Below are 56,924 nucleotides of genomic sequence, written 5' to 3'. Positions count from 1 at the left end.
CACTCTCCAGCCATGCCAGGCGATCCGCGCCATACCTGCCGCCGATGACATCGGCTTCGTGGCTGTCTAGAAACAGCAGCCGGCCGAAGTCCGTATCGACAAAGGACTGGATATAGCCATTATCGTCGCGCGGCTGTTCCGGGAAAGCTGCCACGAATTCCGGACGCCGGTCGTGGTTGCCAAGCATCAGTCGTACGGGCACGGAGACGGGCGCGAGAATATCGCGCAGCAGTTCATAGGCTTCCGGTTCGCCGTAGTTGCAGAGATCGCCTGTCATGACAAGAAGATCGGCGTCGGCATGTTTTTCGACAATATCGGCCACCGCCGCGCGCAGCTGCTTTTCCGGATTGACGCCGTTTACAGCGATGCCGGGGGGGACGAGATGGGTGTCGGTGATCTGGATGATCTTCATAACAGGTCTTTCTGCACAAAATGGCTGCGGGAACGGATTTCCCCGCAGCCTTCTCGATGGTTTTGCTTATTTCAGCAGGGCGTTGGTCTGCTCGACAACCTGCTTGAGACCGGCTTCCGGCGTCACTTCACCGCGCATGACGGTGCCGATGATATCGCGCTGGGTGCGCCAGATGCGGACGGAATCACCACCCGGATAACCGGCCCATGGCAGCGAACGGTCAGCCTGAAGCGAAGCGGTCTTCACATTCGGGTTCTCGACATAATAGGGAGCGAGGAAGTCCGGGCCGGTTGCCAGCTTGTTGGTCGGCAGGTAACCGGTGATGCGAACGATGGTGTTCTGCGCTTCCGGACCGGTGATCCACTTCAGATATTTCCAGGCAGCATCCTGCTTGGCTTTTTCCTGCGTCAGGATAACGGCAGAGTTGCCGCCGGTCGGCACGCCGCCCTTTTCCTTGTTGTCGAGCGGGAAGGTTGCCGTCTTCAGCTTGAAGCGATCGCCGACCAGGCCCTGGATCGTCTGAACGTGGGCCGGGGTCGAGAAGATGAAGCCGGTGAGGCCTGCACCGAACTGCTGGCGGGACTGATCCCAGTCGAGCAGGTTCTGACCACCTTCGGTGACGAACTGGCGAGCCATCTTCAGGGCGTTGAGGCCGATCTCATTGTCGAAGGCAACGGTCTTGGTCTTTTCGTCAACGAGCTTGCCACCCTGTTCGAACACCAGCGCCTGCCACAACCAGTCATCCGGCCAGCCGTTGATGTCGTAGCTCATGCCAGCAAACTTGGCATCGAGAGCCTTGATCTTCTTGGCGAGAGCGATGAGCTCCGGGAAGGTGGTCGGCATCTTGTCCGGGTCGCCGCCAGCCTTGGTGACGAGGTCGGCGTTGATGTAGATGATCGGCGAGGAAGCGTTGACCGGCAGGCCGTATTGCTTGCCGTCGATCTGGCCGAGAGCGGCCATCTTCGGGCTGTAGTTCTTGTCGAGGAAGGCCTGACCGCCTTCAGCCTGAATGAACGGGCCGAGATCGGTGATCTGGTTGCGCGGTGCGAGCGTGTGAACCAGTTCCGCCGTCAGGTTGTAACCCGAGAAATAAACATCAGGCAGATTGCCCGTGACGGCAGAGCGCAGAACCTGCTGCTGGCCTTCATTGTAGCCTGCGGCCGGGGCGAGGAAGTTGATCTTCACATCCGGGTTCTTCTTCATGAATTCATCGGCCAGCGGCTGATGGAACTTGGTGAAGCCCGGCAGGTTGTAGAGAACGTTGAGCGTGATTTCATTGGCCAGAGCCGGCTGTGCAAGGCCTGCAAAAGCCATGCCGAGGGCCAGACCGCTCACCACAGCGCGTCGGTTGAGTTTCATATCAGTCTCCAGAGAGGTTGGGAGGAGGAGGAGTGTGAACGGCGTCACTTGACGCCGGTCATGGTAATACCGGCGATGAAATGGCGACGTGCGAGGAGGAAGCACAGCACCATCGGCGCGGTAATCAGTGTGGCGCCCGCCATCAGCGCGCCGTAGTTCGCGCCGGATTCAACATCGGCGAAGAACATCATGCCAAGCGGCGGCGGGGCGAGATTGGTATCGGAGACCACGATCATCGGCCAATAGAGGTCGTTCCAGTGGGCAACGAGCGAGAAAACCGAGAAAGCGGCGAGCGAAGGCAGCGAGCCACGCAGGACGAGCCCCCAGCAAATTTCCATTTCCGAAAAACCATCCATGCGTGCCGCCTCGATGATTTCATCCGGGTAGCTGCGGAAGGACTGGTTGAACAGGAAGATGGCGAAGACCGAGAGGAAGAACGGCATCATCATCGCAAAATAGGTGTTGAGGAGCTGCGTTTTCGCCAGCCCGACGAAAAGCGGCAGCGCCAGCGCCTGGATGGGAACGCAGAGTGCGGCGATGACGAGGCCCAGGAGCAGCTTGCGGCCCGGAAACCGGAGCTTCGCCAGCGCATAGGCCGCCGGAACCGAGGTCAGCACCTGAACAATAAGAATGCCGACGCAGACGATGACGCCATTCAGCATGAAGCGCGCCATCGGTACCTGCCCCGCCGCCCGGGCATAGTTTTCCACCGCGTCGAATTTTTCGGGAATCGGCCAGAGCGAGACGTTGAATATTTCCGCCGGTGAGCGGATCGACGTCAGCATCATCCAGTAGAACGGCAAGAGCATCACGAATGCGCCGAGCGCCAGCACCAGATGCGGGAAATATTTGCGGAGAGCGGCCATCAGTAATGCACCTTCCGGTCCATATGCAGCGTCTGGCCTATCGACAGGACCAGCACGATCGCGAGGAAGATAATGGTCAGCGCCGCCGCATAACCGGTGTTGGAATATTCGAAACCCTCAAGATAAAGATCGAACAGCAGGGTTTCCGAACCGAAACGGCCCTTGGTCAGCACGGCGACCGTCTCGAATACCTTGAAGGCCGAGATGGAGGTGGTGACCACCACGAACATGGTCGTTGGCCCAAGCATCGGCCATGTCACCGTCAGGAACCGGTCTATGGGGTTCTTTGCACCGTCCAGCCGCGCTGCCTCATGCAGATCCTTCGAAATGGCGGTAAGGCCGGCAAGGAACAGCACCATGTTGAAGCCCAGAACCTGCCAGATGCCGATCAGCGCCATGGTGGGAATGAGAAGGACGGGATTGGAAAGGAAAGCGACGGGTTCGAAACCCAGCCATTTGATCGCGGCATTCACCGGGCCGAGCGAGGGGTGCAGCAGGAATTGCCACACGGTCGCCATGGCGACGAGCGTTGCAGTGACGGGCAGAAAATAGGCGACTTCCCAGAAGGCGCGGCTGCGCTTGCGATTATAAACGAGCAGGGCCACGCCAAGCGCCAGAAACACACCGAAGGGGATGACTATGACCGCGTAGATGGCCGTGTTTGCCAGCGCGCGCAGGAACACCGGATCCTGAAACGCCTTGGCGAAGTTGCCGAGGCCGACGAAACGCATGGAGAGCGCGCCGAGCTGGTAATCCGTGACGGAAAAACCGGCGAGAACCAGCATCGGAACAATATAGATGGCCAGAAGCAGCAGGCTTGCCGGGGCGGCGAACATCAGGCCGCGCCAGATCATCCGCCGGTCCGCCTTCGACAGGCGTGGACGGGATTTGGCACGCACAATCGTGGAAGCATCTACAACCGTCATGCCGGCACCCGCTCACGCACCGTCGTCTTGCGGCGCAGGCCATCGGCGGCAAAAAGATGAGCGCGTTCCGGAGCAAAACCGAGGTTCAGCACGCCATGCGCATCGGCCTCCAGTGCTTCGCCCGCACCCTGACGCAGGGTGATCGCAACCGTCTCGTCGCTGAGAAGACGGCAGCTGACGAAGCGATCCGCCCCGTGGGTTTCGCTGCGGACCACGCGCACGGCAAAACCTTCGGCACCCGGACGCAGATCTTCGGCGCGCAGGCCAAGGGTGGCCGGGCCGGCGTCGCGAGCTACGGTGTCGATGCCCAGATCACGACCGAAAGCGCTGATCTTGCCGAGTGTATCGATTTCGACCGGCAGCAGGTTGATGGAAGGCGTGCCAATGAAGCGCGCGACGGTCAGCGTTGCAGGCTTCCGGTAAAGCTCATCCGGCGTACCGAGCTGCTCGATGCGGCCTTCCGACATCAACGCGATGCGGTCGGACATGGTCATGGCTTCAATCTGGTCGTGGGTGACGTAGATGAAGGTTGCACCCAGCCGCCGATGCAGCCCGGCAAGCTCCTCGCGCATATGGGCGCGCAGCTTGGCATCGAGGTTGGAAAGCGGCTCGTCCATCAGGAATGCGGCAGGCGAGCGCACCAGCGCCCGGGCGAGCGCAACACGCTGGCGCTGGCCACCGGAAAGCTGCGCCGGCTTGCGGTCCAGCAGATGCGCGATCTGCAGGGTCTCGGCCGCCTGCTCAACGGCGGCGTCGATCTCGCGCAACGTTTCGGCTGGCGCCATCATGCGTCCGATCAGCGGCAGGCGCGCGGCAAACGGCAGACGCCGCATGCGCAGCGGCGTCGCGATGTTCTGGCGGACATTCATATGGGGGTAAAGCGCGTAGGACTGAAACACCATCGCCAGATTGCGATCGCTCGGATCGATCTCCGTCACGTCCTGCCCGCCGATCGACACTGAACCGCGATCCGGCGTTTCCAGCCCGGCAATGATGCGCAGCAGCGTGGACTTGCCGCAGCCAGACATGCCGACGAGGGACAAAAACTCTCCGGGACGGATGGAGAGATCGATCTCTTTCAGAACATCGTCAGCCCCGAAGCCTTTGCCGATTCCTGAAAGCTCAAGTGATTGTGGCGTCATTCTGCGCTCCTTTTCTGAAGCGCATATGCTTATATTGTATGACAATATGACGAAGGTTTGCGGAAAGTTCGGTGACATCAAAAAGCCCGGCAAACCCGGCTCGCCGCCAGGCCTTGTAGTACAGGCTTTCACCAAAACCACTAATATTTAGGGGTTTATTCCCAAATACGCAAAGCTGGCGTTTTTCGGCTTAAAACCGCCTCGGAGTGTGCAGTTCCTAAAGCTATGGCGAGAATCACAAGCACCCGAATTTTGGCTGAAATCTTTCCGCTGCCGCCATACCGTGCCTCAATCGCAGAGGCGACGCAGTCGTGATTTATCGGGGTCGAACCCGCAAACTGTGTTCTCTTCCAGCATGGCTTTTACTCTGGGCCACTGGTGGGCCAGAGACTTCGGCACATATTCGAGTGATCCGGAATTTGTTGGGCTCACGGAGCCTCGTCGCCGATACAGGATGGGGAGCGCATGCGGCCAAACTATACGGATAAGGCCGCGCCACAACAACGATTGGCTTATGTCTTGTCGACAGTTTTATGGGAAGAGAAATGGCGCACCCGAAGAGAAACGCCAACACGCCCTGTAAGTCGCTGAAATTCATCGCCAATTAGACAAGCCGATGAGGTCGCGTGTACCACTTAGAGGGAGTATGTGCAAGGGATACATTCTCTCGCAGTCGATCAACTAGCGATTCAGGAAATTGCCCTTATGGCTGGCTTCCTCGTCCAACTGACGGGAGTTTCCTCATAGTCCAACTCAATTCCCCTAATTGTTTGGCCGTCCTCGCTAATGGCCAAAAGAACCTTTCTCTCCCTTCCCAATCCTAAAATCCCGGATGGCAAATCGGGTGTTTCTCTTGATATTGTCCCCTCCATAGACGAGCCAAACCTTCGTAATTTGATGGTTATCTGGACGCGTTCCTTAACGAGATGTTTTGCAATTAAGCCAAGACCGGCACGGGTCGTTTCGCGAAAGAATTCTAATGATCCTACATAATCCGCCAAACCATCCCTTTTTAATGCGAGCAAGCCGTCCGGGGTCATCCATTCGTCTTCTATCTCGTGTCCTTCAAAAGCGATGGCCCTCTGGCCTACTGCCCGCCTACTTTTTTGTCGAGCTATGCTCTTGGCAAGTAACGTTTCTTTTGCGGTGGCTTCATTCGTCATTGCTTCTTGCAGAGTAGATAGCGCCGCAACCACCATTTTGTCGTGATCTGGCTGAATGAGTGCCGTCTCTGCCTGTGCACGGGCTTCATCAAAGAATCCAGCTCCTAGGAAGAGATTTGCTAGGTTTCCGTCCGCAATTGTTGCCCCTTTTTTCGATGCCTCCCTGTATGCATTAACGGCCATACTACGGAGCTGGTGGCGGTTATACGCAACACCGAGGTTGTTCCATGCGGCCCCGCTTCGTTCTGAGACAGGGATGGCATCATAATGAAGAAGTGCCAGCTCACTTTGGTTAGTCTCTGAGTAATCGTAAGCTAGCTTAAACCGCGAATGAATATCATCGGGCTGCGCCCCCAGAAGCATCTCCATAAGGGTCTTTGAAATTTCCTCAAAGCCTGCTGCTTTTGCTAGCGTGTGAACCGCCCTTAGATACCGAACCTTGTCATCGTGGTTGCTCCTTGGGAGCGAGTTCAGTTTTGTGAGATATGTGAGAACCTGACCTTGAAGATTCGAAGTGCTGTGAATCGCTACTGCGCGATTTACAATTTTGCATACCAACTTCATGCTGTCAGCGTTTTCTAGGGCTTCGTCTAACAGAGTGCCCGCCTGCTCGGGGTCACCGTAATGCTCGATAAAGCGAGAGAGTACCTCTTTGATGCGCGAGCTATCTGCAAAGCGCTCGCTGTTAGACCGAACCAGATTTAGGTTCCCTGTCTGACCAGAGGATAGGATGGCGTACTCCTTCCATGCCTCCCAATAAGCCTTCGACTCTTCGGTCTGAGAGTGCGCTGTTTCGTGGAAAGCATCGTCAATTTGAGCGGCTTCAGCGTCATTTTTGGTCAGGCGGGCTAGGAGGTATCTCCACTCAAACTCTCCCAAGGTCCACTCGCTCTTAGGCGTACTCACGAGCGGTCTACTGTCCTTTGTCTCGGCTGCGTACTCCTTAGGCTCTTCCTTTACGTCAGTGGCATCACCTCTCGGAATAGTGCCTAATTTGGATATCGTCCTTTTGATCTTTGCACACGCCGGGCCCAGTGCAGCTTCTGGATTGTCAGCTAGCAAATTTAAATCGTAAGTCTCAGGAAATATGCCGGTGAGGTCGGTTGGAAGATTAAGGTCTACACCGCGAGGACTGATCAAAAAGGTGCGTTTTCGGCCTAAGCGCCCAATGAAAAGTCCAAGCTCAAAAATGATGTTGTCCCTCACAGCCTTGTACGTTTGGCCGCGCTTGATGGACACGTCGTTCTCTTCGGGGGCACAAATCAGCACCGCAAAGTCAATCTTTTCTAGCGAAACTTCAAGCGACTCCAGAGGGGAGTGTGTCGGCTCGAACGTGCCCTGTGTCCACACTATTGGGCTAACGTCATAATCAAGAAGGCTTTGGACGGTCTCTGCCAGCTTTTTATGCTCGACTGATGACCCAATGAATACGCTTGGTTTCGCCATTTCTGTTCCATCTTCAACCTAGAGATTTGGCTAAGAGTAACTTGCCACTCCTCCAAACACATCCCATAGGCGTGGTAAGCCACAGCTTTCTATGAGGTCTCGGTGGTTGCTGTGGCGGCTCCAACCCTTCGCTTACAATTGGCATAAGTTTAGCCAATTTGTACCTAATTTGTTCCAACTGGTTGGCCAAGCGTTCCTATATGTTCTGCATTTGTATTGCGTCAAATTTTTCTTTAAGTGAGAATATGCTAACTTGATTGCGAATGATTCCATCAACCTGCGAGTTGGCTACTAGCGAGGCATGGCATGAACCAAAGTGTCAAACGCGTCTTTGAAGAAAAGCCTGAATACCTCAAATCGGATTTTCTCGATCACATTAGGCAGATTGGCCTGCCTACAACTTGGCGACACATCACGAATGAGGAGCCACCAAGAGACGGGGTTGATGTAATTCTTCAAGATTTTGTCATATCGCGGGACATCATTGCTTCTCAAGGCTACGCGACCTGTCCCATTTGTAGTCCCATTAAACCCAAGTACGTCAAGGGTCATCTGCTCTACTCTAGAGAATCAAAGGCGTTGTATGCAGTTGGCCATTGTTGTGGTCACGGTTTCTTTGGGGAGGGGTCTCTCGCAAAGGCTCTTAATAAAAACTCCGATGCTCAGCGGAGACGGGAGGCGGAGCGGTTCATTGAGGCGAACTGGCGAGCGCCTTTTCACTTCACCAAGTACTGGGCGACCCTTAAGCAGTCGGTGCGTGACCTTGATGCGGTACTGAAGGCTATACGCGTTGGCTTGCGACCCAGCGCCTGCCGAGACATTCATAGGGCTACAAGGGATGGTGGCTACCTTAAAATCAGAGAGCGCATCGATACCGCCCTAGAAGACGGCCCAGCCGGGATGCGGTCAGCCGAGCGGCTATTCGGCGAAAGGCCAGTCCAAGGTATCACCATATTGCGTGGTGGCAGTCGAGGGCCGCTGTCAACCGAGGCACCTCTCTCCAACCTAGCCGCAGCATTCTCGCATATATCGTGGGAAACAGAGAATGACGCGATTTTGTGGCTATGCGAACAGGTTGACCGTGACGTATTTCTACTAAAAGACTTCATTGAAGAAGCGTTTGAAGGGGTGGCGCAGGCGCTCGCAGATATCGATAACCTGTTACTTTTTCTTCAGCCTGAAAACTTGAAGCTGATCGGAGATTGGTCGCTGACGTCTCAAGGTTTTCGAGCCTCAGTCTCAATTGAAAACGAGGATGGACGTATAACTATATTTCGTGGTGGAAGGCGTCATCGCACCTTCAATACACCACCTAGCCTCTTAAACGCGCCAAGGAGTTTGCCGCCCAAACGGCTACCAAGCCAAAGTTAGGTAAGGCCACGTCGCAGAGGTACACCACTTTAGGGCGGCCCGTCTGTGGTTTGGCACTCCGGAAGTCAAGAGGTCTGTGCAGGGCAGCAATTACGGAGAAACTCGTTTGGACGCCAAGACCTTTTTTGACACCGTGGCACGGCCCAATATTACGGCGTTTATCCAACACGATGGGGACTATCGTCTCGCTGTTAACGCTGCGCTCAGCCTCGATTCCGCCTACGGCATAATCTTTGAGGAGCTGCGGGAAGAGAATCACGCATTCCTTGACAAGCTTGGCCGCAAACAAACAGAACTGAAGGACAACCATTTCAAAGACCACTTTGCAGCCTTGTGCCCTGAGTTTGAAATCCTGAGGGATGTCGCTTATTCGTTAAAGCATGGGCGCTTATCGGCCCGCAGGGCTCGCATGGTGTATTCTGCGCAAGATGTCTCAAGCGAGGCTCTCGTGTGCGGGCTGCTTTCCTGCGGAGACCGTCTAGGTGCCACATCTGTTTTCATATCTTTAGCAGGCGGTGAGCTTGAACGGGCTTGGCCCCTTTTTCGCCGCGCTGAGCTATTCACAGATGAGCTCCTTGGGGACTTGGGATTAGGCCCCCTCGCGTGTCCCGTTCCGGAATATCATGCGTCAGCACCTCTCCGCGTCTCCTCGCAGCCTGACGTGTGCTGAGGCTGGGGCTCAACTTCAGGCCAACTGCCCGACTACACTAGGGGTCAGACATGTGAGAGGTAATACGTGCCAGCGGCGGCGAGCGTTTCCCCCCGGTGGCCCTAAGGGCTCCCTCAAAGCGGCGAAGCGTCCCACCCCCTGTCCTGTTTCGGCAACATGGGCTGCACTGGGGATGGCGACGGACCCGAGTTCGCAAAAGCCTTGGCGCTTGCCCGTAAGGAGAAAGCTGAGGTGTTAGTGGCGAAGCTCGACCGCCTTAGCCGTGACGTTGCAGTCATCGCCCAGACAATGAAGCAGGCCACTAGCCGGGTAGCCTGCATGCCCCATGCCGATAACTTCCAGCTTCACATTTACGCCGCGCTTGCTGAGCAGAAGCGGGAATTCATCTCCAAACGCACCAAGGCCGCGCTTAACGTTGCCAGAGATCGTGGCGTTAAGCTGGGTGGTCTGAGAGACAAGACGATGCGGCGGAATGCCGCCATTCAGGCTAAGGCCAAAAAGGAGGCCGAAAAGCTCATGAAAATGATTGGCCCAATGCGCCAATGCGGCAAGTCTCTAGGCGCTATCGCTCAAGCGCTAAATGAAACGAGCGTGCCTACATCAAAAGGGGGGCTCTTGGACCGCCATGCAGGTGAGCCGAGTGCTGGACCGTGGGCGGCCTAGATGGGCTTCAAAGCGTTTTGCGCTTAGCTCCACCCTAACCCCTCATCAAAGCCAACATTAGCTTTCGCAAAGCGGTAGCCCTTCCACATAAATTTAGCCGCACCGAAAACGCCGAATTTGGGGACCACGTGCATCAATAGCTGTTCGGGTGTCGTGATGGTCACTGACGTTTTAATCTTTGACCGCTCCACCACTTTCTTTAGCTTGTAGTCCATAGTCAAAAAGTAATCAATTTCAGCCTTTTCGGCGCACCAAATGTGATAGGCATCAAGGGCTTGGTTCAAGTTTAGCGGTTTGTCATTACCTTGAAACGCCCCCGTTAACTTTGAAAGCTCCCTGTAGCGCGGGTGGTTGATGCTGCTGACGAAATCAAGAGAATGCTGCTTGAACTTCTTGCCCCCACCAAGGATGGTGCGGCTTGGTCGCGGAACCGGATCGGAGACCCAATCAACGGGACATCCAAAGAAGTGCCCCGAGGCGCTGGCCATTCCGGGCAAACCCCACGTTTCCAAGTCAACTTCGCTATGTATATGGAAGCTTAGCCAATTTGAAATCCCCGCGTAGGCAACCATACTTAGAAGCAAGGCGTCTCGCCTCTGGCCGTCATTTTTTATCTTGTTGATCTCGTTTATCGTATATGGTTCATGTACGATCGTCTCAAATGTCGTATGGCCCCAGTTCAAAGTGTGTTTCGCAGGGCGGTACACGTGTTTCTTTGCCGCAGAGAACTTGAAAATATTTGTGTCAACAAAGACGCTGGCTACAGGTTTCGTTCTGCTCATTTCTTTCCACTGCGATGTTTAAGAGTATTCAGGTCAAGGCCTACGAATGTGCTGGGAGCCCCACTTTAGGTGGTAACAGCATGGTCCTCACGTGGCCACCAGTTCCCAACAAGCCACCCCGGCAGTACCGTTTCAATAGAGGCTTTGGCAGAATACAGCTCACGCCAGAGGCTACGCTTGACGACAACATTCCGTTTTTAACTGCTCGACTAGAAAATGGGTCACATATCTGAGAGGGGTAACTACGGAGAGCGCGGACGATCTTCCCCCCGCGGTGCCTTTCGGCTTCACCGTTTGGGTCCGTATGCCGTCGGTCAGGCGTCACCGATAGGGTGATACTAGGCAAGGTGGGTCTCCACAAGAAAGGTTGCTACCGCTCCGGCTATGTTTACTGCGAGGCTCGCATGGCGGGAGGATGGCCGAACAGGTAGCTTGCCGCCTCGCCCATGTGCATCGGAAAGCCTATTCCTTAAGGTTCCTATACCGTTTACCACAGTCATGGCACCTCCAAGAATAGCCTTGATTGGCTCCTCCGAGTGTTGGCTTGGTGCGAGATTAAGGGCCTTTGCAGTCATCGCATAGAGTTTCGGAAGGTCTTCCGTGTCAATGTAGATAACCTCTCGCTCATCTAGGATGCGCTTACAGACGGTCTCCAGAAGCGTTCTGGCAATCGTGATGGCACCTTCGGGGTCCGAGGCTCGCCTTGAGAGTGCTTTACTCCAGACTACGTGCACGCCTTCGGCATCAAAGGTCTCCAACGCATCTGACATCTCCGTATCGCTAGGTGCCTTCGCTTTCCCCTCTAGGTAATCCATCAGCGGTGTGAAGGCTTCGCTAATTATCTTCCGGCGTTCGGCATATGTGCCTGCCTCGTATTTTATCCATCCCCAGAAGGCCGACAAGTTGCGGTACGAGCGAACAAACGCTGGCAACATTCCCTTGAGCTCATCACGTTGCATGAAGTCCCGGCGAAGTCTTTCATAAGCAGCGCCGTCACCAGAGCCACCAGTAGCGGTATCCACTAGAATGCCCTCTAGCATCGTGGCACGCTCCACGAGGTCCTGCGGTAAGTCTAACTCGTCAAACATACGTATGTGGTCCTCCTTGAAAGAGCCTTGAGGATGGCCAGCGAGTTGATCGACGCCGTCCTAATTCTTGCCGGTATCTACGCCCAAGGATTGTCCAGAAATGGCAACCCATTCGTTAGCACTCAGTTCCCGGAAAGCTGGCAGGTTGCTGACCGGCCTTCCGAAGGTGCCGCCACGTCTGTAGTTTGTGTAGAACGCAAACCCTGTTTCAAACTTCCGATCAAATATATCTGCGTATACAATCCGTCCGACCACCACTAGACACTCGCTCGGATCAAACCTTTGCCGGGCATATTCCTCAAGCAAATCCTCTCCTAGGGTTGGCTCTGCATTTACGGTAAGCTGGGAGTTTCCGCCGAGGGCTGGCCACGCCTTCATCTCATAGTTTCCCAAGACCGCGCTTTGTGAGATTTTGCCGTAAGGTACTTTCTTGATATCGACACCCACCGCGAAGAATTTCGCTGGCGTAGAGCCAGTATTTTTGCAGTAAAGAATCGGCCTGCTACCTTTTCCGAACGTTACTTTATCAACATGAACATATGCGCGGATACTAGCTTGATCTCGTTCCTGAGTTGCCTTTTCAGTTTCGCGGCTGTGACGGATCGCATTCTCGGTTTGTTTTAGTGACCCCCAAAGTGCCAGAAGAGTCAGTACGCCTATCGCGCCTGATACCACTGCGGCACATACGGCCCAAGCAGCATACTCTGCCATATCTTGTTGCGCCTGAAGATCAGCCTCTGCACGCTGCTCTCCACGTATATCCGTCAACGTTGCCTCACTCGGACTATATTGAAAAGCGTTCGCCAGCGGAGGGGCGATGAGAAAAAATAGAAAAATGACTAGCCGCATTCAGTTCATCATCCCGTTTGACCATACGGGCAGACAATGCGTGCCCAGTGAAGCTTTTTGCTAGGAGCGTATCGGTGGCTGTCCAAAGCTTCTCTCATCCCATATGAGGCAGAAGCCAGAAATAGTCCCGGGCGGGTGTACTGTGGGCAACCGGAACGACTTCCAAACTCATGCTAATACAGCATTTTACGAACTTATAGCCGCGCCTTCGAGCGCTTCTGTAAATTTGTGTGCAAGACGTTACTCCGGCTAAACCATCCTCTCAATCCCGCCACGTTGATAGTACAGTCCAATAGAGCTCTGCTTCGAAAAGGTATGCTCAAAGCGAATCGACGTTAGAACCTCGAAATGCCGCTTCGATAAATATCATTGACGACATAAATCGAAGCATGAGATACCGAAGCATGCAAAACGAAGCAAGGAGCTTTCCGCATGTTTATTCGGGCATACCTTCGAGCCTCCACCAAGGAGCAAGACGCCAGCCGCGCAAAGGCGGACCTCCAGCATTTCGTTGATGAAAGGAGTCTGAAGATAGCTGCCACCTACACAGAGAACGAAAGCGGGGCTTCCTTGAAGCGTCCTGAGCTCTTCCGCCTCCTCAGCGATTGCCAACCGGGAGACGTGCTGCTGGTAGAGCAGGTCGACCGCCTGAGCCGCCTCAATGCCGACGATTGGGAAAAGCTAAAGGCAGAGATTGCCGCCAAGCGTGTCCGCGTGGTCGCCTTAGACCTCCCAACCTCTCATCAATTGGCCCGAGCAGGCAGCGATGAATTCTCTGCACGGATGCTTGATGCGATCAACGGGATGATGCTTGACATGCTAGCCGCCATCGCCCGCAAGGACTACGAAGATCGCCGCAGGAGGCAGGCACAGGGCATCCAAAGCGCCAAAGAGCGTGGAGCCTTCAAGGGACGACCAGAAGACGAGAGGCGTAATGCTGCGCTTATCGAAATGCTCAAGGGCGGACAGACTTGGGCAAGCATTGTGGCGGCAACTGGGGTCTCAACCTCAACCCTATCACGTCTGGCAAAGCGCATCAGGGAGGGCGAAACTCACCCGTGAAGATGACTTTAAGGCTCGGCTCGGGCCTTCGCCACCTTCTGGCCCCAAGGTGAACAGCTTGCCACTTGCGTAACACTCAGCCTACATATCGAAAGGTCGCCCGTGCGCGTGTCAAATCGCACTACACCCCGCGCAGTGCTCTCAGCACGGTATCGACCGTCTGCAAGATCACCGAATAGCGTGCCACCTAAAAGGCCTAGAACAGCACCCACTGCAAGCAGAAATATGGGCCTAACATGGTTTGTAAACATCACGGTAACACGTCCCCTTCCGAGGTCTGGCAAGCCCTTTCTATCTCAGCAATGGTCGCATTCTGCTTTTCTGTGACTGCGACACAGGCCATGAGCTCTTTTTCCGCCTTTTTGGCCTGTTGATTAGCATCGCGTTGGCAACGGTCGAATGACCATCCACTCTGATACTCTTTGACGCAGGCCTCGCGGTATCTGACTTCGCGAGCTATGGTGGCCCTTTCTTCCCACTTATCGGCAAAGCCATGGAAGATTATGGTAGCGACTGCCCCAATTACGACACCTAGAAAAGCTGAGCTTAGTTCCATCACGACATCCCCGTGAGGCATCGCCTGCGGTTCGCCCCCGCAAGCATAACCTCCATGACCCATGATCGGGGAGTTGGAAAACCGAGCACAGCCGGTCCCTGAGGCCTTTAGTTCGGAGAACCTGGACATACGCCAAAGGCTCCCCGACCAAAGAAGGTCAAGGATCGGCATCCTTCCGGCGAATGCCATACCGCTGTGCACGAGGTTTCCACGCCCCGGAGCGCCGCGTCTGCGCTCAAAACTTTGTTAGCAGAGTTAATCGATCGAGGTCTAGCGGGCTCTGGAAATTTGCAGCCGAAGATACCAAATAAAATCTACCGTTGATTTTGACGGTGAATTTAAAAGGAATAGTAGGTGACCTCTCCACGTGGTGTGAGTTTCACACTTAACCACGGAAGTGGTCTGCAAGCGTCCCGCCTTATCGGGGGCCACTAAAGGACAACAGTGGTGGGGGTCTAGCAGTGCAGCGTCCCGCTCGAAGCCGTCCAGCGTGCTGAAGGCCTCATTGACAGCAAGGCAGGCCGCTTGGAGATGGGCGATTTGGAGCTCACGGACATCCTGAAGTCGGACTACTTTTTCGCCTGACAAAAAGTTAGCTGACATTATTGAAGAGAACTTGCATATTTTGCCGTTTCAATTGCCGCTTACGAAATAACTCGTTCCATCACAGACGGCTAATCGAAGCACGCTCCTCTCAGATCACATCAGTCCTCAGCTTACTCGGTGGCCCGCCTTTGAGCAGCCCTGAGAGCAAGACCACGCGCCTGCCTTACATCTCCATCAAGGAGCAAGCATCAGGCATCTATCCAATTTCCCACCACCAAACGAAAAGGACACATCAGGTGAGCAACGAATATAAGCTATTCTTCTCTGTGGCAGGCACCCCCGGAAAGACGGGATTCCCGCAGCACGTCTGGGCCGCATACCTCGAAGACCCAGATGGTAAGCAGGTATGGAGCAACACTGTTCACAAGCCCTCCCTGCTGGACGGGGATCAAAGCTCAGCGCTGTACGCAGCCATTGGGGCCGCGCTTGAGAGTATTCCAAGCGGATACACTCTCCTGTTGTTCGCGCCACAGGACGAGATTCGCTGGGTCTATTCCGTGTCACGTGAACAGCGCCGTGCGAATAGGTATCGTGCCTCCAATCGGAGGGAGAGACCCAATGCCCACCTCATTAGACCGCTTGATGATCTAGCAGAACAACTCGGTGTCACGCTAACCGCCCGCCAACCAGTGCTCGACCACGAGTTCGATATGCTGGAGGTGGCCCGGAGGGACGCCAGCGCAAGGTGGACCGATGCATGCCAAGCTTTAGGCAACAAGTTCTAGCTACAAGGGGACAACACTTTTGACCTTCTTTGTTCCCACTCCAAAGCCCGGCCCGCCGCCGCTCTACTTCGACCCTTGGCTGACTGCATCGGGGGCCGCGCTCATCAACGTCAGCGCTGAGGTGTTCGCCTTGCTCCCTACCCCCGAGATCACGCCGGGACGCAAACCCAGAGCCGACGCGGTGCACAGGCGGCTGGCTTGCCTACGGAGCCTACTGTCCAACCTAGCGGTGCTGGCCCTCAAGTCGGGAACCCACTGTGCCCTTGCGGTTTCTCTCCGAGTCGAAAAGAGGTCCCGTTACGATTGCCCTCTTTACCACATTGCTGTGCTCTCCGACATGCTCAAGGGCCTCCAAGCCGCTGGAATGGTGTCTGTTGTGCAGGGAGCCGCAAGGCGAACCAGAACCTATGTTACACCCACGCCGCGCCTTGAGGCTGTGCTTGCAGGGCATGGAGCAACGCTTCAGGATGTTGGACGGCTGGCTGGAGGGGAGACGCTTCTCCTCCGCTCTACTGAGCCTGAGGACGGCGATGAGGCGTTTGTGGAGTATGTTGACACAGCCGCCACCATGGCGATGCGCCGGGGCATGGAGGCCATCAACGAGACGATCAATGCAGCGGACATTCGCTTCGGTGGGAAACCAATAGCGCCCACTCATCTCGTTAGAATGTTTCAGGGGGACTTCCAGCACCATGGGCGGATGTATCGGGGGGTCTGGCAATCGCTTCCCAAACGTGAGCGGCACCGGCTCAGCATCAACGGCGAAGCAGTGGCGGACCTTGATTTCAGCGCAATGTTCCTCCAGCTCGCCTACCTGAGGCAGGGCGTTGAGATGCCGCGTGGCGACCCCTATGCAATCCCTGAGCTATCCGGGTGCAGGGGAGCGGTGAAGCGGTTAGTCGCCTCTCTCCTTGCTCGGAAAGGTCCGGCTCGAAGACTGCCCCCGGGGCTCAAGGAGCAGTTGCCGGAAGGCTGGACCATGAGGCGGTTTGAGCATGCAGCTTGCTTGAAGCACCCTGCAATCGTGGAGCTCTTCGGAAAGGGGCTCAGTCTGGAGTTCATGTTCACAGAGAGCCGCATCATGGTTGCCGTCCTGCTGGGCCTCGCAGCAAAGGGGATTGCGGGTTTGCCGATGCATGACGGCCTGATGGTAGCTGTCAGCCATAAGGAAACAGCCATTGGGATGATGCAGCAGGTTAGCTTTGAAGTGCTCGGCAAAGCGCTGCCAATTGCAGAGAAACCAATTAGTTAGGCGGCACCACAAAATAACTCGTTCTATATGCCCTACATGTATCTCCTCTAGAATATGCCTCCGAGGAGTTTGGACCCCTTCATCATTCACAGTCCCTTTGAGCAGACTCATCGAGTTTGCTTATTGCTGGTCACCTTGAGGTCTAGCCTACAAGTGTCCAACGGAGAGCTCCCATGAAGCCGCCACCAAGGGAATAGTGATGATGGGGGTCTAATAACAGCAAGGCCGCACACCCCAAAGGCTCAGCTCCCTGCACCAGCTTCAAGCCGCTTCAACGCGGCAACGGACTTGGGCACAGGTATACGGTCAATCGCTTCGTGTAGCGCCTTCAGCCCGAACCCGGAGCCATACCCTCTGCCAACGCCGCCATTTCCGGCATGCCCCGTGAGGCAGTCATGAAGCTCTTCCGTAAGGCCAGCATCGCGGGCCAGCCGCTTGAAGGTGTGGCGGAAGGAATGAAACACAATCCGCTTATCCTCGATGCCGATGGTCTTGCGCAAATATCTTCCGAAGAACTTAGTGTAGGCCGTGGCGGAATAGAAGCCGTCCGCTGATCGGATGTCGGGCCAGAGGCTGTCTGTGTTTTTCGTTCCCTTACCGACGAGACCATCACGGTAGCGCAACAGGCCAAGGCGAATGAGTTCACCATGCAGCGGGACTTGGCGGCGGGAGCTTGCTGTCTTGATCGACCTTCCGCCATCTGTGCCTATGTCCATAAACCAGATGCCGCTCTCAGGGTCTTGCCTGATGTCAGCAATTCGAAGCTGCGCTATCTCGTTGAGCCGTGCCCCTGTGAGGAGGCCGATAAGTGGAAACCAGAATGCTGCCTCCCCACCGCCGCCCAATGGCCGCTTGCCGCCTGTGAAAATGGGGGCTGCAAAAAGAGCGCTAAGCTGGCTCTCGGAGAAGGGCATACGCTGGGTGGTCTCATGGCGCTGGTCGATGACGATGTTGAGATTTCGGAACGAATTGACGAAACCCGCCACATTATCCATTTCCCCGTCCCGCTCTGCTGCCCCCACGATGGCCGCTAGAAGATTCAAGCTCTTGTTGACCGTAGCAGCATGGGCCGGGGCGTGATCCGCGCCTATAGACTCCACAAGCCGTCTGAGAGGCATTCCCCGTTGTTTGGCAGTGAGGCGCGTCGGCAGGCGGGAAAGCGCATCGCGGAACTCACGCGCCTTAGGCTTGTCGATTTCTCCCAAGGCCAGATCACCGTGCCACTGCGTGAAATACCTCACCGCCCGCTCAGCCTCTGTGACAGTATTGGGGGACGGCTGCTTACCTCCCCGTGCTTGAGACCCATTTTTCCATTTTGTGAACGCCTCCGATAGTCGGGGACCTTTCGCAGCTACCACCGGGGCGATGGCCGGTGTCGGCACCACGTCACCCTCTTGCCGCTTCCTCAAGAGCTCGTAAGCTTTCACGTGACCACTGAGCACCGCCAGCCCAGCACTCCGATAAAACGGCGATGATGGGTCTATCGGTATGCCAGACGCCCTGAGGTAGGCGTGAAGCTCCGCTTTGACGATTCCCGGCTGACGCTTGGCGTTGGCTTGCCGGTAGTCAGCCAGTAACATCTCGATAACTTCGCCTTTTGCTTCAAGGTGGCCCTCAGCCATCCCGAGTTCACCAAACAGCGGGTCTTCAAGGTCTGGCCACTGGGCCCGTTCCTCAGGGGTCTGTAACTGGCGGCGGGGGTCACCCTCCTCCCGCTCTTCCTCATCCTCGGCAAGGATACCCGCTATAATGCTGGTCTCTATCTTTTCAGAGCTGGGCAAGGACCGCTCAACCACGGTATCGTCACCACCCGCATGCATCAAGTGGACCGCAAGCTCCAACAAATCGGTCACCCGTGCGGCTTCGCTGAGGTCTCTACGTTTGGCTAGTCGGTGATCGGTGGTCGCAAGGGACTTGGTAAGCTCCCGCTTGAAGCATCCAGTGTCGGGATTGATTAGCTCACCGAACGTCGCCTTGAGTGACAAGGGGCATGGCTTTCCCGCCAAGCTTGATGGAAGCCTCTTGCGAAACTCATAGATGCCGCTGCCTTTGCGACGTTGCATATAGGTGAGCCCTGTCATCGAGTGGCCATCCCTTGCGTGCCCCTGTTGTGTACCAGACGGCTTGCGCTAAGGTCCTGAGACCATAGATGTTTTGGCGTTTCAATGCATTAGGAAAATGATGGCGCACCCGAAGAGATTCGAACTCCTGACCCCCAGATTCGTAGTCTGGTGCTCTATCCAGCTGAGCTACGGGTGCGTGCCGTTCCGGTCGTTTCCGGTGGCGTGGCGATCCTCTAAAACGTCCTCATTCCGATTGCAAGCGATTTCGTTTCGAAATTGTCATTTTTCCGCAGCAATTCATTTATGCCATTGATTACAAACGAAATTCCATAGGGACCGTTTTTTCAGCGGCGCACACTGCCCTTTTTACAGGAGGCGCGCCGATGGCTGAGGGTCGTTGACTGAGGGGATTTTCAGGCGGTTCTGGCCGCCTGCACAGTGGCAGCGCGGTCAGCGATCTCGATGCGGAACTGCGTGCCCGGGCCGGGCTTCTCGACAAGCGCTATGGTGCCGCCATGGGCAAGCACCAGTTCGCGGGCAATGACGAGACCGAGGCCGGTGCCGCCGGAGCGGGCCGACCCGCGGAAAGCGGAGAACAGGTTCTCTTTTGCTTTACGTGGCATTCCCGGTCCGTTGTCGTCGATGACGATGCTGACGACACTGCCGGCCCTTTGAGCAGCAATGGACAGATGTCGCGGCGCGGCATTTGTCGCATCGGATTGCAGGGCCTGAACGGCGTTGCGACAGAGATTGTGGATCACCCGGAACAGTTGCTCGGCATCCGCGTCGACGGTCAGATCGGTGGGGACACTGTCATGAAACTCGATGCCGCTCTCCGGCTCGAGCGCCAGAATATCGCGTACATCCCGAACCAGAAGGCTCAAATGAACCGTCTTGCGTTTCGGCGCACCCTCCGTTGCCTGCCCATAGGCCAGAACTTCACCCGTATAGGCCACGGCGCGGTCAATGGTGCGCAGCAGTTTCGGAGCGAAACTGCGGACCATCGGGTCCTTGGCATCCACCAGACGGTCGGACATGAGCTGCGCGGATGAGAGGATATTGCGCATGTCGTGGTTGATCTTGGAAACGGCAAGGCCGAGATCGACCAGGTTCTTCTGTTGCTTTAGCGTTTTCTGCAATTCCGTCTGCATGTCGGCGAGGTGACGGCCAGCAACCGACAGTTCGTCGGTGCCTTCTTCCGGCACGAAGATACGCTCCGGATTGCCCGGATCTTCCGAGAAATGCTGCATGCCGAGCGTCAGCCGCCGTATGGGCCGGATCATGATGCGGTTGATGGAGATAAAGATGAGGCCGGCGGTGACGAGTGACAGGACGATGGAGATCAGGAACACATTGCGGGCATAGGCGAGCATGGCGGCCCGCAGCTTGTATTCGCCGAGCACCAGCTCGATGATGGTGTCACTGTCGCCGACGACATCGAAAACGCGGATGACGCGGTTGCCGCCGAACAGCAATGTGGAAAACGCATCCCGAACCGCCGCCAGCTGCGAAACATCGGAAAGATCATATTGCTCGTCCACCCCGGGCGGGGTTTCCGCCACCGCCAGCAGGCGCGACGTGCCGTCCTTGCGCAGCGCAATCAGCTTTGCCCCGGTTGCCATCAGCGTGTCGTTCTGCACGCTTCGTGGCAATTCGGCCTGCAGGCCGTCGATCACAGCGCCGGCGGCAGCCGCCGTGTTCAGGCGGTCCCGCAGCCATGAAAGACGCATATTGGCGACGGAGGGCACAAAGATCAGCACTTCGGCGATCATCACGAAAATGACCGTGAGCAACAGCAGCCGCCCCGAAAGACCAGCGGTCAACCCCGGCATGCAGTGCACCGGATTGTCCTCCGTGCGGTCCAAGCTGTCTACGCCTTTAGATAACACCTGGCCCTGATCCTATGCGCGCCGCCGCTTCGGTTGAACGGCTCGGTTTATATGCACGCATGATAATAGGACCTAACTGACATTTTTCCAATGCACTGCAAAATAAACGTTTTCATCGTCGCAAAAAAACAAACGCCGCCCGAAGGCGGCGTTCTAACTGTAGCGGGTCTTACGGGAAACCGCAGACCGGCGTTCTCAGAATTCCTGCCAGTCGCCATGCGCCGGCGCGGCGGCCGGCTGCGTATTGAGGGCGCGGCTGACGCTGTTCATCAACTTGCGGGCCGGAGAGGCTACAGCTGCCGCTCTGCCGGATACCGCCACAGGCCGCATCGGCTGCTCGATCCGGGTGCGGAGCGGAGCATCCTCAGCGCCGACCTTGAAGCGCGACACAAGGGTCACGAGATGTCCCGCTTCATTGCTGAGCTTGTGGGTTGCGGCCGAAGTTTCTTCCACCATGGCGGCATTGCGCTGCGTCACCTGGTCCATCTGGTTGATCGCCGTGTTGACCTCGTGCAAGCCGGTGGACTGTTCCCGCGCCGCCGTGGCAATCGAATGGATGTGGTCATTGATCGCGAGAACACGGGTCTCGATCTCGTTCAAGGCGCTACCGGTTTTCTGCACCAGCGATACACCGCGTCCCACTTCCTGGCCGGATTTGGTGATCAGCGCCTTGATGTCCTTTGCGGCGGTTGCGGAACGCTGCGCCAGTTCGCGCACTTCCTGGGCGACGACGGCGAAGCCCTTGCCCGCCTCGCCGGCGCGGGCGGCTTCGACGCCCGCATTCAGCGCCAGAAGGTTGGTCTGGAAAGCGATCTCGTCAATGACGTTGATGATCTGGCTGATTTCACGCGAAGCGTGCTCGATGCGATCCATGGCGGAGACGGCATCGCGCACGACATTGGCGGATTCTTCCGTCTTCTGCTTGGTCTCGGCCACCATGGTGCTGGCTTCCTGCGCACGATCGGTGGAATTGCGAACAACGGCGGTAATCTCGTCCAGAGCGGCGGAGGTCTCTTCCAGCGCTGCGGCCTGCTGTTCCGTCCGCTTCGACAGGTCGTCGGCCGCAGAGCGCAACTCGTTTGCGTTGCCGCTGATGCCTTCCGTGCTGCTACGCACCTCGTGCATGGTTTCGCGCAACTTGGATAGCGTCTCGTTGACGTTGGCCTGAAGTTCGGCAAACACGCCGCGGAACTCACCGTCCATCTTCTCCGTCAGGTCACCGCGCGCCAGACCTTCGATGACACGGCTGGTCTCGGAGACGCCATTGTCGACGCCGGTGAGCAGCGCGTTGATCGTTGCAGCGAAACGGTTGAGGTTTTCGTCGCCGTAATCCTTGTTGATGCGGCGGCTGAAATCGCCTCCCGCAGCCGCATCGACGACGATGGCCATGCCGGCCTGAAGATCGTCGCTCTTGGCGCGCATAGCAGTTTCCTGCACGTTCATGCGGCGCATTTCGAGGCCGTTCTTCTTGAAGACTTCAACGGCTGCGGCCATTTCACCGATTTCATCGTTACGGCCAAGATAGGGCACATCCGCGTCCAGATTTCCGTCCGCCACGGCGTTCATCACTTCCGAAACACTGCGGATGGGCGCACTCAGCTGTCGCGTACCGATATAAAGACCGAAGGCCGCGCCGGCCAATATGCCGCTGCCGGTGACGATGATGACCAGCCAGAATGTCGTCGTTACAAAACCATCGATGCCGGCTTCGACGGCCTCAAGTTCGGCAATGTCATTCTGGACGACGGCATCGATATCCGCCTGATAGGCTTTGCGGTTGGCCCGGTTCGCATCGTTGTTGCCCTGCAGATTGGCCGCCTGTGGGCTGGCCTCGCGGGCAAGCCGCGCGGTTTCCAGGCGGAACGCCTTGAATTCCTTGAAGCGGCTGGCGAGGTTATCAAAGGCCGCCTTCTGTTCCGCCGGAACGAGAGGGGTCCATGTGCCGATCAGCTTTTCCATGGCGTCGAGGTTCTTGACGATGCCATCCGCGAAGGGTGCGGCCTTTGTTATATCGGGGGCGGCATATACGCCGCGCGCCTCCATCACGACCGCGGTGACCAACCGGTTAAGCGCCTCGCCCTTATAGGCGCGCTCCGCGGCCTTTTCATATGCGACCGTACGCACCCGGAATTCGCTGACCGCATAGATGGACAGTCCACCGATGGTACAGGCCACGAGGCTCATCAGCCCGACAAGAAGATTGATACGACCGCGAATTCTCAATTTCGTTCCCCCAAACACAAGCCAGCCGCACGATGAAAAACAGGAAGCTGGCATAACTTTTCGCATCACAACATTTATCAATGCTGCGTTAAGAAAGAATTTCGGATTTTATCGATTGCGCGTTGGAATCAATCTCTATCGACAGTCGGCGAAGGAGAAGGCGGTGCGTTTTCCGCAAAAGGTGAACCGCGAAAACCCCTTCGGCAATTGACTTTGTTCGGCCTATGCCCTTATAAGCCGCGCACGCTCGGCCATTGAAAGCTCGCCCAGGCGGGGTTAGCCGTGCAAAAAACGAAACGCTCTTGCAAATAATTGCAAATTCAAGAAGGGCCGCACACCGCGGTATTAAATAAATGTCGAAGCGTACCTACCAACCGTCCAAGCTTGTTCGCAAGCGTCGTCATGGTTTCCGTGCCCGCATGGCTACTGCTGGCGGCCGCAAGGTTCTCGCAGCCCGCCGTGCGCGCGGCCGCGCACGTCTGTCGGCTTAATTGCCGAGCGTGTGGCCCGATGAAAGTCGCGGGCACATGAGCGAGACTAAAAAACACCCCGGCCGGCTTAAAAACCGGTCGGAGTTTCTTGCCGTTCAGGCAGGGGAAAAACGACGGGGAGGCACCTTTCTTCTGGAAGTGCTTGATCGGAAGACCCCGGAAACCGAACCACGGGTCGGTTTTACCGTAACAAAAAAACAAGGCAACGCGGTCGAGCGAAATCGCATGCGCCGCCGTCTCAAGGAAGCCGTCAGGCTTTCTGCCGGGGTCGCAATGAAGCCCGGTCATGACTATGTGATTGTCGCCCGCAGGGACGTGCTTAGTACGGCCTTCCCGAAACTTCAGTCTCTCCTTACCGAGCGCATTGAAGGAACGGCGAAACCGAAACGGTCCCAGGAGACCCGCTCCAGGAAAGAATGATGGAAAAGAACCGCAATTACTTCATCGCGATAGCCCTTTCGGTTGTCATCGTCCTCGCCTGGCAATTCCTTTACATGAATCCGCGCATCGAGCAGCAGCGCCGCGCCGAAGAGGCCCGCCAGGCGCAGCAGCAGACGACGCAGCAACAGCCGGCACCCGGTGCCGCGCCCGGTGCAACTGTAGAAGGCGCGCCGCCCGCATCCTCCACGCAGGCCGCCGCCACGGCGACCCGGGAAGAAGCGATCGCCAAGACCCAGCGCGTCGCAATCGATACCAACGCCATTGCCGGTTCGATCAACCTGACCGGCGCCCGCTTCGATGACATCCGGCTCAAGGGCTACCATGAGACCGTCGATGACTCGAGCCCGATCATCACGCTGTTTTCGCCCTCCGACACCAAGGACGGTTACTTTACCGAGCTTGGTTATGTTGGCGCTGCCGAAGTCGGTGGCGTTCCCGGCCCGACCACGGTCTGGACGCTTGCCAGCGGCGACAAGCTGACGGAAACCACACCCGTCACGCTCACCTATACCAACGAAAAGGGCGTCGTTTTCTCCCGTACGGTGTCGATCGACCCGCATTACATGATCTCGGTCGCAGATAAGGTCGAGAACCCCGGCCAGACGGCTATTTCCTTCGCCACCTACGGCCGCGTGACGCGCAACAACAAGCCGGCGATTCCGCCCGTCTTCGTTATCCATGAAGGCTTTCTCGGTGTCTCCGGCAAAGACGGCAGCCTGACGGAAGAGAAATACAAGGACGTTGAAGAGGCACCGGTAACGGTTGCCAAGGCGACTGGCGGCTGGCTCGGCATCACCGACAAATACTGGGCCGCGGCCATCGTCCCGCCGCAGACGACGCCGTTTGAAACCCGCTATTCGCATATCACGGGCAATCAGCCGAGCTATCAGGCCGATTTCAAGAGCGACACGATAACGGTCGAACCCGGCCAGTCCATCGAGCTGAAGAGCCTCGTCTTCGCCGGCGCCAAGGAAGTGCCGCTGGTCGACCGTTATGAGACCGAATATTCCATTCCGAAGTTCGACCTGCTGATCGACTGGGGCTGGTTCTACTTCATCACCAAGCCGATGTTCAAAATGATGGATTTCTTCTTCCGTTATTTCGGCAATTTCGGCGTGGCGATCCTGCTCACCACCATCGTGGTCAAGGCGCTCTTCTTCCCGCTCGCCAGCAAGCAGTATGCTTCCATGGCGAACATGAAGCGCGTACAGCCGAAGATGGAAGAGCTGAAGGCCAAGCACGGCGATGACCGCATGGCCATGCAGCAGGCGATGATGCAGCTCTACAAGGAAGAGAAGATCAATCCGGTGGCCGGCTGCTGGCCGATGCTGCTGCAGATCCCCGTCTTCTTTGCGCTCTACAAGGTCATCTACGTCACCATCGAAATGCGGCATGCACCGTTCTTCGGCTGGATCCACGACCTTTCCGCGCCCGATCCGACGTCGCTGTTCAACCTGTTCGGCCTTCTGCCCTACGACGTGCCGCACTTCCTGATGATCGGCGTCTGGCCGTTGATCATGGGCATCACCATGTTCCTGCAGATGCGCATGAACCCGACACCGCCCGATCCGACACAGGCGATGATCTTCACCTGGATGCCGCTGATCTTCACCTTCATGCTGGCTTCCTTCCCGGCTGGTCTGGTTATCTACTGGGCGTGGAACAACACCCTGTCGATCTCGCAGCAGGCCCTCATCATGAAGCGTCACGGTGCCAAGATCGAACTGTTCGATAATCTCAAAGGGCTGTTCAAGCGAAAGCCGGTGCAATCGAAATGAGTGACACCGGCCCGGCAACCGAAAAGCCCCTTTTCGGGCGACCCTGGATATTCATTCGCGGCGTTCCCGCGATGAAATTCCTGCCGCCCGAAGGCCCGCCGGAGATTGCTTTTGCTGGACGTTCGAATGTCGGCAAGTCCTCGCTCATCAATGCGTTGGTGGGCCACAAGGGACTTGCCCGCACTTCCAACACGCCCGGCCGCACGCAGGAACTGAACTATTTCGTTCCGGAAGGTTATTCCGGCGAGCCGGGTGACCTGCCGCCGATGGCGCTGGTCGACATGCCCGGTTACGGTTATGCGCAGGCACCAAAGGACCATGTCGACGCCTGGACAAAGCTCGTCTTCGATTATCTGCGTGGCCGCGCAACGCTGAAGCGCGTTTACGTGCTGATCGATTCCCGCCATGGCATTAAGAAGAACGATGAAGAGGTTCTGAGCCTGCTCGACAAGGCGGCCGTTTCCTATCAGGTCGTGCTGACGAAGACGGACAAGATCAAGGACGTCGGTGTTCCCCGGTTGATCGGTGAAACGCTGGAGAAAATCCGCAAGCGTCCTGCGGCCTATCCGGAAGTTCTCGCCACGTCGTCGGAAAAATCCTTCGGGCTGGACAGCCTGCGCGCCGAGATCGTCAGAACCGTCTCGCTTTAAGAGGCGCGGCCCTTGTCCTCAGGCGATGGTAAAAAGCAGAACGGCGGTCCACAGCATCGCCGTCAATGCCAGAAGCCGCCAGAAACGCACCGAATGCCAGACCTCCAGAAGCATGGCGGCGAACATGCTACCATTGCGCAGAGGCTGACTTTTGAAAGGCAGGCCTGACCGGGTTGGATCCCTTTCAAGCAATGCAGCGACGGTCGCCTTTTCCCGGTACTCGGTTTCAGCCAGATTATCCCGCCAGCGCCTGACCATGGCAGCAAACTGGCGGTCGCGTTTGACGCGTTTGGCAAGCTCCGCCATGCTTTCCGGCGGCAGGGCACCCAGCACATATTCGCCAGCGAGCACTTCGTCCCGCAAACCGCTTTGCTTGTCTCGATCCGGTGCCGTCATAGGTCTTCAAACTCCTCGGTCGTCCAGGCAGCATCGTTTCGCGATGCGCGACACATCCCTGTCGCCCTGCTGAATAACCCCTCCCCTGCCGCAAACAAGGCTGGTCCGATTGGTGCTTTATGTCAATCTTATTACGTGCTTTGCGCCGCCCAAAAGCGGAATTTTACCAGGCATCGACACAATAAGGCCCGGAGGTTATTTCATTCGTCAAAAGCAGACATCCGCCTGTCCCTGCAAACGTGCCGGCATGGCCGATCCATGCATCCTGCACTGCAAAAATCGATTCCGATTTCTGCACCGATGCTGTAGAGCGATGAAAGGCTCTTTTGGGCCGCAACCACAGACCGAGGTTTTTCCATGACTTCTTCCGAAAGCGAAACTCAGGCGCGGCTGCTTGCACAGGCTCTGCCCTTCATGCAGAAATATGAGAACAAGACCATCGTCGTAAAATATGGTGGTCACGCCATGGGGGATTCGACACTCGGCAAGGCTTTCGCGGAAGATATCGCCCTGTTGAAGCAGTCCGGCATCAACCCCATCGTCGTCCATGGCGGCGGCCCGCAGATCGGCGCGATGCTGACGAAAATGGGCATCGAATCGAAATTCGAGGGCGGCCTTCGTGTCACCGACGCCAAGACGGTCGAGATCGTCGAAATGGTTCTGGCCGGTTCGATCAACAAGGAAATCGTCGCACTCATCAACCAGACGGGCGAATGGGCGATCGGTCTTTGCGGCAAGGACGGCAACATGGTCTTCGCCGAAAAGGCGAAAAAAACCGTCATCGATCCCGACAGCAATATCGAACGTGTTCTCGATCTCGGTTTCGTCGGTGAAGTCGTGGAAGTCGACCGCACATTGCTCGACCTGCTCGCCAAGTCCGAGATGATCCCGGTCATCGCCCCCGTCGCTCCCGGCCGCGATGGCGCCACCTACAACATCAACGCCGACACCTTTGCCGGCGCCATTGCCGGCGCGCTGAACGCCACACGCCTGCTGTTCCTGACCGACGTTCCGGGCGTTCTTGATCGCAACAAGGAACTCATCAAGGAACTGACGGTTTCCCAGGCACGCGCGCTCATCAAGGATGGCACGATTTCCGGCGGCATGATCCCGAAGGTCGAGACCTGCATCGAGGCCATAAAGGCTGGCGTGCAGGGCGTGGTGATCCTCAACGGCAAGACCCCGCATTCCGTGCTTCTGGAAATCTTCACGGAAGGCGCCGGTACGCTGATCGTGCCCTGATGCGATTTAATGTGGCGGACGGCCAGCCTGTCCGCCACAGACGACGTTTCAGCCGAACACCAGAAGCGACAAGACCCCGACGACAATTAACAGGCAGCCGGAAAGTTCGAGCCTGTTGATCTTCTCCTTGAAGAACAGCACGGTCGAGGCGAAGGCAAACAGCATCTCCACCTGTGCCAGCGCCTTGACCACGGCGGCCTGCTGCAAGGTCATCGCCGTAAACCAGCCAAATGAGGCCGTAGCACCGACGAAACCGACCGCAAGTGACGGTTTCCACGCCTTTGCGATGCGCCGCAACTCATCCCTCTGCCGCCAGACGATCCACAGGAACATCGATACTGTCTGCATCACGATGACGATGACGAGGGTGTAGCCCGCCTGCACCACCGCATCGGGCGTTGGCAGGCTGGGCGCGAGCGCCAGCGATGCCGACCGATAGGCAACCGAGGACAGGCCGAAGAACGCACCAGAGGCGAGACCTATACCGGCTGTCCGGCTGAAGATGGAGGTGAGAATAGAGGCAGGTGTGACTTCCGTGCGCGCCACCGAAATCAGCATGACGCCGGCGACCGAAACCGCAATGGCCGCCAATGTGCCGCCATTGACGCTTTCACCGATGAAAATGAGCGCAAACAGCGCCGCCTGCGCGGGTTCGGTGCGGGAGTAGGCCGTGCCGACCGCGAAGTTGCGGAAGGAAAACAGGTGGACCAGAAGGAAGGTGGCGGCGATCTGCGCCATGGCCCCGACCGTCGCCCATACGGCAAAAGACATATTCGGCACCGGCAGCGGCCGGCCGACCCCGAAATGCAAAAAGGCGAGATAGGCAAGAGCAAAGGGCATGCCGAACACGAAGCGCACGAAGGTTGCGCCCGTGGTGCCCATCATGCCCTTAAGGTGCTTTTGCAGGGTCGAGCGCAGGTTCTGCAAGAACGCGCTTGCAAAGGTTATGCCTATCCAGAGTTCCATGGTTTGGCGGTATCATGCGCTGCAGGCCCCAGCCAAGCCCGATTTTCTTGCCAATCGTCGTCTTTTCGATTTTCTTCGGCATTCGAAACGGGCATAAAGCAGGCCATGGACACAAAGCCGAAAAACCTGCCCGATGCCGCCGATTTCGCCCATGTGAGCGAATGGGTCTTCGATCTCGACAACACACTCTATCCGCATCACGTCAATCTGTTTTCCCAGATCGACCGCAACATGACGGCCTATGTTGCGGAGCTTTTAAAGCTCGACCCGGAAGAGGCTCGTGTGCTGCAGAAGCGTTATTACCATGACCATGGCACAACGCTTCAGGGACTGATGATCAATTACGGCATCAGCCCGGACGAGTTTCTGGAGCGCGCCCATGCCATCGATTATTCGGCGCTGAAACCCCATCCGGAACTCGGCGAAGCGATCAAGGCGCTGCCGGGCCGCAAGTTCATTCTGACCAATGGCAGCGTCAAGCATGCGCAGGCGGCCGCCGGCGCGCTTGGCATTCTCGATCAGTTCGAGGATATCTTCGATATCGTCGCTGCCGGTTACCTGCCGAAGCCGGCCCGCGCAACCTATGAGAAATTCGCAGCGCTTGCGAAACTCGACACGAAAAAAGCAGCCATGTTCGAAGACCTGCCGCGCAATCTTGCGGCCCCCAAGGCGCTTGGCATGAAAACCGTGCTGCTCGTTCCCTCCAATCTCGAGGGTGTCATCATGGAGCGCTGGGAAATTCCCGTCGAGACCGATGCGCATATCGACTACATCACCGACAATCTGACCGGCTTCCTGACGAAAACCATTGCCGGCTGAGCGCCATAGCCGAGTTACGCCGCAACATTACCGAAGCTTCATCCACCTTACCGATGTTTAAGTGGTGAGGCTCGATAGAGGTCACTATCTTTTCTTCAGGGACACCAAAGAAAGGTAATGACGATGACCACACGAAAAATCGCCCTCTCTGCTCTTGGCGCAGCCCTTGTGCTCAGCACGGCCGCAACGGCAAGTTTCGCCGCACCCGGCAAAGGCCATAAGGATCGCATGCCGATCCGCCAGGAAGCTGCCTTCATTCACCTCCTGAAGGTTGCCGATACCAACAAGGACGGCAAGATTTCGAAGGAAGAATTCGCCGCACGACAGGACGCGCTTTTCACCGAGATCGACAAGGATAAGGACGGTTCGATCACGCCGAAGGAAATGCGCGAATATCGCCAGGCGAAAATGGAAGCTTTCCGCGCCGCCAATCCGCGCCCCGAGCGTGAGGACGCCAAAGCCGAAGACGGCAAAGGCCCGGAGGGCAAGCGCGCCGAAAGACATGCCGAACGCGAGCATGGCGGCCGTTCCGGTCATCAGGGCTGGGGCAAGCATGGCGGCAAGGGTGCGGGCCTCGGCATGCTCCGCTGGGCCGATACCGACGAGAACGGGCAGGTCAGCAAGGCCGAATTCACCGCAGCCGGCGAGAAAATGTTCGAGCGGCTGGACAAGAACAAGGACGGCGTCATCTCGATCGACGATATGCCGGACCGCCCGTTCCTTTAAATCCATCAAGGAAAAAGCCCGCTCAAAAGCGGGCTTTTTCTTTGCATCTCCAGACGGAAAACAGGGATTCACTTTTCCCGTAAATTCTCCATCTGTTTGTTTGCACGCGTTTTTCAGACGTAAAACCGCTACGCACTTTTACGGGAAATGCTCTAGTGCAGGCTGACGGTCTTGAGATCGTCTTCGGCAGCCTTGAAAAAGGTACTTGAACGGTTGTCGGTCAGGAGGATCGGCGTGCCATCCGCACCAAACAGCGCCCAGAGATCCAGTTGCGGATCGAGATCAGGTGCTTCCGGGAAACAGCGGCTTACGTCTTCCGCACGGATTTTGCGGATATATCCCACTTCTCCTTCGCCGATATGGGCCAGCTGGGATCGGGTGAGACGCGCATGCGCTTCTTTTAAAAGCATATTTCAGCCTCCTTCTTCACGCCGAGCGATTCATGTCCGATTCCGGCGTTCACGTTCTACTCTGAGACGGAAATATTAATTTTCTTTACCACGTTCGAAATTTCAGGCCGCACCAGATCGATGGAAAGAAGGCCGTTGCGCATGCGCGCTTCCCTGACCTGCATGCCATCGGCAAGCACGAAGACCCGCTGGAACTGGCGCGCCGCAATGCCCCTATAGAGGAAGTCCCGCTTTTCCTGTTCCTGCTGGCGACCGCGAATGACAAGCTGGTTGTCGGCCGTCGTCACATCCAGATCGTCCTGTGAAAACCCGGCAACAGCGATGGTGATGCGCAGGCGCTCCGGCACGTCTTCGACCCCGGGCAGCCGTTCGATGTTATAGGGGGGATAGCCGTCATTGGCCTTCGCCATGCGCTCCAGCGTTTTTTCCATGGCATCAAAGCCCAGCAGAAGCGGGTGGGTGAATGGCGTCATGCGGCTCATATCTTTTCTGTCCTTGCAACCAAGCGACGTTTCGCGGTCCCGCTTCCGGCAACCTTGCCGGTCAAGCGAACCGGCTCAAACAATATGGGAAGCCAGGCCGCGATGCGCAAGACGGGAGAACGGCGCGAAGGGGACGCCGAGGAATGAGCTTGACAAGTGAGCATCCGTCGCTCGAAAAAAGCGCTCACCTCAACGGCGGGCAAGACATGGCAGAACGCAGAAAAATCATCATCGACACCGATCCGGGCCAGGACGACGCGGCGGCAATCATGCTCGCTTTCGCAAGCCCTGATGAAATCGACATTCTCGGATTGTGCGCCGTCGCAGGCAACGTCCCGCTGAAACTGACCAGCCGCAATATTCGCATCATCTGCGAATTGTGCGGCCGCACCGATATTCCCGTCTATGAGGGCGCAGAGAAGCCGCTGGTGCGCAAGCCCATTACCGCCGAGCATGTTCACGGCAGCACCGGTCTCGACGGCCCTGTTCTCGATGAACCGACGATGGAGGCCCAAAAGCAGCATGCGGTCGATTTCATCATCGAAACGCTGATGCGGGAACCCGCCGGCACGGTGACGCTCTGCACGCTCGGGGCGCTCACCAATGTGGCGCTGGCACTGCTTAAAGCGCCCGAGATTGCCGACCGCATCCAGGAATTGGTGATGATGGGCGGCGGCTTCTTCGAGGGCGGCAATATCACGCCGGCGGCCGAGTTCAACATCTATGTCGATCCGCAGGCTGCCGATATCGTCTTCCGTGCCGGCATTCCTGTTGTCATGATGCCGCTCGACGTCACCCATAAGCTTCTGACCACCAAGGCGCGGGTCAGCCGCATTCGCGACATCGGCACACGCCCGGCCATCGCCATGGCGGAAATGCTGGAGTTCTTCGAGCGCTTCGACATCGAGAAATACGGTTCGGACGGCGGCCCGCTGCACGATCCATCCGTCATTGCCTATCTCATCAGACCCGAGCTGTTTCAGGGTCGCGAGTGTAACGTCGAAATCGAGGCCACGTCCGAACTGACCATGGGCATGACGGTGGTTGACTGGTGGCGCGTGACCGAACGCCCCGCCAATGCCCGCGTGATGCGCAACGTGGATGCGGACGGTTTCTTCGAATTGCTGACGGAACGTTTTGCCCGGCTCTGACCGGAACGCAGGAATGAAAAAAGGGCCGCTGGCGATACCAGCGGCCCTTTTTATTTGAAGCGGGGAAACCCGTCAGAATTCCGTCCAGTCATCCTGCGCCAGTGCGTTTGCACCGCTGGTCCTTGGACGGGGACGCGATGCCGTAGAGCGGGCCGGTGCTGCGGCAGGAGCCGAAGGTGCACGCATGGCAGCTGCCGCGGAGCGCAATTGCTGGCTGGGTTGACTACCGGACACGGCAAAACCGGCGACGAGCGATTTCAGCGTCTCGGCCTCGCCGTTCAGCGTCACGCTGGCCGCCGTGGTTTCTTCCACCATCGCCGCATTCTGCTGGGTGACCTGATCCATCTGGGTAACGGCAGAATTGATTTCCTTAAGACCTACCGCCTGTTCGCTGGCGGAAGCGGAAATCTGCCGTATCAGCTGGTTGATCTGCAAAACCTGATCAGCGATGTTCTTCATCGTCTCGCCGGCCTTGCCGACCAGCTGGACGCCCTCGCCCACCTGGGTGGCCGAGGTGTTGATCAGTCCCTTGATCTCCTTGGCAGCGGTTGCAGACCGTTGCGCCAGTTCGCGCACTTCCTGCGCGACAACCGCAAAGCCCTTGCCGGCATCCCCTGCGCGGGCCGCTTCCACACCGGCATTCAGCGCCAGAAGATTGGTCTGGAAGGCGATCTCATCAATCACACCGATGATGCGGGAAATTTCCGCCGAGGATTGCGCGATGCCCTGCATGGAGTTGACGGCCTGCTGCACCACCTCACCCGACTTGCCGGCGTCATCGCAGGCATGACTGACGGCACCGGCCGCCTGCGCGGCATTTTCCGCGCTGGAATTGACCTGTGCGGTCAGTTGGTTGAGGGCTGCGGCGGTTTCTTCCAGGCTTGCGGCCTGCTGTTCCGTGCGGTGGGAAAGATCGCTGGCAGCGCGGGTGATCTCACCGGTGCCATTGCCGATGGTGACAACCGTCGCATTGACCGTGGAGACGGTTTCCTCGAGGCTTGCTAGCGCCAAGTTGAAATCACTGCGCAGCTTCGCATAGTCGCCAGGGAATTCGTCCTCGATCCGGTAGGTGAGGTTGCCCTGCGAAAGCGCGTTGAGACCCGAGCCGAGCACGCTGACGATGTGTTGCTGCATGCGGCTGTTTTCCGTGCGCTCGGATTCCGACCGTTGGCGTGCCGTTTCCGCATTGCCACGCTGGACAGCGGCGTCCGCTTCCATTTCACGAATGCCGGCGAGTTTTGCGCGGAAGCCTTCCAGCGCGGTGGCAACAGCCCCCGTTTCATCCCGGCGGTCCTGCCCGGACACCGGTTCATCGTAACGGCCTTCGCTCAGCGTCCGCACATCCGAAACCAGCGAGGCGAGCGGGTTGCCGACGAAGTGACGCACGGCGAAGTAAAGTGCGGTGATGACGGCGGCGAGAATGACGAGCGCACCGATGATCATCATGTAGGTCTGCTCTTCCACCGGCGCGTTCAGTGCCTGATGCGGAATATCCACCAGTACGACCCAGGTGGCGTTGAGGCCCGGAACCGCAAAGGGATAGACGAGGCGGTTATAGGGCGCATCGGTATCGAGGCCGAGATTTTCGATGAGACCGTGCTTGCCGGAAGCGAGTGCCGCCTGAATGGCGCTGGCGCCGTCTCCGTCATAGGCCTTCATGTTCTGCTCGGGCGTCGGCGGCACCAGCCACTGGCCGCCCTGCGACACGAGCGTCACGCGGCCGGTTTCGAAAGGACGCAGCGCCTGCAGCTTCTGCGACAGCGAGGCCAGCGAAATATCGACGCCGGCAACGCCAATCATCTTGCCGTCGGACATGACGGGATAGGCAAGCGAGGTCATGGTGGTGGGAACTTCCGTGCCCTGCGCCAGATATGGCTGGGTGATGGCGCCCTTGCCCGTCTTGGCGGCAAGCGCCCACCATTCGGCGGCGTAGTCATTATCGAAAGTCGAGAACTGGATGTCACCCTTCTGGGTCTTCGACCAATAGGGGGCGAAGACGCCATTTTTATTGGTGCCGAGATCGAGCCTGTTGGCAATCTCGGTGCTCTGGCCGTCGAAAAGGCCGAGCTGCTCGCAGAACCAGCTTCCGAAAGCGAAAGTATTCTGCTCGACATTGGCCTTGAGAATATTGATGATGCCGGGGCGATCCATCGATTTCGCCTGATGCGCGCGGCCGATGACACCGGCCATGGAACGCGCGGCGCTGCCAAGCTCACCCACATCGGCGGCGATGACGTTGGCGATGGCGCGCGCCTCGGTATTGGCCTGATCCATGGTCAAAGCATGGACGCGCTCGCTGGTCTGGGAAATGAGGAAGGAATTCGATGCGACAAGGACCGTGGTGATGGCACAGCCGGTAACGAGGATAAGCTTGGTCGCAAGCGACTTCACTTTGAAATTGAACATTTTGGCCTCGATCAAATCGTCTGCCGGGAGGCTGACGTCAACGGATGATAAATCTCCGTCATGGAGGCCCGTCCGCATGGACAGTGCGCTGCAGCGCGACGAGGCAAAATTAGAGTATCTTTGCTAATTAAGCCCTAAAATTTACTTCGTCGCGCCAAGCAAAAATCAGTGTTCGTAATAGGCTGAGATGATTTCCCATGCATCGTCAGCCGTTTCGGCGAAATGCAGCAATTCCATATCTTCCGGGGCGATGGTGCCGAAATCCGCCAGGAATTCGAAATTGACCACCGAGCGCCAGAACTTCTCGCCGAACAGGATGAGCGGAATGGGCGCCATGCGCTTGGTCTGGATAAGCGTCAGCGTCTCGAACAGTTCATCGAGCGTACCGAAACCGCCGGGGAAGATCACCACCGCCTTCGCCCGCATCAGGAAATGCATCTTGCGGATGGCGAAATAGTGGAAATTGAAGCTCAGCTCCGGCGTGACATAGGGGTTCGGCGCCTGCTCATGCGGCAGAACGATGTTGAGACCGATCGACGGGCCGCCCACATCGGCCGCACCACGATTGCCCGCTTCCATGACACCGGGGCCGCCGCCGGTGACCACGACATATTCGAGATGATCGGATTTCGCGGCATAGTCGGTGCACAGCCGGGCAAATTTGCGCGCCTCGTCGTAATAGACGGAGGATTGCTCCAGATTACGCTTCTGCGTTTCGTTGCGCGCCGCCCAGGCCTCGCCACCGGGTTCGGGAATGCGGGCGCCGCCGAACATGACGACGGTGGATTTGATGCCGCGTTCGGTGAGCGCCATTTCCGTCTTCAGAAGTTCCAGCTGCAGCCTGACGGGACGCAATTCCTCACGGCAGAGGAAATCCATGTCCACATAGGCAAGCCGGTAAGACGGGGAATCCGACTGCGGTGTTTTCGGAACGACCTCGGCCTGCTGCTTGTCCGCAGAGCTGCGCTTCAAGGGGTCCCATACCCCATCCTTACGCCGCAATTTGCCATTTTTCAGTCGTGTCATTTCCATGCCTTTCGTCTGACGCGCCAAATCACCCAAATCACATTGACGCCTTTCCAACACTCCCTTAGATCAAATGGCCAAAGCCTTCCAGCGGCGCGGGACCTGCCGTGACCACGACCACACGCGACTTTAAGGAATTTTCCATGAGCCTTACGGATCTCACCTCCCTCGAAACCATCATCGAAACCGCCTTTGACAACCGCGATGGCGTGAACGTATCGACGAAGGGCGAGGTTCGCGGTGCGGTGAACACATCTCTTCAACTTCTCGATAGCGGCAAGGCGCGCGTGGCTGAAAAGCAGGCGGATGGCAACTGGAAGGTGAACCAGTGGCTGAAAAAGGCCGTGCTTCTTTCCTTCCGCCTCAACGACATGGAAATCGTCACCGGCGGACCGGGTGAATCCACCTGGTGGGACAAGGTGCCGTCGAAGTTCGAAAACTGGGGTGAAAACCAGTTCCGTGCCGCCGGTTTCCGCGCCGTGCCGAACGCTGTCGTGCGCCGTTCGGCTTACGTGGCCAAGAACGTCGTGCTGATGCCGTCTTTCGTCAATCTCGGTGCCTATGTTGATGAAGGCACGATGGTCGACACCTGGGCAACCGTCGGTTCCTGCGCGCAGATCGGCAAGAATGTGCACCTCTCCGGCGGCGTTGGCATTGGCGGCGTTCTGGAGCCGCTGCAGGCCGGCCCGACCATCATCGAGGATAACTGCTTCATCGGCGCCCGCTCGGAAGTCGTTGAAGGCTGCATCGTGCGCGAAGGCGCCGTTCTCGGCATGGGCGTCTTCATCGGCAAGTCGACCAAGATCGTCGATCGCGCCACCGGCGAAATCACCTATGGCGAAGTTCCGCCCTATTCCGTCGTCGTTGCCGGCACCATGCCGGGCAAGCCTTTCCCGAACGGCGAGCCGGGCCCAAGCCTCTATTGCGCCGTGATCGTCAAGCGCGTCGATGAAAAGACCCGCTCCAAGACCGGCATCAACGAGCTTCTGCGCGACTGATAAAAGCTGATACCATGACCACGACCGATCCCGTTGCCAATCTCGCCGCCCTCATCCGTTGCCCGTCGGTGACGCCTGCGGAAGGCGGCGCGCTTTCCCTGCTCGACAGCCTGCTTTCGCCGCTTGGCTTTGCGGTTGAAAGGATGATTGCAAGCGAGGCGGGAACGCCTGACGTGGAAAACCTCTATGCCCGGCTCGGCACCGAAGGTCCGCATCTGATGTTTGCGGGCCATACGGATGTCGTTCCCGTGGGTGACGAGGCCGCATGGAGCCATCCCCCCTTCTCGGCAGAGATTGCCGGCGGGGAAATGTACGGCCGCGGTGCGGTGGATATGAAGGGCGGCATTGCCTGTTTCGTCGCGGCCATTGCCCGCCATATCGAAAAACACGGCAAACCACAGGGCTCCGTTTCTTTCCTGATTACCGGCGACGAGGAAGGCCCGTCAATCAACGGCACCTCCAAGCTGCTGGAATGGGCCGCTGCCAAAGGCGAGACATGGGATGCCTGCGTGGTGGGGGAGCCGACCAATCCCGACCAGCTGGGCGACATGATCAAGATCGGTCGCCGAGGGTCGCTTTCCGGCCGGATAACGGTCCATGGCGTTCAGGGTCATGCCGCCTACCCGCATCTCGCGGACAACCCCATTCGCGGGCTGTTGCAGCTGACCCATGCGTTGATGCATCCGCCCTTCGATCACGGCACGGATAATTTCCAGCCCTCCAATCTGGAAGTCACGACCGTCGATACCGGCAATGCCGCCACCAATGTCATCCCCTCACGGGCGACGGCGGCCTTCAACATTCGTTTCAACGATACCTGGACAGCCGAAAGCCTGCGGGCGGAAATCATCCGCCGTCTGGATGCGGCTGCCACCGAAGGTGAGCTTCGCCCTGACCGCAGCCCGGTCAAATACGAGATCGTCTGGGCGGACCGACCGGCCCACGTTTTCCTGACGCGCAACAATGCGCTCATCTCCTCGCTGTCAGGTGCTGTCGAGGCCGTTACCGGCAAGGAGCCGAAACTGTCGACCACCGGCGGCACCTCGGATGCCCGCTTCATCAAGGATTATTGCCCGGTGGTGGAATTCGGCCTCGTCGGACAAACGATGCATATGGTCGATGAGCGTGTGGCGGTTGCCGATCTCGAGACACTGACGCGCATCTACGAAACCTTTATCGAACGATGGTTCGCCCATGCCGACGGCAAGTGAAATAAGGCTTTATCTGAAAGGTCTGTGGCTTCTGCTGCTCGGCGACCATACCGGCGCGCGCTATCTCGATCTGACCGAGCGTGGCATGGCACGATCCTTCTATTCCGCCCTGTGGTGCCTGCCCGCCATGCTGGTTTCCTGGCTGTGGCTGCGCGCGGCCTTCCTCGCCGGATGTCCACCGGGCACCGGAACCGGGCTGATCTTCTTTTTCCGTCTGGCGATGGTCGAGGCCATCTGCTGGATCGTGCCGCTACTGCTGATCGGCATGCTGCTGTTCGCCTTCGGCGCACGGGAAAAATTCGCCCCGCTGGTCACCACCATGAACTGGCTGTCGCTGCCGTTTTCCTACGCCTATGCCATTCTGATCCTGATCGCTTTCTTCCTGCCGCCCTTGCAAGGGCTGATCGCCATTCTGTGGCTGGCGCTGCTTCTGTCGCTGGTCTTCGCCTTTTCGCGGATCGTGCGGTTCTTCATCCGTGACCAGTCGCTACTCGTCTCCGCCATCGTCATGACGCTGCTGGTGCCGGGCATGCTTCTGTCGGAGGCGCTGCAGCGTTTTCTTGGCGTCTACCCGGCTTGATAGCCGACACTCACTTCTGGGTCAGTCCGCGTCTTCCACGGTCTCGACTTTTGAATGCACACGCGGCGGAATGACATCAGGATAATCGACCTGCATGAAATAAAGACCGTCCGGCGGCGCAACCGGGCCGCAGGCCTTGCGATCCCGGGCTTCCAGTGCCACGCGCACATCCTCCGGTGTCATGGCGCCTTCACCGGCCATTTTCAGCGTACCGGCGAAAGAGCGGATCTGGTTATGCAGGAAACTCTGCGCCGTCGCGCGGATTTCGATGAGGTCGCCATTGCGTGTCACATCCAGCCGGTCGAGGGTCCGGATCGGGCTGTTCGCCTGGCAATGAACCGAGCGAAAGGTGGTGAAATCATGCCGGCCGACAAGCATCTGCGCAGCCGCGTGCATGCGCTCATGGTCCATGTCTTTCGAGACCCACCATGCACGTTTGTGTTCCAGCGCCAGCCGAGCCTTCCGGCAAATGATGCGATAGAGGTAATGGCGGCGGGTGGCGGAAAAACGGGCGTCGAAATCTTCCGTTACGGCTGCGACGTCCAGAACCGAGACGGCCTCCTTCGCCATCGCCAGATGGGCGTTCAACGCATTGCGAAGCTTGTAAGGCTCCCAGTCGCGAGAAAGATCGGCATGGGCCACCTGCCCGACGGCATGTACGCCGGAATCGGTACGGCCCGCACCGCGAATGGAAACGGTTTCCCCTGTCAGCGACCGGACGGCAGCCTCCAGCGCGCCTTGAACCGAGGGGCCGTTATCCTGTCTCTGCCAGCCGAAATAGGGTGAACCGTCATATTCGACGGTCATGCGGAAGCGTGGCATCAGCCGAGCCTCGTTTTGACGGGAACCGGCGTGCCACGAACGAAATCGGCGGCCGACATCGGCTTGCCGCCCGCCTTTTGCAGGCGAGTGAGCCGAACGGCATCGCTGCCGCAGGCAATGGTGAGGGCGTCGTCCAGCACGGTGCCCGCTTCTCCCATGCCACTTGCCAGCTCAGAGGCCAGAACCTTCACGCGCTCGGCCTTGCCGCCAATATCCATTTCCAGCCATGCGCCGGGAAACGGCGAAAGGCCCCGAATATGGTTATGGACATCCTGTGCAGGGCGGGAGAAATCGATGCGGGTCTCACCCTTGTCGATCTTCGAAGCGTAAACAACACCCTCTTCGGCCTGTGTGATGAGGGGCAGGTCGTCTGCTTCCAGCCTGTCCATCGCCTGCCGCATCAGCCGCGCGCCTGCGAGCATGAGACTGTCGTGCAGCTCGCCGGCTGTCATATTCTCGCCGATCGCGACCTTTGCGGTCAGCGCGACGGGGCCGGTATCGAGCCCCTTTTCCATTTTCATGACCATCATGCCGGTCTCGGCATCGCCGGCCATGATCGCCCGCTGGATGGGAGCCGCACCCCGCCAGCGCGGCAGCAGGGAGGCGTGACCATTATAACAGCCAAGGCGCGTGCCGGTGAGGATCGCTTCAGGCAACAGCAACCCGTAAGCCACGACAACCGCCACATCTGCGTTGAAGTCCCGGAACTGCTGGCGATCTTCCTCGGCCTTGAAGTTCACGGGCGTCAGCACGGGCAGGCCCAGAAGTTCGGCCGCCTGATGCACGGGAGACTTCTGCAGATCGAGGCCACGACGACCGCCGGGACGCGGCGGCTGCGTATAAACGGCAACAACCTCGTGGCCCGCTTCCACCAATGCACGCAAGGTGGGAACGGAAAAATCCGGCGTACCCATGAAGATGATGCGAAGAGACATCGTCGCCCCCTGCCCTTTGTGCCCTTCCGTCTCCAGACAAGGAGGACGGATCAGACCTTTGCGCGGGCCGCTTTGGTGAATTTCTTGATGACCATGTCGCGTTTCAGCCGCGAGATATGGTCGATGAACAGAACACCGTTCAGGTGATCGATCTCATGCTGCAGGCACGTGGCGAGAAGCCCGTCCGCCTCAACGGTCTGCTGCTTGCCGTCACGACCGACATAGCGCACCGTCAGCGCCGCTGGGCGCTCGACTTCGGCGTAATAATCGGGAATGGAGAGGCAGCCTTCCTCATAGGTCGAAATATCGTCCGACACCTTGAGGATTTCCGGGTTGATGAAGACGACGGGGGTCTTTTCCTCGCCTTCACGCGCAACGTCAATCACCAGCATACGGCGCGCCACGCCGACCTGGATGGCGGCAAGGCCAATGCCCGGCGCATCATACATGGTTTCCAGCATGTCGTCGGCAAGGCGCAGCACCTCGGCATCCACCTGTTCGATGGGTTTCGATTGCTGGCGCAGCACGGGATCGGGCAAAATGATAAGCGGTTTGATAGTCATAGCTTCCCATAACGTATCTCTTGCGCGGAGGAAATAAAAAACACGAGCGGTCAAACCGCGCCGGGCTTCCGCTCTGCCGGACTCATTTCCGCCGCAGGAATGTTCTTGTTTTGATCTTACGAATCACAAGAAATCTGCTAGATTTAATCATGAGCATAGATTTATCCGTTCTCCTCGATCCAGCATTGCGGGCCGGTTCCGTCGATATCAGCTTCGGCGCGCTGCTCGCGGCTCTGCTTTTCGGTCTGGCGATCACATGGCTAGTCACAACGAACCGCGTGAAAAAAGCGGGAGCGGATGGAGAAATCTCCGACCTTCTGAAAACCCAGTCCGAACTGCACGGCCGAATTGCCGCCATGGCGGAGACGCTTGGCACACGCCAGACCGAGATGAGCCAGACGCTCAACCAGCGTCTCGACGGCATGTCGCAGCGGCTGGGCGAAACGCTGACGGAGCAGACCCGATCAACGCATGAAAATCTGAGCCGTCTTCAGGAGCGCTTGGCTGTCATCGATGCCGCACAGGGCAATATTCAGGATCTGGCCAAGGATGTGGTCGGGCTGCAGGCGATCCTTTCCAACAAGCAGACGCGAGGCGCCTTCGGACAGGCGCGCATGGAGGCGCTGATCGCCGATGCACTTCCCGCAGGTGCGTTCCAGCTTCAGCCCACACTTTCGAACGGTTACCGGCCGGACTGCACCATCAAGATGCCGAATAACGCGCCGCCGCTTGTCATCGACGCCAAGTTTCCGCTGGAAGCCTGGAACGCACTGAAAGCAGATGAGTCGCCGGAAGCGAAGCGCGCCGCCATTCAGCAGTTCCGGCGCGATATGGAAGTGCACATTCGCGACGTGGCCGAGAAATACCTCATTCGCGGCGAGACACAGGATACGGCCTTCATCTTCGTGCCGTCCGAATCGATCTTCGCCGATATTCACCAGCATTTCGAATATCTGGTGCAGCGCGCCCATCGGGCTCGCGTCGTCATCGTATCGCCGTCCCTTCTGATGCTGTCGGTGCAGGTCATCCAGTCGGTGCTGAAAGATCAGCGCATGCGCGAGCAGGCGCATCTCATTCAAGGCGAAGTGGCGTTGCTGATGGACGATGTGCGGCGGCTGGACGACCGGACGCGCAAGCTGCAGGCTCATTTCGGGCTGGCGCAGAAGGACGTCGACATGATGCTGATTTCCTCCGACAAGGTCTTGGCGCGCGGCCAAAAAATTGAGGGCCTCGATTTTTCGCCGACGGAAAAAGAAGCTGCGCATGGGGAAATCGAGCAGGCTCGCCGCTTTGCGGATAACAGAGCCGGTGCGGCCAAATTACGGGTAGTTGACGACGAGTGATCGTCTCGGGCAAAGTCGCCGTCTCGCTTGAATTTCATACGGACATGCCGCCCATGATTACTATTTTCGGCTCCATCAACATGGATCTCATCGCCACCGCCAAACGTCTTCCAAAACCCGGTGAAACCGTGACGGGAGAAAGCTTCTCCACCGCGGCGGGCGGAAAGGGAGCCAATCAGGCGCTTGCCGCAAAGCGGGCGGGCGCCACGGTCAAAATGGCGGGTGCAGCGGGTGACGATACGTTTGCCGCACCGGCGCTGACATTGTTGCGTGATGCCGGCACCGACCTCTCGCTCGTCAAGACCGCGCCGGGCCCGACCGGCACGGCGATGATCCTCATCGGTGAAGGCGGAGAGAACATGATCTCGGTCATTCCTGCCGCCAATGGCGAAGTGTCGGCATCCGACGCCGCCAAGGTCGTGTCGGAGATGTCGGCGGGCGATATTCTGATGCTGCAGTTCGAAATACCCGCATCCGCCATCGAAGCGGCGCTGACGGCCGCGAAGGCGAAGCGCGTCACCACCGTCATCAATACTGCGCCGCTGACCGCAGACGGACCTCGCCTTGCCGGCCTTGCCGATATCGTCATCGCCAACGAAACAGAGTTCGAGTTGCTGATCGGCAAGAACGGGCTTTCCGGTTCGGAACGGGAAAACGAACTCAAGGCCTTACATGAAAAAACCGGCCAGACATTGATCGTCACGCTTGGAGCGGACGGCGTGATCGCCATTCGCAACAGCAAGCTTTACCGGGCCGCCGGTCTGAAGATCGTACCCGTCGATACGGTTGGCGCAGGCGATACTTTTTGCGGTTATCTCGCCGCCAGCCTCGATCAGGGGATGGATTTCGAAAAGGCGCTGAAGCGTGCCGCCGTCGCAGGTTCGCTCGCCTGCACCCGCGCCGGCGCCCAGCCTTCCATTCCGCTTGCGGCGGAAGTGGATGCGAATATCTGAGACTTCAGCCGCTCAGCGACGAATAAAGGTGAGATAGGCCGAACTGCGGCCTTCTCTTTTCGCCTTGTTCTCATAACGCGTGCCCGGCCAGTTGGCATAGGGCGTGCGCCAATCGTCAGCGCTCGTCGCCGTCCATTCGAAACCGCCATGGCGGGCGCAATGCTGCAGCGTCCAGTTGACGTAGGTGTCGATATCCGAAGCGAAGCAGAACTTGCCGCCGGGTTTCAGCACCCTGTGGAAGCGGGCAAGATTGACGTCGGAGACGAAACGGCGCTTCCAGTGCTTTTTCTTCGGCCACGGATCGGGGTAGAGAAGATCAATGTGATCGATCGACCCTTCCGGCAGCCAGTCCAGCAATTGCGTCGCGTCATCATCGTAAAGGCGGATATTCATCAACTCGCGTTCGCGCACGGTTGCGAGCAGCTTGGCCATGGAATTGACGAAGGGCTCGACGCCGATAAAGCCTGTCTCGGGGTTTTCAACCGCGCGATGGGCAAGATGCTCGCCGCCGCCGAAACCGATCTCCAGACGAACCGATCTCACATCCGCAGGAAAGAGAGCCGCCAGATTTTGTGGCGGTGTGCTCTCCAGATCGATTTTCAGCAAAGGCAGCAGGTTTTCGATCGTGTCGACCTGCTGATTGCGCAAAGGCTTGCCCTTGCGTCTGCCAAAAAACGCTTCCGTTGCGCGCGAACGCCGTTCTTCCGTCATGTCATACTCTCAAGAACAAATAGATTTAACCCGCACAGCGCCAGATGAATGGCACTATGCGGGTTACAAAAGTTGGTGACGGTATCTCTCAATCGCCGCCAAATAACAAGTGTTAGGCGCTCAACGCTTCCTTGAGCGGCTTCACCAGATCAAGCTTCTCCCAGGAGAAGGAGCCGTCACGGCCGGCCTTGCGACCAAAATGGCCGTAGGAGGACGTCTTGGCGTAGATCGGCTTGTTAAGATCGAGATGACGGCGGATGCCCGAAGGCGAGAGGTCCATGACCTTGCGGATCGCACCTTCAACCTGATCTTCGCTGACCTTGCCCGTGCCGTGCAGATCGACATAGATCGACAGCGGCTGGGCGATGCCGATAGCGTAGGAGATCTGGATTGTGCAGCGCTCGGCCAAACCGGCAGCCACAACGTTCTTGGCAAGGTAGCGGGCGGCATAGGCGGCGGAACGGTCGACCTTGGTCGTGTCCTTGCCGGAGAATGCACCGCCACCATGGGGGGCAGCACCGCCATAGGTGTCGACGATGATCTTGCGGCCGGTCAGGCCGGCATCGCCATCAGGACCGCCGATGACGAACTTGCCCGTCGGGTTGATGTACCACTGGCAATCGTCAGCGATCTTCAGGTCGCCCAGAGCTTCGCGGATATAGGGTTCGACAACGGCGCGAACCTTCTTCGAATCCCAGCTTGCATCGAGATGCTGCGTGGACAGAACGATGGATACGGCTTCCGAAGCCTTGCCATCGACGTAACGAACCGTCACCTGGCTCTTGGCATCAGGGCCGAGCTTTGCCGCTTCGCCTTCGCCGCTCTTGCGGGCGGTGGCGAGCAGCTGCAGGATACGGTGCGAATAATAGATCGGGGCCGGCATCAGGTCCGGCGTTTCCTTGCAGGCGTAACCGAACATGATGCCCTGGTCGCCAGCACCTTCGTCACCCTGCTTGTCGGAAGCATTGTCGACGCCCTGCGCGATGTCTGCCGACTGCGGATGCAGGAGAACATCGATCTTGGCGGTCTTCCAGTGGAAACCATCCTGCTCGTAGCCGATGTCGCGGATTGCCTTGCGGGCCGCGGACTTGAACTTGGAAGGATTGATGACCGGGTGGCCGGAGGCGTCCTTGACGACCTTGCCGTCCTTGTCCTTCTTCAGCAGGGTATCGGGAACCCGAACCTCACCGGCGATGACGACGCGGTTGGTCGTCGCAAGCGTCTCGCATGCGATGCGCACGGTCCAGGGGTCAACACCCGTCTTGGACGCTTCACGATAAATGAGATCGACGATTTCATCGGAAATACGGTCACAAACCTTGTCCGGATGACCTTCGGCCACGGACTCGCTGGTGAACAGGTAATTGGCACGCATGCGGGATTCCCCTCAAAGAACGGTCTTCGAGTTTGTTAGTCATTTCGGCCGCGAAAAACAAGGACACAACCACATAAATATATCTTTATGTGAGAATTCCTTTCTAATCCGGCACAAAAAAACGGCCCTTGCGGACCGTTGAGTGTCCGGCGCCCTTGCCGGAAATTATGGGCATCAACTGTGGAGACTTACTCCGCGTCTCCTTCGGCGGCGAGCGCCTTGACGAGATCAACGAGACGACGGCGGACCTTGGGATCGGCGATCTTCACAAAAGCGCGGTTCAGCTGCAAACCTTCAGCCGAGGACAGGAAGTCAACCACGTAATTGGAGCTGGAGGCTTCCGCCATGCCGGATGCGCCGCCAACCTGATCACCGGGAGCATCTTCGAAAAAGAAGGACACCGGAACGTTGAGGATCGCGGAAATATTCTGAAGGCGGCTCGCACCGACGCGGTTCGTGCCCTTTTCATATTTCTGGATTTGCTGAAAGGTAATTCCAAGGCTTTCGCCCAGCTTTTCCTGGCTCATGCCGAGCATGGTTCTGCGAAGACGAATTCGGCTTCCGACATGAATGTCGATGGGGTTAGGCTTTTTCTTATTCTCGGTCATCATGCGGTCCTGACACTCGGAAAGGGTTGATATCTCGCTTCATTACTATTCGAATAAATGAGCTGCATTTCGACAGCGTCTAAACTTGTTTTACGACTGACGTATTCACTATGCAATTGCGGGAGTTCCCGGTCAATTCTGACGCCGAGCAAAACTCCAGGCAGGAAATACCGCAACGATTAGCATGATTGAAAAAATCAACCAGAAATACGTCCGATGTGTGTCGTAAGTAAATGCGTCGTTTGACCCACCACTCAAAGTGGCGTCAACAATGCCAACCCGACCGTAATCCAACCCGGCAATAATGCGACCATAGGGGTCGATGACAGCCGAAATTCCGGTATTGGCGCCGCGAATCACCGGCACGCCCGTTTCAACCGCACGGACTCTTGCCTGCAAAAAGTGCTGATAGGGGCCAGGCGTGTCGCCGAACCAGCCGTCATTTGTCACGTTCAGAATTGCTGCCGAACCCGACAGACCCGGCGTCATCTCACCCGGAAAAATGATCTCGTAACAGATCAGGGGATAAAAGGTCTTGCCGGACGGCAACGTCAGGGGCGTGCGCGACGAGGCGGCCGAAAAACCACCCGGCAGGCTGATGACATTGTCGATGCCGAACTCCCGCAGAATGCCTTCGAAGGGGACGTATTCGCCAAAGGGCGTCAGGTGAACCTTGTCGCTTGCGGCGAGGATTTCGCCCTGGCTGTCGATCGCATAGACCGAATTGTAATAACGTGGTGGCCGACCGGCACCCTGATCTTCCATTCTGACAGCGCCGGTGAACAGGATTTGTCCATCTTCCAGCGTTTTTGCGATTTCCGCCAGAGCATCCGGGTTCTGCGTCAGGATGAAGGGCACGGAGGTTTCCGGCCATACGACGATATCGGGGCGCTTTTTCCCCTCGCCGGGCGGCAGCGCCGTCAGCCGCAGATGTTCGCCAAATATCTCCGCACGATCGGCATTCAGCATTTTGCGGGACTGGTCTATGGACGGCTGTACGATCCTGACCGTCAGTGCATCCTGCGGCGTTTCCACGGGTGTCTGAAGGCGATAGAAGCCATACCCAAAATGGCCGGCCAGCAGCAGGCCCGCCAGAGCGAGGCCCGGCCACATGCCTTTTTTTGTGCCAATCAGGGCCGGCGCGGCAAAAATAAAGACGGCGAGCGTGGTGACGCTGAAAAGCCCTAGCAGATGCGCGGACTGCATCATGACCGGAATGGGCATGATACCGTAGCCGATGGCGTTCCAGGGAAAACCGGTCGCAAGAAAACTGCGCAGCCATTCAAACAGGCCGAATGCGGCGGCAAGGGCGGCGATACGGCCAAGACCATCCGACCAGACGATGTTGGCCGCAGCGACTGCAAAACCATAAAACAGCGCAAGAAGAGCCGGAAGGCCGATGATGGCGAGCGGCAGTGCCCAGGCGAATTCGTCTGCCTCCAGCAACAGGGCATTACCCAGCCACCAAAGGCCCGCCACGAAATAGCCGAAGCCGAAACACCAGCCGATGCCAAAGGCGGGCAGGATGCGGCTGAAGATGCCGCCGCCGGGCTTGCCCGTGCAGCCGTCCACCAGCCAGACAAGCAGCGTGAAGGAGAAAAACAGCGCCGCGAAAAAACCGAATGGAGGCAAAGCCAGCGCACCAACCGCGCCTGCGGCAATCGCCATCACTGCTCGGCTTTTGCCACCGGCCAGCATTACCCTGCCTGCAAGACGCTCCATGCCATCTCCGTTTTATGCGCGTCCGGAAAATACCGCTCCCGGCAAGGCGGCGCCGCGGAATTTTCCCTCAGACCCGGAGTAACGGAAAAAAGATTCGCAGTCCACAGGAGTGGAGGAAGCCCTGATGACCCGGCGTGTTTTTCGTCGGCCCACAGAAGCATCAGAAGCGGTCAAATCGATATTGAAGCAGCGAACCGACGGGTATTATCCCGTCGGATCCTGTTCAGTCGGCATTCTGCTGGTGCGTGATAAGGCGCACATCCGGCGCGGGCAGCGCAATTACCTCATTGGCATGAGCGTCGCCTGGCGCGCGATCATCCTGCCCTTCCGAGCCGTGATTACGGACAATGCGGACACCCTTGATGCGCCGTGTATCCGCATCGAGAATCTGGAATTCGAAACCGGGCACGGCCCTGACCACCTCGCCCTTGGCCGGAATACGGCCGAGCGCAAAGAAGATGAGCCCACCGAGCGTATCGATTTCCTCCAGATGTTCGCGGACATCGAATTCCGGCCCGATCGCCTCAGCGAGTTCCGTAAGTTCGGCGCGGGCATCGGCCACAAGCACGTCGGGGGACAGGCGCGAAAACATCGCCTCGTCCTTGTCGTGCTCGTCGTCGATATCACCAACGACCATCTCGACGATATCTTCGTGGCTGACGAGACCGTCGGTGCCACCATATTCATCGATCACGAGGGCGAGCTGGGTTCTCTGGGCCTGCATGGTCTTCAAAAGATCGGAGGCCAGCATCGAGGGCGGCGCGAACAGAATTTTACGCACCAGCCCGGCATCGGCAACCGTCTGCTCCAGATCGACCCGCGCCAGATCGAAATTCGGGCGCGGCGAACGCGGCGCTTTCGCTTCGCCATAAGCGACGCTGCGCGATCCCGCCCGGCGCTTGTTGCGGGCCTGCTTTGCGACGTACGCCAAGAGATCGCGAATGTGGATCATGCCCTTCGGGTCATCCAGCGTTTCGTCATAGACCGGCATGCGCGAGCGCCCGGTTTCCTCAAAGAGGATCAGCGCCTCGCCGATTGTCATGTTCTGATCGAGACCGTCAATATCGACCCGCGGGATCATGATATCTTCGACTCTAACCTCACGGAAACGCAGGATATTGTTCAACATCGCCCGTTCTTCGGGCGAAAAGGCGGCACCGATTTCGGTGTCATCCATCAGCGCGTCGGTCAAATCCTCGCGCAGGCGCTCGCCTTGAGACGGTCTCAGCAACCGCGCGATGCGCGACCAGATCGTCGATCTCGGCTTTGCGTTGTAGTCTTGACGTAAATGACTACTGCCCTCTTCCGAGGAGGACTGCTCGCCGTTTTCTCTGCCCTCATTGGCAGGTCGTGCAGAATGTTCGTTCATGGCTCCAGACAATATTCAAAGCGGTTCCTGACCCGCGTATGGATCAGATAGGCCAAGCACCGCCAAAATGCGAGTCTCAAGCGACTCCATTTCTTCCGCTTCTTCCTCGTCCATGTGGTCATAACCAAACAAATGCAGGAACCCATGAACGAGCAGATGGGTCAGATGATCCTCGAAACTCTTGTCAAGTTCAAGGGCCTCACGCTCAACCGTCTCGCGCGCGATGACGATATCGCCCAGCATCGGGCCGGGCATACCGCCCGGTTCCAGCGGAAAAGCGGGGAAAGACAAGACATTGGTCGCCTTGTCCTTGTCGCGCCACTCGGCATTGATTTCCCGAATATTTTCATCATCGGTAAAGACCAGCGACAGCTCCACCGGCATTTTCGGGAAGGGTTGCTCCTCTTCCCGCTTCAGAAAATCGACCGCCGCGTCCAGCACCTTGGTGGCAAAGGCAGCCAAGTCCTCTTCCGAGGACCAGCCTTCGGCCTCGATGCTGATTTGAATATCCAGAGCTGTCATTGTCTTTACGTCAGCTGCCCTTCACGAGGCTTTCATCCGGCACCGCCGTGTGGGATTCATACGCCCGGACAATACGCGCCACCATCGGATGACGCACGACGTCGACATCCTTGAAGCGCACGACCGACACGCCCTCCACATCGGTGAGGATTTGCAGGGCCTCGACAAGACCGGATTTCACGCCGCGCGGCAGGTCCACCTGGCTCGGGTCGCCGGTCACGATCATACGGCCGTTTTCACCAAGGCGGGTGAGGAACATCTTCATCTGCATGGTCGTGGTGTTCTGGGCTTCGTCCAGAATGACGGCGGCGTTGGCAAGGGTGCGGCCGCGCATGAAGGCGAGTGGGGCGATTTCGATGACGCCTGCCTGAATGGCGCGCTCCACCTTGTCACCCGGCATCATGTCATAAAGCGCGTCATAAAGCGGACGAAGATAGGGATCGACCTTTTCCTTCATGTCGCCCGGCAGGAAGCCCAGCCGTTCGCCCGCCTCGACGGCAGGACGCGACAGGATGATACGGTCAACCGCACCGCGCTCCAGAAGCTGCGCGGCATGCGCCACGGCAAGATAGGTCTTGCCGGTGCCGGCAGGGCCGACGCCGAAAACCAGCTCGGATTGCTCCAGCGCCCGCATATAGACATCCTGCGTCGGCGTGCGGGCAGCGATGGTCTTCTTGCGGGTGGAAATCTGCGCCATGGAAATCTTCGCCTTGCGCTCCATCGTCGGCAAGGTCAGTTGATCGTCCGCGGCCATCGCCATGCGGATCGCGCCTTCCACGTCGGAAACCTCGGCGGTTCCGCCCTTGAGCAGACGTTCGTAGAGGAAATCCAGCGCCCGGCGGGCCTGATTGGTGGCGACGACATCACCGGTGATGGCGACGGAATTGCCGCGCGGGCGCGTATCAATGTTGAGGCGCTGTTCCAGCAATTTCAGGTTCTGATCGAACTGACCGAATAGCTCTCCCGCTATCCTGTTATTCTCGAACGTGAGGACGAAGTGATTGGCGTCGGTCGCGGCTTGGCGTGGCTGGCGCGATGAAGGTGATACCAATTCATGTGCGTTCAAGCGGTCAGGCTCCTGTCCCAATCAGTGTCGGCTCCTCACTCTAACTCTCTGCCACCTCGGCAAACAAGCTGTTTGGACCCGTTGCGGTGATTCGTACATTAACAATGTCACCGATTTTCAAAGTCTTTGCATCAAGATTCACGGATTGCAGCCAGGGGGAGCGACCTATCAACTGTTCAGGCATGCGGCCGGGCTTTTCCAGCAACACATCCATGGTCTTTCCGACTAGCGATTCCGCAAATTCCTTCTGCTGCCGCAGCAACAGCGCCTGCAATCTCTCCAGCCGCTCGGCCTTTACCTCTTCCTCGACCTGATCGTTAAGGTCAGCGCCCGGCGTGCCGGGACGGGTAGAATATTTGAAGGAAAAAGCCTGCGCGTATTTCACCGTCTCGACCATCGCCATCGTGTCTTCGAAATCGCGATCCGTCTCGCCGGGGAAGCCGACAATAAAATCTCCCGACATGGCGATATCAGGGCGGGCGGTGCGGATTTTTTCGATAAGCTGGATATATTCCTCGCCCGTATGGCGACGGTTCATTGCTTTCAGAATGCTATCCGACCCTGACTGCACCGGGAGATGCAGGTAAGGCATGAGGATCCGGAGATCGCGATGGGCGCCGATCAGCCGATCGTCCATGTCACGCGGATGGCTGGTGGTGTAGCGAAGCCGGGCAAGACCCGGAATTTCCGCCAGCCGGTAAAGCAGTTCGGCAAGACCCCATTTATCGCCCTTCGGGCCTTCGCCCTGCCAGGCGTTGACGTTCTGTCCAAGCAGCGTGATCTCCCGCACGCCGGCATCCACCAGTTTCATCGCCTCATCGACGATCTGCCGCACGGGACGGGAGACTTCCGAGCCACGGGTATAGGGTACGACGCAGAAGGTACAGAACTTGTCGCAGCCTTCCTGCACCGTCAGAAACGCGGTGACGCCGCGGGTGCGCAACGTCGCCTTTTCAGCGACCGGCAGATGCTCGAACTTGTCCTCGACCGCATATTCGGTCTCGATGACGCGTTCACCGCCGCGCACCCGCTTCAGGGCATCCGGCAGGCGGTGGTAGGTCTGCGGGCCAATAACGACGTCCACGGCGGGCGCGCGGCGGAGAATTTCCTCGCCTTCGGCCTGCGCCACGCAGCCGGCAACGCCGATCATGAATTCGCGGCCCTGCTCTTCGCGCGATTTTTTCATGTCGCGCAGACGTCCAAGCGCCGAATACACCTTTTCAGCCGCTTTTTCGCGGATGTGACAGGTGTTCAGCAGAACCAGATCCGCCTCGCCCATATCTTCGGTCTGAACGTAACCGTCCTTCGCCAGCGCATCACTCATGCGGACGGAATCGTAGACGTTCATCTGACAGCCATAGGTCTTGATAAAGACCTTGCGGCTGTTAGAGCCCTCGCGGGCGATCATGTGTGGGGCGTCAAGGCCAAGCGTTTCCTGGGTCATGGCCGCTATTTAGTGTTTTTCCCGGCCAGATTAAACAAAAAAATCCCGGAAAGAGCGACGACACCGCTATTTCCGCCAGCCGCCGCGCAGGCTGAAGGCCAGCATGGAACGGATGGAAGCAGCGATATCGGTCGCCAGGCGCTTGCGGTTATCCGTGCTGTGAAATGGAACACTCTCGCCGAAGGTCACGTCCACATCAATGGCGCCGGCCTTGATGATGCCAAGCAGATGCGGCACCAGCGTTATGCTGCCCGGCCAGGCGGCAATAACCCGGTGGTAGCGGCCCATGGCCATCCCATGTACCCGCGTATAGGCAATCGCAACCGGCTGCACATAAACCAGCTTGCCCGGCACCTGTTCAGCGGCGGTGGAGGCCGCACCGAACAGCGAGGATTTCACCGCCAGCATTCTGTTCCCATCCGAAGTGGTGCCTTCCGGAAACAACACGACAATCTCGCCGTCGGCCATGCGGGCAGCGATCTCGCCGACCTGTGCGCCAGTGCTCCGCTTCTGCTCGCGCTGAACGAAGATGCTTTTCTGCAGGCGGGCGAGCCAGCCAAAAACCGGCCAGTCCCGCACTTCCGTCTTGGCAATGAACACAACGTCGGCAATGCTGCCGAGAACGAGGATGTCCTTCCACGAGGCGTGATTGACCGCCAGCATCAGCGGTTTTGCCCGCTCCACCTCTCCGTGAACATGCACACGAATGCCGAGAACATGACAGGCAATGCGATGCCATAGGCGGGGAATACGGCGACGCAGCCGCCAGTCGAAGGCAAGGCCCAGCAGTTGCAGCGGCAGCAGCATGAGCGTGACGATCAGGAGGACGATCGCGATATAGGCTGTGCGCAGCCACATCATGAGTGAAACGCCCGTTTGTTCACCGGCGTCTCAGCGTTCGTCGGGCTTCAACGGCACGCCGTAGAGTTCCAGCCTGTGATCCACCAGCTTGAAGCCGTGCTCGCGGGCGATCTTTTCCTGCAGCGCTTCGATTTCCGGCGAATGAAACTCGATGACCACGCTGTTCTTCAGATCGATCAGATGATCGTGGTGCTCTTCGGGCACGGTCTCATAACGCGAACGGCCATCGCGAAAATCGTGCCGTTCGATGATACCGGCATCTTCGAACAGCTTCACCGTTCGGTAGACGGTGGAAATCGAGATGCGTGGATCCACCGCGGAGGAACGGCGGTACAATTCCTCGACATCCGGATGGTCGGCCGATTCCTGCAGGACACGGGCAATGACGCGGCGCTGGTCCGTCATCCGCATGCCGCGCTCGGCACAAAGCTCCTCCAGCGTTTTCGAAAGGTCTATCACGTCTTCTGGCCTTTTGAGTATTCCGGTTGAATTTTGCGGCTCTCGCCGAAAAAATGCCTGTCGCAGGGAACTAGCGAAGATCGCGGCGCATGACAAGCGCCGTCGACTTGGTTCCATCCCTGGAGGTGTAATAGGCCTTGCGCTCCGCAACCGTCTTGAAGCCGAGCTTTTTATAAAGCCCGAGAGCGGAGGTGTTGCCGTTGTCCACCTCGAGAAACATGGTTTCAGCGCCGCGCATCATCGCTTCACGTACCGCCGACTGCATCAGGCGCCAGCCGAGACCGGTGCGTCCGAACTTGTCGGAAACCGCAACGGTCAGGATTTCCGCCTCGCCCGCCACTTCCCGCGCCAGCACAAAACCGCCGAGAGGCTTGCTGAAGAACGCGTTGGTCTGGCGGGCAACGGCGCCAAAAACCGAACCTTGCGTCAACAGCCCGGAAAATTCACCGTCATTCCACGGGCGCGGAAAACGCAGCGCATGCAGTTCCGCCACCGCGGCGCAATCCTCATGCTGCATCGGCACGATCTCGAAATAGGGTTTCCAGCTCAGATATTCGTCAAACATAATAGGAATCTGGCATCAAAAGAATCGGGCATTACAGGAATCATTCACGGGCAATGCCCTATCAGGCAACGTCCTGGCGTGCCAGCGCAAAACCGGTTTGCGGACGGGCATCCGGACCGCGCAGATAAAGCGGCGCCGGTTTCGGCTGACCCGCCGGCTTGCGCGCCGCCGAGCGTGCAACCGAAGCAATCGGGAAATGGTCCGGCCCCGAGCCGATTTCCTCTCCTGCAAACAGCGGCGCGGCCGAACCAATCACGGCACCATCGAAACCGGAAAGAACGCCCCTGGCATCATTCAGAGACAAAAGTGTCGCCTCAGCGAGCGGCGATCCATCCGCCGCGAAAGTCTGGAGATATGCTTCGCCACGTTTGGCATCCAGCCCGACGGCCACCGGCCGGCCGGGATTTGTCAGCAGATGATGCAGGGCAAGCGTTTCAAGCGTGGTGATGCCAACGGCCTCGACGCCAAGCGACAGGGCAAAGCCGCGCGCAGCAGCGACACCGACACGAATGCCAGTGAAGGAGCCCGGACCGATGGTCACGGCAATACGCTCAACCTTCTGCAGCGGGAGTTGCGCCTGCTGCAAGGCGCCATCGATGACGGCCATCAGCCTTTCGGCATGACCCTTGCCGATCATTTCGCACACCTCGCCGAGTACCCTGTCGGAGGCGCTGTCATAAACGCAGGCGGAACAATCCACACCTGACGTGTCGAGTGCGAGAACAATCATGTCGGGACCTGGCTTACGATGTCATACCGCTTCGACTTCGCGCACTTCCGGCACGAAATGGCGAAGCAGGTTCTGAACACCGTGCTTCAGCGTGGCCGTGGAGGACGGGCAACCCGAGCAGGCGCCCTTCATGTTCAGGAACACGGTGCCATCACGGAAACCGCGGAAAGTAATGTCGCCGCCATCCTGCGCCACGGCAGGACGCACACGGGTTTCCAGCAGTTCCTTGATCGTGGCGACGATTGTCTCGTCACCCTCTTCGAAAAACTCGTCCTCTTCGTCCGAGACTTCCGCCGCAATCGCCGTACCCATGATCGGGCGACCGGACATGAAGTGTTCCATAATCGAACCGAGAATGGCGGGCTTCAGGTGCTGCCATTCCGCATCGTCTTTGGTCACGGTTATGAAATCGAAGCCGAAATAAACGCCGGTGACGCCGGGAATCGTAAAAAGACGCTCCGCCAGCGGAGAAGCCTGCGCCTGCGAAGGATTGAGAAACTCAGCTGTCCCGCTTTCCAGCACCACCTTGCCGGGCAAAAACTTCAGCGTGGCGGGGTTGGGCGTGGCTTCCGTCTGAATGAACATCATCGTCTCCTTCGAGGTCGCGGTTCACGCCTCGTAATTTAGAATTCTTCCAAAATACGCCCGGCGAAGCTTCACTTCAAGCCCTGACATGATAATTACATTCAAGAAATCGTCAGCCCCTAAATCTTGTCCGAAACCCGGATCAGCAGAGCGCATCGATTTCCTCATCCGTCAGCGTATCCGGCAGGACAGTGACGGGAATGGGGAAGGCTGCCCCTCGCCCGGCGATGGAAGATACGAGCGGCCCCGGCCCTTCCTTTGTCGAACCCGCCGCCAGCACGAGAATGGCGATATCGCGGTCTTCTTCGATCAACCCGTGGATCTGCTCGGTGGCGCTGCCTTCGCGGATCACTGATTCAGGCTCGATGCCGATTGTCTCACGCACCTTCTGGGCGATCTTGGCAAGCGTGGCTTCCGCCTCCTCGCGGGCCTCGGCCCGCATGATCTGCTCGACACCCAGCCATTGCTGGAAATCGCCTTCCGGGATCATGTAGAGCAGCACCAGCCCGCCATTGGAATTCTTGGCGCGACGACCGGCATAATGCACGGCCCTTTCGCATTCCGGTGTGTCGTCGATAACAGCGAGAAATTTGCGACGATGCCCTTCCAGACGCGACAGCCGTGTTGAAACCATTCCGCACTCCCTAAGGTCCGCCGTGATCCGAGAACCGCCCGACGGTTCGGGCGGAGATTATATCAAATCACGGCAGGCGCAAACCGCCCGCCGCATCAGCGCGGCAGCGACCTCTCTCAGCGCAGGAAGCCGATGATGTCGCGCACCTCGTTCATCGTCTTTTCGGCAATAGTACGCGCCCGCTCACCGCCCTCTTTGAGGATGGCGTCGATATGGGTCGGGTCATCGAGAAGGCGGCGCATTTCGTTGTTGACCGGCGCGAGCACGTTGACGGCAAGTTCGACGAGTGCCGGCTTGAAGGCCGAGAATTGCTGTCCACCGAATTCGGCCAGAACGTCCGCCTTCGTCTTGTCGGAGAGCGCAGCATAGATGCCGACGAGGTTTTCCGCCTCGGGGCGGCCCTTCAGGCCTTCCACTTCGCTCGGCAGCGCGTCAGGATCGGTCTTTGCCTTCTTGATCTTCTTCGAAATCGCGTCGACGTCGTCCATCAGGTTGATGCGCGACAGGTCGGACGGGTCGGACTTCGACATCTTCTTGGTGCCGTCCTTCAGAGACATGACACGCGGCGCCGGGCCGCCAATCAGTGGCTCCACCATCGGGAAATAGGCGTGCACCGGCTCGTCGCCCACCTTGATATCGAGGCCGAGACCGGCATTGCGGATGTGGTCGCCGAAATCGATGTTGAATTTCTGGGCGATATCGCGGGCCAGTTCCAGATGCTGCTTCTGGTCGTCACCAACAGGAACGTGCGTGGCGCGGTAGACGAGAATG

At 58.1% G+C, this 56,924-nt stretch carries 56 protein-coding genes and 1 tRNA gene (2 of these 57 cut by a window edge); 19 read left to right on the top strand and 38 right to left on the bottom strand.

All coding sequences use genetic code 11. From position 1 onward, the window contains the following. The 6 genes from EXN68_RS11790 to EXN68_RS11765 all read right to left on the bottom strand — a co-directional run. Positions 1-412, bottom strand: partial view of a phosphodiesterase gene (locus EXN68_RS11790; protein ID WP_142840962.1) — the 5' portion only. Its footprint begins 389 nt before the window's first position; only the first 412 of its 801 coding nucleotides appear in the window; the start codon lies at positions 410-412; its stop codon lies off the left edge, out of view. 66 nt (positions 413-478) lie between these two features. Next, positions 479-1,771, bottom strand: a complete 1,293-nt coding sequence (locus EXN68_RS11785; protein WP_046799372.1) for an ABC transporter substrate-binding protein — start codon at positions 1,769-1,771, stop codon at positions 479-481. Between the two features lie 44 nt (positions 1,772-1,815). Further along, positions 1,816-2,637, bottom strand: a complete 822-nt coding sequence (locus EXN68_RS11780) for a carbohydrate ABC transporter permease (RefSeq protein ID WP_142840961.1) — start codon at positions 2,635-2,637, stop codon at positions 1,816-1,818. Then, complete coding sequence (locus EXN68_RS11775; RefSeq protein ID WP_142840960.1) at positions 2,637-3,563, bottom strand: carbohydrate ABC transporter permease; 927 nt, start codon at positions 3,561-3,563, stop codon at positions 2,637-2,639. Before EXN68_RS11775 ends, EXN68_RS11780 begins: the two co-directional genes overlap by 1 nt. After that, the gene (locus EXN68_RS11770) at positions 3,560-4,705 is read right to left on the bottom strand and encodes an ABC transporter ATP-binding protein (protein WP_161991305.1); all 1,146 of its coding nucleotides are present in this window, start codon (positions 4,703-4,705) and stop codon (positions 3,560-3,562) included. The genes EXN68_RS11775 and EXN68_RS11770 overlap by 4 nt, the downstream gene beginning before the upstream one ends. Positions 4,706-5,394: 689 nt before the next feature. After that, positions 5,395-7,314 (bottom strand): nucleotide-binding protein, encoded by a 1,920-nt coding sequence (locus EXN68_RS11765; RefSeq protein WP_142840959.1) that lies wholly within the window; start codon positions 7,312-7,314, stop codon positions 5,395-5,397. Positions 7,315-7,620: 306 nt separating this feature from the next. Between EXN68_RS11765 and EXN68_RS11760 the strand changes: the two genes are divergently transcribed. The 3 genes from EXN68_RS11760 (at position 7,621) to EXN68_RS11750 (ending at position 10,018) form a co-directional block, all read left to right on the top strand. Continuing rightward, entirely contained in the window at positions 7,621-8,685 is a 1,065-nt protein-coding gene (locus EXN68_RS11760; protein WP_142840958.1) for a hypothetical protein, read from the top strand. Positions 8,686-8,791: 106 nt separating this feature from the next. Then, the gene (locus EXN68_RS11755; protein ID WP_142840957.1) at positions 8,792-9,355 is read left to right on the top strand and encodes a hypothetical protein; all 564 of its coding nucleotides are present in this window, start codon (positions 8,792-8,794) and stop codon (positions 9,353-9,355) included. A 156-nt stretch (positions 9,356-9,511) separates the two neighbouring features. After that, positions 9,512-10,018 carry a recombinase family protein gene (locus EXN68_RS11750; RefSeq protein ID WP_237681392.1) on the top strand — a complete coding sequence of 169 codons (507 nt, stop codon included), beginning with the start codon at positions 9,512-9,514 and terminating at the stop codon, positions 10,016-10,018. A gap of 23 nt (positions 10,019-10,041) precedes the next feature. Here the strand turns inward: EXN68_RS11750 and EXN68_RS11745 are convergent, their stop codons facing one another. The 3 genes from EXN68_RS11745 to EXN68_RS11735 form a co-directional block, all read right to left on the bottom strand. Beyond that, a complete protein-coding gene (locus EXN68_RS11745) occupies positions 10,042-10,800 on the bottom strand; it encodes a PIN domain-containing protein (protein WP_142840956.1) in 759 nt (252 codons plus the stop codon). Between the two features lie 338 nt (positions 10,801-11,138). Then, positions 11,139-11,888, bottom strand: coding sequence for an abortive infection family protein (locus tag EXN68_RS11740; protein ID WP_142840955.1), 750 nt, complete (start codon positions 11,886-11,888; stop codon positions 11,139-11,141). A gap of 60 nt (positions 11,889-11,948) precedes the next feature. Further along, on the bottom strand, positions 11,949-12,737 hold the full coding sequence (locus tag EXN68_RS11735; protein ID WP_142840954.1) for a hypothetical protein: 789 nt from the start codon (positions 12,735-12,737) through the stop codon (positions 11,949-11,951). Between the two features lie 432 nt (positions 12,738-13,169). Between EXN68_RS11735 and EXN68_RS11730 the strand changes: the two genes are divergently transcribed. Next, positions 13,170-13,799 (top strand): recombinase family protein, encoded by a 630-nt coding sequence (locus EXN68_RS11730; RefSeq protein WP_142840953.1) that lies wholly within the window; start codon positions 13,170-13,172, stop codon positions 13,797-13,799. 250 nt (positions 13,800-14,049) lie between these two features. On the opposite strand, the gene EXN68_RS11725 is transcribed toward EXN68_RS11730, so the two are convergent. After that, positions 14,050-14,358 (bottom strand): hypothetical protein, encoded by a 309-nt coding sequence (locus EXN68_RS11725; RefSeq protein WP_142840952.1) that lies wholly within the window; start codon positions 14,356-14,358, stop codon positions 14,050-14,052. Between the two features lie 839 nt (positions 14,359-15,197). Between EXN68_RS11725 and EXN68_RS11720 the strand changes: the two genes are divergently transcribed. Continuing rightward, positions 15,198-15,686, top strand: coding sequence for a hypothetical protein (locus EXN68_RS11720; protein ID WP_142840951.1), 489 nt, complete (start codon positions 15,198-15,200; stop codon positions 15,684-15,686). 19 nt (positions 15,687-15,705) lie between these two features. Beyond that, positions 15,706-16,938, top strand: a complete 1,233-nt coding sequence (locus EXN68_RS11715) for a hypothetical protein (protein WP_142840950.1) — start codon at positions 15,706-15,708, stop codon at positions 16,936-16,938. 242 nt (positions 16,939-17,180) lie between these two features. Here the strand turns inward: EXN68_RS11715 and EXN68_RS11710 are convergent, their stop codons facing one another. The 4 genes from EXN68_RS11710 to EXN68_RS11690 all read right to left on the bottom strand — a co-directional run bounded on the left by EXN68_RS11710 (position 17,181) and on the right by EXN68_RS11690 (position 23,113). Further along, a complete protein-coding gene (locus EXN68_RS11710) occupies positions 17,181-19,019 on the bottom strand; it encodes a site-specific integrase (RefSeq protein ID WP_237681391.1) in 1,839 nt (612 codons plus the stop codon). Between the two features lie 101 nt (positions 19,020-19,120). Further along, a tRNA-Arg gene (locus EXN68_RS11705) sits at positions 19,121-19,197 on the bottom strand. 217 nt (positions 19,198-19,414) lie between these two features. After that, positions 19,415-20,833 (bottom strand): sensor histidine kinase, encoded by a 1,419-nt coding sequence (locus EXN68_RS11695; protein WP_161991331.1) that lies wholly within the window; start codon positions 20,831-20,833, stop codon positions 19,415-19,417. Positions 20,834-21,085: 252 nt separating this feature from the next. Next, on the bottom strand, positions 21,086-23,113 hold the full coding sequence (locus EXN68_RS11690) for a methyl-accepting chemotaxis protein (RefSeq protein ID WP_142840948.1): 2,028 nt from the start codon (positions 23,111-23,113) through the stop codon (positions 21,086-21,088). A gap of 353 nt (positions 23,114-23,466) precedes the next feature. On the opposite strand from EXN68_RS11690, the gene rpmH reads away from it, so the two are divergent. The 4 genes from rpmH to yihA are packed head-to-tail and all read left to right on the top strand — an operon-like array spanning position 23,467 to position 26,473. Continuing rightward, positions 23,467-23,604, top strand: coding sequence for a 50S ribosomal protein L34 (rpmH, locus tag EXN68_RS11685; RefSeq protein WP_003493611.1), 138 nt, complete (start codon positions 23,467-23,469; stop codon positions 23,602-23,604). A 36-nt stretch (positions 23,605-23,640) separates the two neighbouring features. After that, on the top strand, positions 23,641-24,024 hold the full coding sequence (gene rnpA / locus EXN68_RS11680) for a ribonuclease P protein component (RefSeq protein ID WP_046799366.1): 384 nt from the start codon (positions 23,641-23,643) through the stop codon (positions 24,022-24,024). Next, complete coding sequence (yidC, locus tag EXN68_RS11675; protein WP_142840947.1) at positions 24,024-25,823, top strand: membrane protein insertase YidC; 1,800 nt, start codon at positions 24,024-24,026, stop codon at positions 25,821-25,823. The genes rnpA and yidC overlap by 1 nt, the downstream gene beginning before the upstream one ends. Continuing rightward, the gene (gene yihA / locus EXN68_RS11670) at positions 25,820-26,473 is read left to right on the top strand and encodes a ribosome biogenesis GTP-binding protein YihA/YsxC (RefSeq protein ID WP_142840946.1); all 654 of its coding nucleotides are present in this window, start codon (positions 25,820-25,822) and stop codon (positions 26,471-26,473) included. Before yidC ends, yihA begins: the two co-directional genes overlap by 4 nt. An 18-nt stretch (positions 26,474-26,491) precedes the next feature. On the opposite strand, the gene EXN68_RS11665 is transcribed toward yihA, so the two are convergent. Further along, positions 26,492-26,869, bottom strand: coding sequence for a hypothetical protein (locus tag EXN68_RS11665; RefSeq protein WP_142840945.1), 378 nt, complete (start codon positions 26,867-26,869; stop codon positions 26,492-26,494). A gap of 357 nt (positions 26,870-27,226) precedes the next feature. Between EXN68_RS11665 and argB the strand changes: the two genes are divergently transcribed. Beyond that, positions 27,227-28,111, top strand: coding sequence for an acetylglutamate kinase (gene argB, locus EXN68_RS11655; protein ID WP_052820274.1), 885 nt, complete (start codon positions 27,227-27,229; stop codon positions 28,109-28,111). A 48-nt stretch (positions 28,112-28,159) separates the two neighbouring features. On the opposite strand, the gene EXN68_RS11650 is transcribed toward argB, so the two are convergent. Then, a complete protein-coding gene (locus EXN68_RS11650) occupies positions 28,160-29,077 on the bottom strand; it encodes a DMT family transporter (RefSeq protein WP_142840944.1) in 918 nt (305 codons plus the stop codon). Between the two features lie 105 nt (positions 29,078-29,182). Here EXN68_RS11650 and EXN68_RS11645 point away from each other — a divergent pair, with 105 nt between their 5' ends. Continuing rightward, on the top strand, positions 29,183-29,896 hold the full coding sequence (locus tag EXN68_RS11645; RefSeq protein ID WP_142840943.1) for a pyrimidine 5'-nucleotidase: 714 nt from the start codon (positions 29,183-29,185) through the stop codon (positions 29,894-29,896). 117 nt (positions 29,897-30,013) lie between these two features. Next, positions 30,014-30,622: an EF-hand domain-containing protein gene (locus EXN68_RS11640; RefSeq protein ID WP_142840942.1), complete on the top strand. Its 609-nt coding sequence runs from the start codon at positions 30,014-30,016 to the stop codon at positions 30,620-30,622. A 152-nt stretch (positions 30,623-30,774) separates the two neighbouring features. Here the strand turns inward: EXN68_RS11640 and EXN68_RS11635 are convergent, their stop codons facing one another. Continuing rightward, a complete protein-coding gene (locus EXN68_RS11635; RefSeq protein ID WP_003493591.1) occupies positions 30,775-31,032 on the bottom strand; it encodes a BQ00720 family protein in 258 nt (85 codons plus the stop codon). Positions 31,033-31,088: 56 nt separating this feature from the next. Then, on the bottom strand, positions 31,089-31,514 hold the full coding sequence (locus EXN68_RS11630; protein WP_065114737.1) for an Hsp20 family protein: 426 nt from the start codon (positions 31,512-31,514) through the stop codon (positions 31,089-31,091). Positions 31,515-31,720: 206 nt separating this feature from the next. Here EXN68_RS11630 and EXN68_RS11625 point away from each other — a divergent pair, with 206 nt between their 5' ends. Next, positions 31,721-32,665 carry a nucleoside hydrolase gene (locus EXN68_RS11625; RefSeq protein WP_142841282.1) on the top strand — a complete coding sequence of 315 codons (945 nt, stop codon included), beginning with the start codon at positions 31,721-31,723 and terminating at the stop codon, positions 32,663-32,665. Positions 32,666-32,737: 72 nt separating this feature from the next. Here EXN68_RS11625 and EXN68_RS11620 read toward each other — a convergent pair whose 3' ends face one another. Together EXN68_RS11620 and EXN68_RS11615 are read right to left on the bottom strand one after the other, a co-directional pair. After that, the gene (locus EXN68_RS11620; protein WP_142840941.1) at positions 32,738-35,071 is read right to left on the bottom strand and encodes a methyl-accepting chemotaxis protein; all 2,334 of its coding nucleotides are present in this window, start codon (positions 35,069-35,071) and stop codon (positions 32,738-32,740) included. Positions 35,072-35,236: 165 nt separating this feature from the next. After that, complete coding sequence (locus EXN68_RS11615) at positions 35,237-36,103, bottom strand: LOG family protein (RefSeq protein ID WP_371338184.1); 867 nt, start codon at positions 36,101-36,103, stop codon at positions 35,237-35,239. A 137-nt stretch (positions 36,104-36,240) separates the two neighbouring features. On the opposite strand from EXN68_RS11615, the gene dapD reads away from it, so the two are divergent. Genes dapD through EXN68_RS11600 form a run of 3 tightly spaced genes read left to right on the top strand, consistent with a single transcriptional unit; the run spans position 36,241 to position 38,886 of the window. Beyond that, positions 36,241-37,095 carry a 2,3,4,5-tetrahydropyridine-2,6-dicarboxylate N-succinyltransferase gene (dapD, locus tag EXN68_RS11610; protein WP_142840939.1) on the top strand — a complete coding sequence of 285 codons (855 nt, stop codon included), beginning with the start codon at positions 36,241-36,243 and terminating at the stop codon, positions 37,093-37,095. 14 nt (positions 37,096-37,109) lie between these two features. After that, positions 37,110-38,306 (top strand): succinyl-diaminopimelate desuccinylase, encoded by a 1,197-nt coding sequence (dapE, locus tag EXN68_RS11605; protein ID WP_142840938.1) that lies wholly within the window; start codon positions 37,110-37,112, stop codon positions 38,304-38,306. Beyond that, positions 38,290-38,886 carry a hypothetical protein gene (locus tag EXN68_RS11600; RefSeq protein WP_142840937.1) on the top strand — a complete coding sequence of 199 codons (597 nt, stop codon included), beginning with the start codon at positions 38,290-38,292 and terminating at the stop codon, positions 38,884-38,886. Before dapE ends, EXN68_RS11600 begins: the two co-directional genes overlap by 17 nt. 21 nt (positions 38,887-38,907) lie before the next feature. Here EXN68_RS11600 and truA read toward each other — a convergent pair whose 3' ends face one another. The 3 genes from truA to def are packed head-to-tail and all read right to left on the bottom strand — an operon-like array spanning position 38,908 to position 41,206. Further along, positions 38,908-39,708 carry a tRNA pseudouridine(38-40) synthase TruA gene (gene truA / locus EXN68_RS11595; RefSeq protein WP_142840936.1) on the bottom strand — a complete coding sequence of 267 codons (801 nt, stop codon included), beginning with the start codon at positions 39,706-39,708 and terminating at the stop codon, positions 38,908-38,910. Further along, positions 39,708-40,643, bottom strand: coding sequence for a methionyl-tRNA formyltransferase (fmt, locus tag EXN68_RS11590; protein WP_142840935.1), 936 nt, complete (start codon positions 40,641-40,643; stop codon positions 39,708-39,710). The genes truA and fmt overlap by 1 nt, the downstream gene beginning before the upstream one ends. 50 nt (positions 40,644-40,693) lie before the next feature. Next, positions 40,694-41,206: a peptide deformylase gene (gene def / locus EXN68_RS11585; RefSeq protein WP_142840934.1), complete on the bottom strand. Its 513-nt coding sequence runs from the start codon at positions 41,204-41,206 to the stop codon at positions 40,694-40,696. Positions 41,207-41,355: 149 nt separating this feature from the next. On the opposite strand from def, the gene EXN68_RS11580 reads away from it, so the two are divergent. Both EXN68_RS11580 and EXN68_RS11575 read left to right on the top strand, forming a co-directional pair. Beyond that, positions 41,356-42,549, top strand: a complete 1,194-nt coding sequence (locus EXN68_RS11580) for a DNA recombination protein RmuC (RefSeq protein ID WP_161991304.1) — start codon at positions 41,356-41,358, stop codon at positions 42,547-42,549. A 53-nt stretch (positions 42,550-42,602) separates the two neighbouring features. Then, on the top strand, positions 42,603-43,502 hold the full coding sequence (locus tag EXN68_RS11575; RefSeq protein ID WP_142840932.1) for a ribokinase: 900 nt from the start codon (positions 42,603-42,605) through the stop codon (positions 43,500-43,502). A 12-nt stretch (positions 43,503-43,514) separates the two neighbouring features. Here the strand turns inward: EXN68_RS11575 and trmB are convergent, their stop codons facing one another. The 15 genes from trmB to trpS all read right to left on the bottom strand — a co-directional run. Then, positions 43,515-44,213, bottom strand: coding sequence for a tRNA (guanosine(46)-N7)-methyltransferase TrmB (gene trmB / locus EXN68_RS11570; RefSeq protein WP_142840931.1), 699 nt, complete (start codon positions 44,211-44,213; stop codon positions 43,515-43,517). 112 nt (positions 44,214-44,325) lie between these two features. Further along, positions 44,326-45,588 (bottom strand): methionine adenosyltransferase, encoded by a 1,263-nt coding sequence (gene metK, locus EXN68_RS11565; RefSeq protein ID WP_142840930.1) that lies wholly within the window; start codon positions 45,586-45,588, stop codon positions 44,326-44,328. 188 nt (positions 45,589-45,776) lie between these two features. Next, positions 45,777-46,196 carry a helix-turn-helix domain-containing protein gene (locus tag EXN68_RS11560; protein ID WP_052820310.1) on the bottom strand — a complete coding sequence of 140 codons (420 nt, stop codon included), beginning with the start codon at positions 46,194-46,196 and terminating at the stop codon, positions 45,777-45,779. Positions 46,197-46,328: 132 nt separating this feature from the next. Beyond that, positions 46,329-47,918: an apolipoprotein N-acyltransferase gene (gene lnt, locus EXN68_RS11555; protein ID WP_142840929.1), complete on the bottom strand. Its 1,590-nt coding sequence runs from the start codon at positions 47,916-47,918 to the stop codon at positions 46,329-46,331. A 223-nt stretch (positions 47,919-48,141) separates the two neighbouring features. Then, positions 48,142-49,287, bottom strand: a complete 1,146-nt coding sequence (locus EXN68_RS11550; RefSeq protein ID WP_142840928.1) for a hemolysin family protein — start codon at positions 49,285-49,287, stop codon at positions 48,142-48,144. A 15-nt stretch (positions 49,288-49,302) separates the two neighbouring features. Next, entirely contained in the window at positions 49,303-49,809 is a 507-nt protein-coding gene (ybeY, locus tag EXN68_RS11545) for an rRNA maturation RNase YbeY (protein ID WP_142840927.1), read from the bottom strand. A 10-nt stretch (positions 49,810-49,819) separates the two neighbouring features. Further along, positions 49,820-50,875, bottom strand: a complete 1,056-nt coding sequence (locus tag EXN68_RS11540; protein ID WP_142840926.1) for a PhoH family protein — start codon at positions 50,873-50,875, stop codon at positions 49,820-49,822. A 40-nt stretch (positions 50,876-50,915) separates the two neighbouring features. Beyond that, complete coding sequence (miaB, locus tag EXN68_RS11535; protein WP_161991303.1) at positions 50,916-52,319, bottom strand: tRNA (N6-isopentenyl adenosine(37)-C2)-methylthiotransferase MiaB; 1,404 nt, start codon at positions 52,317-52,319, stop codon at positions 50,916-50,918. A gap of 66 nt (positions 52,320-52,385) precedes the next feature. Continuing rightward, positions 52,386-53,180, bottom strand: coding sequence for a lyso-ornithine lipid O-acyltransferase (gene olsA / locus EXN68_RS11530; RefSeq protein WP_142840925.1), 795 nt, complete (start codon positions 53,178-53,180; stop codon positions 52,386-52,388). Positions 53,181-53,210: 30 nt separating this feature from the next. After that, positions 53,211-53,639, bottom strand: a complete 429-nt coding sequence (locus EXN68_RS11525) for a Fur family transcriptional regulator (protein ID WP_046799341.1) — start codon at positions 53,637-53,639, stop codon at positions 53,211-53,213. A 70-nt stretch (positions 53,640-53,709) separates the two neighbouring features. Next, complete coding sequence (locus EXN68_RS11520) at positions 53,710-54,204, bottom strand: GNAT family N-acetyltransferase (protein ID WP_142840924.1); 495 nt, start codon at positions 54,202-54,204, stop codon at positions 53,710-53,712. A 61-nt stretch (positions 54,205-54,265) separates the two neighbouring features. Further along, positions 54,266-54,934: a tRNA (adenosine(37)-N6)-threonylcarbamoyltransferase complex dimerization subunit type 1 TsaB gene (gene tsaB, locus EXN68_RS11515; protein ID WP_142840923.1), complete on the bottom strand. Its 669-nt coding sequence runs from the start codon at positions 54,932-54,934 to the stop codon at positions 54,266-54,268. Between the two features lie 21 nt (positions 54,935-54,955). Then, positions 54,956-55,519, bottom strand: coding sequence for a NifU family protein (locus EXN68_RS11510; RefSeq protein WP_052820288.1), 564 nt, complete (start codon positions 55,517-55,519; stop codon positions 54,956-54,958). Between the two features lie 142 nt (positions 55,520-55,661). Further along, a complete protein-coding gene (locus EXN68_RS11505; protein ID WP_142840922.1) occupies positions 55,662-56,153 on the bottom strand; it encodes a universal stress protein in 492 nt (163 codons plus the stop codon). A gap of 116 nt (positions 56,154-56,269) precedes the next feature. Further along, positions 56,270-56,924, bottom strand: partial view of a tryptophan--tRNA ligase gene (trpS, locus tag EXN68_RS11500; RefSeq protein ID WP_142840921.1) — the 3' portion only. 410 nt of this gene lie beyond the right edge of the window; the window shows 655 of its 1,065 coding nt (coding positions 411-1,065); the start codon falls outside the window, past its right edge — the gene reads right to left on this strand; it ends in the stop codon at positions 56,270-56,272.

Source organism: Martinezella rhizogenes, assembly GCF_007002745.1.
Taxonomy (GTDB): Bacteria; Pseudomonadota; Alphaproteobacteria; order Rhizobiales; family Rhizobiaceae; genus Agrobacterium; species Agrobacterium cucumeris.
This window is presented reverse-complemented; position numbering and strand designations above follow the sequence as displayed.

Bases quoted from the DNA above. Each gene is read 5' to 3' on its own strand.
- EXN68_RS11785 (WP_046799372.1), bottom strand. From the start codon at position 1,771: ATGAAACTCAACCGACGCGCTGTGGTGAGCGGTCTGGCCCTCGGCATG.
- EXN68_RS11780 (WP_142840961.1), bottom strand. From the start codon at position 2,637: ATGGCCGCTCTCCGCAAATATTTCCCGCATCTGGTGCTGGCGCTCGGC.
- EXN68_RS11775 (WP_142840960.1), bottom strand. From the start codon at position 3,563: ATGACGGTTGTAGATGCTTCCACGATTGTGCGTGCCAAATCCCGTCCA.
- EXN68_RS11770 (WP_161991305.1), bottom strand. From the start codon at position 4,705: ATGACGCCACAATCACTTGAGCTTTCAGGAATCGGCAAAGGCTTCGGG.
- EXN68_RS11765 (WP_142840959.1), bottom strand. From the start codon at position 7,314: ATGGCGAAACCAAGCGTATTCATTGGGTCATCAGTCGAGCATAAAAAG.
- EXN68_RS11760 (WP_142840958.1), top strand. From the start codon at position 7,621: ATGAACCAAAGTGTCAAACGCGTCTTTGAAGAAAAGCCTGAATACCTC.
- EXN68_RS11750 (WP_237681392.1), top strand. From the start codon at position 9,512: ATGGGCTGCACTGGGGATGGCGACGGACCCGAGTTCGCAAAAGCCTTG.
- EXN68_RS11745 (WP_142840956.1), bottom strand. From the start codon at position 10,800: ATGAGCAGAACGAAACCTGTAGCCAGCGTCTTTGTTGACACAAATATT.
- EXN68_RS11740 (WP_142840955.1), bottom strand. From the start codon at position 11,888: ATGTTTGACGAGTTAGACTTACCGCAGGACCTCGTGGAGCGTGCCACG.
- EXN68_RS11735 (WP_142840954.1), bottom strand. From the start codon at position 12,737: ATGCGGCTAGTCATTTTTCTATTTTTTCTCATCGCCCCTCCGCTGGCG.
- EXN68_RS11730 (WP_142840953.1), top strand. From the start codon at position 13,170: ATGTTTATTCGGGCATACCTTCGAGCCTCCACCAAGGAGCAAGACGCC.
- EXN68_RS11710 (WP_237681391.1), bottom strand. From the start codon at position 19,019: ATGACAGGGCTCACCTATATGCAACGTCGCAAAGGCAGCGGCATCTAT.
- EXN68_RS11695 (WP_161991331.1), bottom strand. From the start codon at position 20,833: ATGCCGGGGTTGACCGCTGGTCTTTCGGGGCGGCTGCTGTTGCTCACG.
- rpmH (WP_003493611.1), top strand. From the start codon at position 23,467: ATGTCGAAGCGTACCTACCAACCGTCCAAGCTTGTTCGCAAGCGTCGT.
- rnpA (WP_046799366.1), top strand. From the start codon at position 23,641: ATGAGCGAGACTAAAAAACACCCCGGCCGGCTTAAAAACCGGTCGGAG.
- yidC (WP_142840947.1), top strand. From the start codon at position 24,024: ATGGAAAAGAACCGCAATTACTTCATCGCGATAGCCCTTTCGGTTGTC.
- yihA (WP_142840946.1), top strand. From the start codon at position 25,820: ATGAGTGACACCGGCCCGGCAACCGAAAAGCCCCTTTTCGGGCGACCC.
- EXN68_RS11665 (WP_142840945.1), bottom strand. From the start codon at position 26,869: ATGACGGCACCGGATCGAGACAAGCAAAGCGGTTTGCGGGACGAAGTG.
- argB (WP_052820274.1), top strand. From the start codon at position 27,227: ATGACTTCTTCCGAAAGCGAAACTCAGGCGCGGCTGCTTGCACAGGCT.
- EXN68_RS11650 (WP_142840944.1), bottom strand. From the start codon at position 29,077: ATGGAACTCTGGATAGGCATAACCTTTGCAAGCGCGTTCTTGCAGAAC.
- EXN68_RS11645 (WP_142840943.1), top strand. From the start codon at position 29,183: ATGGACACAAAGCCGAAAAACCTGCCCGATGCCGCCGATTTCGCCCAT.
- EXN68_RS11640 (WP_142840942.1), top strand. From the start codon at position 30,014: ATGACGATGACCACACGAAAAATCGCCCTCTCTGCTCTTGGCGCAGCC.
- EXN68_RS11635 (WP_003493591.1), bottom strand. From the start codon at position 31,032: ATGCTTTTAAAAGAAGCGCATGCGCGTCTCACCCGATCCCAGCTGGCC.
- EXN68_RS11630 (WP_065114737.1), bottom strand. From the start codon at position 31,514: ATGAGCCGCATGACGCCATTCACCCACCCGCTTCTGCTGGGCTTTGAT.
- EXN68_RS11625 (WP_142841282.1), top strand. From the start codon at position 31,721: ATGGCAGAACGCAGAAAAATCATCATCGACACCGATCCGGGCCAGGAC.
- EXN68_RS11620 (WP_142840941.1), bottom strand. From the start codon at position 35,071: ATGTTCAATTTCAAAGTGAAGTCGCTTGCGACCAAGCTTATCCTCGTT.
- EXN68_RS11615 (WP_371338184.1), bottom strand. From the start codon at position 36,103: ATGGAAATGACACGACTGAAAAATGGCAAATTGCGGCGTAAGGATGGG.
- dapD (WP_142840939.1), top strand. From the start codon at position 36,241: ATGAGCCTTACGGATCTCACCTCCCTCGAAACCATCATCGAAACCGCC.
- dapE (WP_142840938.1), top strand. From the start codon at position 37,110: ATGACCACGACCGATCCCGTTGCCAATCTCGCCGCCCTCATCCGTTGC.
- EXN68_RS11600 (WP_142840937.1), top strand. From the start codon at position 38,290: ATGCCGACGGCAAGTGAAATAAGGCTTTATCTGAAAGGTCTGTGGCTT.
- truA (WP_142840936.1), bottom strand. From the start codon at position 39,708: ATGCCACGCTTCCGCATGACCGTCGAATATGACGGTTCACCCTATTTC.
- fmt (WP_142840935.1), bottom strand. From the start codon at position 40,643: ATGTCTCTTCGCATCATCTTCATGGGTACGCCGGATTTTTCCGTTCCC.
- def (WP_142840934.1), bottom strand. From the start codon at position 41,206: ATGACTATCAAACCGCTTATCATTTTGCCCGATCCCGTGCTGCGCCAG.
- EXN68_RS11580 (WP_161991304.1), top strand. From the start codon at position 41,356: ATGAGCATAGATTTATCCGTTCTCCTCGATCCAGCATTGCGGGCCGGT.
- EXN68_RS11575 (WP_142840932.1), top strand. From the start codon at position 42,603: ATGATTACTATTTTCGGCTCCATCAACATGGATCTCATCGCCACCGCC.
- trmB (WP_142840931.1), bottom strand. From the start codon at position 44,213: ATGACGGAAGAACGGCGTTCGCGCGCAACGGAAGCGTTTTTTGGCAGA.
- metK (WP_142840930.1), bottom strand. From the start codon at position 45,588: ATGCGTGCCAATTACCTGTTCACCAGCGAGTCCGTGGCCGAAGGTCAT.
- EXN68_RS11560 (WP_052820310.1), bottom strand. From the start codon at position 46,196: ATGACCGAGAATAAGAAAAAGCCTAACCCCATCGACATTCATGTCGGA.
- lnt (WP_142840929.1), bottom strand. From the start codon at position 47,918: ATGGAGCGTCTTGCAGGCAGGGTAATGCTGGCCGGTGGCAAAAGCCGA.
- EXN68_RS11550 (WP_142840928.1), bottom strand. From the start codon at position 49,287: ATGAACGAACATTCTGCACGACCTGCCAATGAGGGCAGAGAAAACGGC.
- ybeY (WP_142840927.1), bottom strand. From the start codon at position 49,809: ATGACAGCTCTGGATATTCAAATCAGCATCGAGGCCGAAGGCTGGTCC.
- miaB (WP_161991303.1), bottom strand. From the start codon at position 52,319: ATGACCCAGGAAACGCTTGGCCTTGACGCCCCACACATGATCGCCCGC.
- olsA (WP_142840925.1), bottom strand. From the start codon at position 53,180: ATGATGTGGCTGCGCACAGCCTATATCGCGATCGTCCTCCTGATCGTC.
- EXN68_RS11520 (WP_142840924.1), bottom strand. From the start codon at position 54,204: ATGTTTGACGAATATCTGAGCTGGAAACCCTATTTCGAGATCGTGCCG.
- tsaB (WP_142840923.1), bottom strand. From the start codon at position 54,934: ATGATTGTTCTCGCACTCGACACGTCAGGTGTGGATTGTTCCGCCTGC.
- EXN68_RS11510 (WP_052820288.1), bottom strand. From the start codon at position 55,519: ATGTTCATTCAGACGGAAGCCACGCCCAACCCCGCCACGCTGAAGTTT.
- EXN68_RS11505 (WP_142840922.1), bottom strand. From the start codon at position 56,153: ATGGTTTCAACACGGCTGTCGCGTCTGGAAGGGCATCGTCGCAAATTT.